Raw genomic sequence first — 54,811 nt, 5'->3', positions numbered from 1 at the left:
GTGCGGCGCCGATGAAGACGAACAGCCACTCGGCGTCGACCGTGCGCTCGCCGTCGGGGCCCTTGAGGGTGAGCCGCTCCAGGTGCTCCCCGCCCTCGGCGGCGACCACCTCGGTCCCGGTGTGCACCTCGATGTTCGGGATCTGCGCGATCTGCTCGATCAGGTAGTGCGACATGGAGCTCTCCAGCCCGTCGCCGCGGACGATCAGGTGCACCCGGTCGGCGTACCCCGACAGGTGGACGGCGCCCTGCCCGGCCGAGTTCGCCGCGCCGACGATGTAGACGTCGCAGCCGCGGCACTCCGGCGCCTCGGTCACCGCCGCGCCGTAGTAGACGCCGGCGCCGGTGAAGTCGTCCAGGCCGGGGGCGGTCAGCCGCCGGTAGGAGACGCCGGTCGCCAGGATCACCGTGTGCGCGGCGATGCTGCCGCCGTCGGCGAAGCCGACCACCCGGGCCTGGCCCCGGACCTCCAGGCTGGTGGCCGTGCGGGCGGTGAGCAGCTCGGCGCCGAACTTCAGCGCTTGGCGGCGGGCCCGGTCGGCGAGCTGGGCGCCGGAGACGCCGTCGGGGAAGCCCAGGTAGTTCTCGATGCGGGAGCTCTGGCCGGCCTGCCCGCCGGAGGCGTGCTTCTCCACCAGCACGGTGCGCAGCCCCTCCGAGGCGCCGTAGACCGCCGCGCCCAGCCCGCCGGGGCCGCCGCCGATGACGACCAGGTCGTAGAAGTCGGTGGCGGGAGCGGTGGACAGGCCCACGGCCGAGGCGAGCGCGGCGGTGGTCGGCGCGGCGAGCACCGCACCCTGCGCGGTGACGACCAGCGGCAGGGCCGCCGGGCTCTCGTCCTGCCCGGCCGCGGCCAGCAACTGCGCGCCCTCGGGCTCGTCGGCGAGCAGCCAGCGGTAGGGGACCTGGTTGCGGGCCAGGAAGTCGCGGACCCGGTAGGAGCGGGCCGACCAGCGCGCCCCCACCACGCGCAGCTCGTCGGCGGCCCGCCGGTCGGTCCGCTGCCAGGCGTCGAGCTGGGCGTCCAGCACCGGGTAGAACTTCTCCTCCGGCGGGTCCCACGGCTTGAGCAGGTAGTGGTCGAGGTCCACCACGTTGATCGCCTGGATCGCCGCCTCGGTGTCGGCGTAGGCGGTGAGCAGCACCCGGCGGGCGTGGGGGTACAGGTCCATGGCCTGCTCCAGGAACTCCACGCCGTTCATCTCGGGCATCCGGTAGTCGGCCAGGACCACCGCGACGTCGTCGCCGCGCAGCCGCATCTCGCGGACGCTCTCGATGCCCTGCGCGGCGCCGTCGGCTCTGACGATCCGGTAGGCGTGGCCGTACCGGCGGCGCAGGTCGCGGGCCACGGAGCGCGAGACCCCCGGGTCGTCGTCGACCGTCACGATGACCGGCTTGTTCATTCCCGCCCTCTCCCGGATAACCAGACAATTGCCTCAAAGCATGTCATGTCCAGGTTCAGGCGATCACTCGGCTCTCCCCGCCGTCCACCAGGACGGAGACGCCGGTCATGAAGGAGGCCCGCTCGCTGGCCAGGAACGCCACCACGTCGCCGACCTCCTCGGGGCGGCCCAGCCGGCCCACGGGCACGCGCCCGGCCCGCTCGGCCAGGCCCTCCTGTGTGGGCGTCGTCTCCTTGAGCCGGTCGGTGAGGATCGGCCCCGGCAGCACGTTGTTGACCAGCACGCCGTCCCGGCCGACCTCGCGGGCGAGCGTGCGGACCACCCCGGCGACCGCCGGACGCGTCGCGTTGGACAGCGCCAGCCCGTCGAGCGCCTCGCGCGCCGACCGGCTGGTGATCGTGACGATCCGCCCCCAGCCGCGCGAGCGCATGTCCGGGAGCACGGCCCGGATCAGCCGGACGGTGCCCAGCAGGTTGCGGTTGACCGCCGTCTCCCACTCGTCCGGGTCCGCCTCCAGGAAGTCCCCGCGCGGGGGCCCGCCCGCGTTCGCGACCAGGATGTCGACCGGCCCCAGCACCTCGCGCGTCTCCGCGACGACCCGTGCGGCCGCCTCGGGGTCCTCCACGTCGGCGAGCACCGCGTGCACCGTCCCGCCGAACTCCTGCAGCTCCACCACGGCGTCGGCGAGCCGCTCGGGGGAGCGGGCGCTCACGCAGACCGCGCAGCCCTCCCTGGCGAGACTTCTGGCCGACGCGAGGCCGAGTCCCGCGCTGCCGCCCGTGACCAGGGCGACCCTGCCTTCGATTCCGAGATCCACGGCTCGACGCTACACGGCGGGTGCGCGTGGAACGCGGAGGCCGCGGACACCCCCGGCAGGGTGTCCGCGGCCTCCGTCCCCCGGATCGCCCGCGGGATCAGACCTGGCCGGCCTTCTCCAGCGCGGAGCAGCAGGTGTCCACGATCAGGCGGGTCACCACGTACGGGTCGACGTTCGCGTTGGGACGGCGGTCCTCGATGTAGCCCTTCTTCTCGACCTCGACCTGCCACGGGATGCGAACCGAGGCGCCGCGGTCGGAGACGCCGTAGCTGTACTTGTTCCACGGGGCGGTCTCGTGGTGGCCGGTGAGGCGGTCCTCGATGCCGTGGCCGTAGTTCCTGACGTGCTCGAGGGGCTTGTCGCCCTCGCCCAGCGCCTCGCAGGCGGTGATGATCGGGTCGAAGCCCTCGCGCATCGCCTTGGTGGAGAAGTTGGTGTGCGCGCCGGCGCCGTTCCAGTCGCCCTTCACCGGCTTGGCGTCGAGCGTGGCGGCGATGTCGAACTCCTCCGCGGTGCGGTAGAGCAGCCAGCGGGCGACCCACATGTGGTCGGAGACCTCCACCGGGCCCGCCGGGCCCACCTGGAACTCCCACTGGCCGGGCATGACCTCGGCGTTGATGCCGGAGATCGCCAGACCGGCCTCCAGGCAGCGGTCGAGGTGCTTCTCTACGACCTCGCGGCCGAAGACCTCGTCGGCGCCGACGCCGCAGTAGTAGCCGCCCTGCGGGGCCGGGAAGCCGCCCAGCGGGAAGCCGAGCGGGCGGCCCTCCTTGAAGAAGGTGTACTCCTGCTCGATGCCGAACCAGGACTCCTGGTCGGCGAACCTCTCGGCGACCTCGGTGAGGGGCGCGCGGGTGTTGCTGGAGTGCGGGGTCATGTCGGGGTTGAGCACCTCGCACAGGACCAGCACGTTGTCGCCGCCGCGGATCGGGTCCGGGCAGGTGAAGACCGGCTTGAGCACGCGGTCGGAGGAGTGGCCGTCGGCCTGGTTGGTGCTGGACCCGTCGAAGCCCCAGATCGGGAGCTCTGCGCCGTCCGCGAGGACTCGCGTCTTCGAGCGGAGCTTGGCGGTCGGCTCGGTGCCGTCGATCCAGATGTATTCAGCCTTGAAGGTCATCGGCGGAGTCCTTGGGGAGGGAGTGGTCTGCTGCCCCTGAAGAGTCGCAAGTCGCGATTTCGCATCTGTTGCCCGTATGTGAACGTGGTGTTACTTGGGGCCGTTCGGCCAGGCAGGAGTGCCGGAAAATCTTCACAGGCCGGTTCTGCCCCTGTGAGCTGGGCTTATCCCACACCGCTGGCGGCCTGCGGGCTTCCGTGCTGGACTGGACCCGTGGCACGCAACCTGATCCTCTCCGGCGGCCCCTTCCACGACTTCCCCGCGACCTCCGCCGCGCTGGCCGAGACCCTCGCCGAGGTCGGAGTGGAGTCGGAGGTCACCGACGACATCACCGGCGGCCTGGCCGACGCCCCCGAGTACGACCTGATCACCGTCAACGCCCTGCGCTGCCGGATGGCCTCCGACCACCTGGCCCCCCACCGCGACCGGTGGGGACTCGAGCTGCCCCCGCAGGCGCGTACGGCGCTGCTGGACCACCTGGAGCGCGGCGGCGGCCTGCTCTGCATGCACGCGGCGTCCATCTGCTTCGACGACTGGCAGGGCTGGCCCCGGGTGCTGGGCGGCCACTGGGAGTGGCCGAAGTCGCACCATCCGCCGCTGGGCTGGACCACCGTCCGCGTCCACGGCGACCACCCGATCGTCGAGGGCCTGCGGGACTTCGACCTGGTCGACGAGGTCTACAGCGACCTGACGATCCTGCCGGACGTCACGCCGCTCGCCTCCTCGATGGGCCAGCCCCTGGTCTGGGCCCGCCCGGTACGGCGCGGCCGCCTGGTCTACGACGCGCTGGGCCACGACACCCGCTCCTACGACAACCCGGTCCACCGCACCCTGCTCCGGCGGGCCGCCCAGTGGCTGCTCAAGCACCCGATGAGCCAATGATCTCGCGGCGGCGGACTCGCAGGCGGCGGCCGATGAGCCGGTGACCCCGGGTCCGCAGGCGGCGGGCGGGTGACCGCCGGGCCGAGGCCCGAAGAGACGCCCACCGGGCCGGCGGCCCTCAGGCCGGCGGGGCCCCGAAGATCCGGGCCGAGGCGGACTCCTGGGCCAGGCGGCGCATGACGTCGAGGACGCGGCCGTGCACGACGGTGCCGACGACCAGCGCCTCGACCGCCTCCTCCCGGGTGCGGTCGAGGGGGATGGTGCGGATCTCGTGCTCGGCGACGAGCCGCATGGCCGTCTCGGCGTAGGGGCGCAGGGCGTCGCCGGTGGCGGGCAGGCCGAGCCGGTCGAGGGTGAGGACGGCCTGGGCGAGCTCGTCGCGGGCGGGGGCGGCGGCGTCGACCTGCCAGCCGAGGTCGGCGATGAGGCCGTCGGCCTCGGCCCGGGCGCGCCGCCACTCCTCGTCGTCGGGATGGGCCTCGACCGGCGGGGAGATGGCGTAGTGGGCGGTGCCGAGCACGCGGTGCATGCCCATGCTCTCGTCCTCCACCGCGGCGACCACCTTGCGGATGGCCGCGATGGGCAGGTGGCCGACCTCCAGCAGCGCGCGGATCAGGCGGAGCCGCCGCACGTGCCGCTCGCCGTACTCGGCGCGGGTGGCGGAGGTCTGCTCCCCGGCGGGCAGCAGGCCTTCGCGCAGGTAGTACTTGATCGTCGGGATGGGGACGCCCGAGACGGCGCTGAGCTGCGAGATCCTCATCAGTGGATAGTACAGCTAGCCAATCGGTGCGGCGCTCTCCCCGCCGCTCCGGGCCGCGTCCCGCAGGGTCGGGCGGACGTCGATGACCTCCATCCCCGCGGCCAGCGCGGCGGCCACCCCCTCGTCGGTGTCCTCGTAGGCGACGCAGGCGTGCGGGAGCACCTCCAGCCGCCGGGCGGCGAGCAGGTAGACGTCGGGGGCGGGCTTGCCCTCCCGGACGTCGTCGCGGGTGACGACCGAGTCGAAGAACGGGAGCAGGCCGGTGGCGCGCAGGGTCTCCCGGACCCGCCCGCGCGACCCGCCGGAGGCCACCGCCATGGGCACCCGGCCCCGGTGGGCCTCGGCGACCGCGACCACCTGCGGGTGCGGCGCGACGGTGTCCACCAGCCACCGGTAGGCGTCGGCCGCGGCGGCGGACACCACCCGGTGGTCCAGCGCGGCGCCGGTCTCGGCCTCCAGCTCGGCCAGGAGGCGATCGGCGGACAGTCCGGTCCTGGCGTGGTACCAGGCGGGGTCGAGCTCGACCTGCCAGGTCTCCAGGGCCGCCCGCCACGCGGTCTCGTTGGCGGCGGCGGTGTCCACGAGGGTCCCGTCGCAGTCGAAGATCAGGGCGGCGTACGGCCGCGCCGGCTGGAGTCGTTGGTCGAGCATGGCCGCCTAACGCGCGTGACGTCTGGATCAGGGCAACCCTATCGGCGAACGCGGGCGGCGGCCCGGTTTCGCCCGCGGACGCCCCGCACGGGTCCCCGCACGGCCGTCGCGCCCGGCGTGCCGATCGCCGGTCTCCGCGCGGGCGGCCGGCGGGTGACGGGTAGCCGGTGGGCGGTCGGCGGGCGGCGGAAGGGAGGCGTATTCCCTAATGTAAGGTAAGGCTTGCCTAAAATTCGGGAGGTTCGATGCGCTGGACGGGGCTCGCCGTCTCCTCCGCGGTGCTCACCGCGGTGGTCGCGCTCAGCATCGCGGTCGGCGCGCAGGCGATTCCGCCCGGGGAGGTCTGGCAGCAGCTCTGGCACCCCGACGGCGGGGAGACCGCCGCGGTCGTCCATGACCTGCGCATCCCGCGGACGCTGCTGGGCGTCCTCGTCGGCGCCGCGCTGGGCCTGTCCGGGGCGCTCATGCAGGCGCTCACCCGCAACCCGCTGGCCGACCCCGGCATGCTCGGGGTCAACGCCGGGGCCTCGCTGGCCGTCGTCTGCGCCGTCCTCTTCTTCGGCATCACGGACCTGCGGGTCTGGGTCTGGTTCTCCCTCCTGGGCGCGGCGCTGGTCACCGTCGCCGTCTACGCGCTCGGCGCGACCGGGCGCGGCGCCGCGAACCCGGCCCGCCTGGTGCTCGCCGGCGCGGCCGTCAGCGCCTCCCTGCTCGCCGCCATCAATGCGGCGCTCACCCTGGACGCGGGAGTGTTCAACCAGTGGCGGTTCTGGGACGTCGGGGCGCTCGCCGGGCGCGACGCGGAGGTCGTCCGGCAGGTCGCGCCGTTCGTCGCGGTCGGCGTGCTCCTCGCCCTCGCGCTCGGCCGCGGCCTCAACGCCGTGGCGCTGGGCGAGCAGACCGGACAGGGCCTCGGGGTGAACCCGGGGCGCGTGCGGCTGGCCGGGGCCGCGGCGATCATGCTGCTCTGCGGCGCGGCGACCGCCGCGGCCGGGCCCATCGGCTTCATCGGGCTGATGGCCCCGCACGCCGTGCGCGTCCTCACCGGCCCGGACCACCGCTGGATCCTGGCGCACTCGGCGCTGCTCGCCCCGGCCCTGCTGCTCACCGCCGACGTCGTGGGCCGGGTCGTCGTACGGCCCGGCGAGCTGCAGAGCGGCATCGTCACCGCCTTCATCGGGGCCCCGGTCTTCATCTACCTGCTCCGCCGCCGAAGGACAGCCGACCTGTGAGCGCCTACCGCATCTTCCACACCCCGTCGCGCCGCGTCTCGTTCCGGGTCCACCTGCGGGCCGCCGCGGTGCTCCTGGGCCTGCTGGGGGCCGCCGCCGCGGTCGGGCTGCTCGCCCTGGGGACCGGGTCGGCGATCTCGGCCGGGGACGTCGTCAGGACCCTGGCCGGCCGGGGCGACGCCATGAGCGAGATGGTGGTCTACGAGCTGCGCGCCCCGCGCGTGCTGCTCGCCCTGCTGGTCGGCGCGGCGCTCGGCGTCGGCGGCGCCGTCGTGCAGAGCCTGTCCCGCAACCCGCTCGGCAGCCCGGACATCATCGGGGTGAACGCGGGGGCGGCCGTGGGGGCGGTCCTGATGCTCCTGGTCGTCGGCACCGTGACCCCGCTGGCCGTCACCGCGGGCGCGCTGGCCTGCGGCCTGGGCGCGGGGCTGCTGGTGTACGCCCTGTCCTTCAAACGGGGGGTGCAGGGCACCCGGCTGGTGCTCGTCGGCATCGGGGTGACGGCCATGCTCCACTCGGTCATCGCCTACCTGCTGACCCGGGCCGACCTGTACGAGTCGCAGGGGGCGAAGGTGTGGCTCGTCGGGAGCCTGGCGGGGAGCGGCTGGGCGCAGGTGTGGCCGATGGCGGCGGTGCTGTCGGTGCTGCTCCCGGCGGCGCTGGCGCTGAGCCGCTCGCTGAGCACGATGGAGATGGGCGACGAGACCGCCTCGGCGCTCGGTCTGCCGGTGGAGCGGCTCCGCCTGGCCCTGCTGCTCGTCGCCGTGCTGCTGTCCGGGGTGGCGGTCTCCGTGGCCGGCCCCATCGTCTTCGTGGCGCTCGCCGCACCGCAGCTCTCCCGGCGGCTGACCGGAGCCCCGGGCGCGGGGGTCGCCACCGCGGCGGCGACCGGCGCCCTGCTGCTGGCCGCCGCCGACCTGGCGGCGCAAAGGCTGCCGACGTCCGGCCAGCTGCCGGTGGGCGTCCTGACGGGCGGGCTCGGCGGCCTCTACCTGGCCTGGCTGCTCCACCGGGAGTGGCGCGCGGGCCGTTCCTGAGCGCGCGGCCGTCAGCGCCTCCGCCCTGCCCGCCCGCAGGTCCGCGGCCAGCGCGGCGACGCGCCGTCCGGTGAGGACCTCGGGCGGACAGGGGCAGGGGAGCTGGGGTGGGACGTTCCTCATCAGCCGGCGAACTGCTGCTCGATGCGGTCGACCACGTTGGACGCGCTGTAGTAGTCGATGCGGAACGAGTCGAGGCCGAGGTCGTGGACGCGCTCGTCGCCGACGGCGGGCAGGTCCTTCCAGAGCGGCTTGGCCGTCGTCGTGGCGATCTCGTCCGCGGTGTGGCTGACGAAGAACAGCGAGCTGTCCCCGAAGCCCTTGACGATGTTCTCCTGCGAGACGGTCAGGATGTCCAGGCGCTTGCCGCCCTCGCGGTTGTCCGCCGATGCCAGGGAGGAGTCGACGGTGTGCAGCCGGAAGCCGAGGGAGGACAGCAGCGCGCCCTGGGCGGAGGCCTCGGTGAAGACGGGGATGTCGGTGTTGTTGTCGCGCAGCAGCACGACGTCCTGCTCGGGAAGCTTGATCTTGCCCTTCACCTCGGCCACCCGCTGGTCGTAGGCGGCGATGACCTTCTGCGCGTTCGCCTCCAGGCCGAGCGCGCCGCCCAGCTTGGTCATGAGCTCCTGCCAGGAGAGGTCGTCGTGGCGGAAGAGCACGGTCGGCGCGACGGCCTTGAGCCGGTCGTAGACCTTGGCAGTGCTGTCGGCGCCGGACGCCGAGCCGATGATGAGGTCGGGCTTGGCCGCGATGACCTTCTCGATGTCGGCCTCGAAGCCCTGATAGGCCACCTGGACGCCGCGCTCCTTGGCGACGTCCGCCCACTGGGAGAAGAACCCGTTGGCATCGGTGATCGGCCCGGGCGGGGTGGCCTGCGAGGCGATCAGCGGGGCCTCCAGTGCGAGCAGGTGGCCGGTCAGGGTGACGCTCACCGAGACGATGCGCTTGGGCGCGGCGGGGACGTCGGTGGTCCCGAGTTCGTGCGTGACGCTGCGAGTCCCGGCCGAACCCGCGGCAGGGCTCCCCGCCGCGGCGGGTTCGGCGGCCGTGGAGCCGCCGGTACCGGAACTGCAGGCGGTCAGGCCAAGGATGGCCGTGATCGCGGCGGCCGCGGACACGGCCCAGCGGCGGCGGATCGAAGTCCTCATGTGCACCCCAGGAGAGTCGGTAAGGCTGGTGCAAAGAATATTAGGACAGGCTTACCTAAGTTGATCGGCCGGGGCCCGTGTACGGCCATGGGGGAGCGCGTGCCGGACGGGCCGCCGGCGACCCCGCCGCGGGACGCCGGCGCCCCGGCGACGGGGGCGCCAGAGGCGGTCCGGCGACGGGGACGGCCCGGCGGCAGGGGAGGCCCGGCCGGCGGGGTCAGGCCGAGGGGAGGTTCTTCAAGGCCTCGCGCCGGCTCAGGCCGGTGATCCCCTTGTGCGCGACGTAGCGCACGACCTCGCGCGGATCGGTCTTGGCGTACTCGCGCAGGGCCCAGCCGATCGCCTTGCGGGCGAAGAAGTCGGTGTCCGACAGGCTCGGCTCGATGCAGGCGTAGAGCAGGCCGGTGTCGGTGGCGGCCCTGAACCTGTTCTGGCAGATGATCGACGTGCGGCGCTTCCAGAGGTCGTCGCTGTGCGCCCATTCGAGCATGAGCGGGCGCATGGTGTCGGGGAACTCCCGCAGCAGGGGGCCGATCCGGTGGACGGCCACCTCGTCGACGAAGTCCCACCAGGCGCCGGTGACGATCATCTCCTCGTAGATCGGGAGGGTGTACAGGGTCCGGCCCCAGCGGGGCGGGGACCCGGTGAGGGTGATCGCCGCGTAGCGCTCCTCGCGGTACTCCGCCTCGCGCCACAGGGTCAGCGCCGCCCGGCGCCACTCGGGTGCGGCCTCGAACGGGTGCTCGGCGAAGACCCTCCGCAACGCCGTACGGCGCGGCACGGCCTGCACCCCGAGGAACGGCATGGCGGACTTCATGTAGGCCTGCATGGCGGAGGCCTTGGCGGGGTCGGCGGCCTCCGTGAGGGCCAGCCGCACGGCCTTCTGCAGTGCTTCCGCGCTCATCCCCGCTGGCTCGTCCGCTCTCCGGTGGCCAGGCCGTCGAACAGGACGGTGACGTAGTGCTCGGCGATGCCGTCGGTGTCGAGGCGGCCGCCCGGGCGGAACCAGCGGACGGCGACCCAGATGCTGTCGCGGATCATGCGGTAGGTGAGCTTGGGGTCGACGTCCGGGCGGAACTGGCCGACGGCCTGCCCGCGCTTGATCTGCCCGACCCACATGCGCTCGACCTCGTCCTCGGCCCTGACCAGGTAGTCGAAGCGGTCGCCGGGCAGGGAGCGCAGGTAGTTCCAGTCGTTCTGCATGACGGTGATCGCCGCGCGGTGCGGCTCGAGGGCGCTGAAGCCGATCCGCACCATCTCCGACAGGATGGAGCGGGGGTCGCCGCCCTGCTCCAGGGCGGCCCGGTAGCGTCCGATGAGGTCGTCGAGGAAGGTGCTGAGCACCTCGTCGACGATCGTCTCCTTGGAGTCGAAGTGGTGGTAGAGGCTCCCGGACAGGATGCCCGCCTCCTCCGCGATCTCGCGGACGGTGGTCGCCTGGAAGCCCTTGCGCGCGAAGAGGTCCGCGGCGAGCCTGACGAGGTGGTCGCGGCGCTCCGAGGCGGAGCCGGCCGAGGCCGCGCGCTTCGTCGTGCGCTGGCGCTTGACCGGGGTGGTGGTCGCGCCTCCGGAGTTCTTTCGCGTGTTCACGCCTCCCATTATGAGCCCTTGCGCAATCGCTTGTTCGTGTGAACGCCCAGCCTCGTCCTCGGACGGCGGGGCCCACGAATCGGACATACTTCGTAAAGGCCATCCTGGTGAACGAAGTGGTAGGAGCGGCCTGTGTAATGTCCCTTCTGGTGTTTCGATCCTGGCATGGAGGGTGTTCCCGTGAGCGCTTCGGTGGCGTACGTGACCTACGCGGACCCGGAGGGGTTCGACGACGAGAAGGAGATCGCTCTCGCCGCGTGGGCGGAGGCGGGGATCTCGGGGACGGTCGTGCGCTGGGACGACCCGGCCGCCGACTGGGCGGCCTTCGACCTCGTGGTGGTCCGCTCGGCCTGGGACTACGTGGACCGGCGCGCGGAGTTCCTGGCCTGGGCGCGCCGGGTCGAGACGGTGACGCGGCTGGCCAACCCGGCGGCGGTGCTGGAGCGCAACACCGACAAGACCTACCTGCGGGACCTGGCGGTGCCGGTCATCCCCACCTCCTGGGTCGCGCCGGGCGAGAGCCCGGACCTGCCCGTCCTCGCCGAGTACGTGGTCAAGCCCGCGATCTCGGCGGGCGCCCGCGACACGATCAGGACCACCGACCGGGACAAGGCGGCGGCCCACGCGGCCCGCCTGGCGGCCGAGGGGCGGACCGCGATGGTCCAGCCCTACCTGGACATGGTCGAGACCGAGGGGGAGACCTCCCTGCTCTACTTCGGCGGCCGGTTCAGCCACGCCGTGCGGCGCAACCCGATGCTGGCCGGAGGATCCGCCGCGCCGGACGCCGACAACGCCCGGGCGGATCTCCGCACCCCGGAGCCCGACCAGCTCGCCCTCGCCGAGCGGGTGCTGGCGGAGGCGGCCGGGTCCCCCGGGGCGCCCGGGGTGCTCTATGCCCGGGTGGACCTGGTCCGGCTCCCGGGCGGGGACCCGGCTCTCATCGAGGTGGAGCTCGCCGAGCCGTACCTCTTCCTGCGCTACGCCCCCGACGCCGCCGGCAACCTGGCCCGCGCCGTCGCCGAGGCGCTCTGACCGGCGCACCGCGGGCCCCGCTCCGGAAAACCCGTGGACGCCCCGCCCGCCCGCCCGCCCGCCCGGCGGGCGGGGCCGGGACGCGGCGCGATCCCGCCCTGGGCGAGACGAGGCGGTAGCGTGCTCCGGTGTGGACGGAGACACGATGGACGGAGCACGGATGACGGCGGCGGACGGGGACTTCGGCATGCCGGGCTCGCTGGCCCGGGTGCTCGCCGAGATCGGCGGGGAACGGGCCGCGCAGGACGTCCGGTGGGGGATCCAGGACATCGCCGACGGCACGGGGCCGGACGGCGCGGCCGCCGCCGACCGGGCCAAGGACGAGACCGCGGCGGCGTTCGCGGGCGGCACGCTGACGTGGCGGCACATCCTCATCGAGGAGGTCCTGGAGGCGTTCGCCGAGGACGATCCCGAGGCGCTCCGGACGGAGCTGGTCCAGGTCGCCGCCGTCGCCGCCAAGTGGATCCAGGCGCTCGACCGCCGCCGGGCGGGGCTTCACGCCTCATGAGCGACCCGGCGCCGGGCCCGCGCGGACCCCGCCCACGCCGTGCTCGGGCGGGGCCCGGCGGCCTCAGCCGTGGGTGGTCATGCCGCCGTCCACGGGGATCACCACGCCGGTGAGGTAGGCGCCGGCCCGCGACGAGAGGTAGATCGCGGTCCCGGCCACGTCCTCGGGCGCGCCGATCCGGCCCATCGGCACGCTGGAGGCGATCGCCTGGCGCATGTCGGGGTCGTCGAGGGCGAAGGCCATCATCTTGGACTCGAAGGGGCCGGGCGCGATCGCGTTGACCGTGATCGAGTCGCGCACGAGCCGGTGGGCCAGATGGCGGGTGAGCATGTGCACGGCCGCCTTGGTCGTGGAGTAGGCGTAGGTCTCCAGCGCGGGCACCCGGATGCCGTCGACCGAGCCGACGTTGATCACTCTGGCCGGGTCCTCGGCGGAGGCCGCGGCGCGCAGCAGCGGCAGGAAGCGCTGGGTCAGGTAGAACACGCCCTTGACGTTGACGCCCCAGAGCTTGTCGAAGGCGTGCTCGGGGTAGTCCTCCAGCGGCGCTCCCCAGGTCGCACCGGCGTTGTTGACCAGCACGTCCAGCCGGTCCTCGCGCGCGGAGACCGCCTCCACCAGCGCGGCGACGCCGTCGGGGGTGGACAGGTCGGCCGGTACGGCGACGCATCCGATCTCGGCCGCGGTCTTCTCCACCTCGGCGGCCTTGCGGGAGGAGATGTAGACCGTGGCCCCCGCCTCCGTGAAACCTTCCGCGATCATCCGGCCGATGCCCCGGGAACCGCCCGTGACCACGACTGTCTTGCCTTGCACCGAGAACAGACTCATGTTCTGAAAGCATGCCGTACGCCCGCCGTTCCGTCCATACCGACTGGTCGGTTCCGGTGTGGTCCCCTCCGCGGCGGGAGGGCGCGGCCGGTGGTCAGAGGCCCAGCAGGCGGCCGTTGCGGAACAGGTCCACGAAGAGCTGGTGGTCGGCTCTGGCCCGGGCGCCGTAGGCGTGGGCGAAGCCGACGAGCAGCTCGGTGAAGCCGTCCCCGTCGCCGCCGATCACGGCCGTGATCGCGTCCTCGGTGGAGAAGTCGACCACGTCGTGGCTGGACTCGTCGTCGGCCACCGAGTGCATGCGTGCCACGGCCCGGCCCAGGTCGCCGATCACCGAGGCGAGCTCGTCCGGCTCGTTGACGTCGCCCCAGTCGAGGTCGGCGGAGTACGGGGACACCTCGGCGACCAGCTGGCCGACTCCGTCCAGCGCGGTGTAGCCGAGCCACGGGTCGGCATAGGCCTGCAGGGCCCGCTGCGACTCGGCGGTGCGGTGTCCCTGGTGCAGGAAGTGGCCGTGCACCCTCTCGTCGGCGATGTGCCGGGCCACGGCCGGGACCTGCGCCTGCTTCATGTAGAGGATGACGTCGTTCTCCAGGGCCTCGGTGTGGCCCTCCAGCAGCAGGTTGTAGGAGGGGAGCCCGGCCGAGCCGATGCCGACGCCGGTGCGCAGCGCGAAGTCCTTGATCCGGTGCTCCACCTCGGAGACGGCGGGGAGCGTGGTCAGGTAGTCCTGGAAGGCGGCCTCGACCGCGCGCCGGGTCTCCTCGCCGACCGGGAGGCGGTCCTCCATGAAGGCGAAGCGGCGGTCGTAGTTCTCGACCGTGGTCTCCCGGTCGAGCAGGGCCACCCGGGTGTTGAGCCGGGCGGTCTGCAGCACCCGGTGGAGCACCCCGGTGGTGGTCGCCAGCGTCAGCGAGCCGATCGCGTCGTCGCCGCCGTGCGCGATGCCCTCCAGCTCGGCCAGGTAGGCGCGGGCGAATCCGGCGACCAGCTCGGAGATCGTCTCGTCGGAGAGCGCCTTGGCGTAGCCGATGAGCGCGACGCTGGCCGCGAACCGCTTGAGGTCCCAGAGATAGGGGCCGACATAGGCCTCGTCGAAGTCGTTGACGTTGAAGACCAGGACGCCGGAGGCGTTCATGTAGGTGCCGAAGTTCTCCGCGTGCAGGTCGCCGTGGATCCACACCCTGCTGGTCCGGGCGTCCAGGAACGCCCCGTCGGCGAAGCCGCCGGTCATGTCCGCGTAGAACAGGCAGGCGCTGCCGCGGTAGAACGCGAAGGGCGAGGCGGCCATCTTGCGGAACTTGCGCCGGAAGGCGGCGGGGTCGCGCCGGATGGAGTCGCCGAACTCGGTGACGAGGACGTCGAGGATGTGGGCCGAGCGCCCCGCGGTGGTCATGGCGGGCACGCTACGTCCGGGGACGAGTCCTCCGCCAGATGCGGGAGGTTGCATCTTCGGAACGCGGCAACCGACCGCGGTACTCCGTCGCGGCTCCTCGCCGAAGCCGGCTCCGCGCGTTATCGTCAGGGCGTCAGCACACAGAGTGACCGACCTCTGTATCGTCTCACCACCCGGAGCGGAGCCGCGGGACGGGAGGCCGGGAAGAGCCGGGCTCCGCGCCGAGGCGTGTCCGGGAGGGCGGTGCTCTCGGGGGAGGGGTCGCGGCCGATGGGGATCGGAAGCCGGACCGCGGCCGTCGCGGTCGTGCTGGTGAACACGGCGGTCGTGCTCGGAGACGGTGCGGTCGCGGCCGCGCGGGCCCGGCCCGCCGCGGTCCACGACTCCGGGCGTTCCGCGGTCCACGACTCCGGGCGTTCCGCAGCCCAGGACCCCGGGCCGCCCGAGGGCCGCGGCCACCGGTCCTCCGAGGGCGGAGACCACCGGTCCTCCGCGGCCCGCTTCTCCAGGCCGTCCGAGGCCCGCGGCTTCGCGGACGAGTTCTCCGGTCCCGAGGGAAGCGAGCCGGACCCGTCCAGGTGGGAGCAGCTGACCGGGTGCCTGTGGGGATACCGGGCCGAACGGCAGTGCTACACCTCCGGCGGGCGCAACGCGCGGCTCGACGGAGACGGGCACCTCGTGATCAACGCCCGGCGCGAGACCTACACCGGTGACCACGGCGTACGGCGCAAGTACACCTCGGCGCGCCTCGTCTCCAGGCTCGCGAGCGGGAGCGGGAGCGTGCAGGTGAGGGCGAAGGTGTCCGGCTGGCAGCGCGGTGCGTGGCCGGCGATCTGGCTGCACGCCGACCCCCTGCGCAGGCAGCGGCACTACGGCGAGATCGACCTGATGGAGAACGGCCTCAACGGCGCGCGCTGGAAGCCGGAGTACCACGTCCACACCGACCGCTTCAGCGGCGGCGGCGCGTACGACGTCGACGCCACCCGGTGGCACGTCTACAAGGTCACCTGGACCACGGGCCCGTCCGGCCGGGCCCGGTTCTACGTCGACGGCCGGTTCGTGCGCTCCTTCCCCTACCGGGTGCCGGCCAGGTCGTCCGCGAGGCTGATCCTCAACGTCGCGGTCGGCTCGCAGGCGGGACGGCCCGCCGCGGACCTCGACAGCACCCTGGCCGTGGACTACGTGCGGACGGGCGGCCGGGCGGCCGGGCGCTGAGTCCCCGGCGGTTCATCGGGTCCCGGCGCCGCGCCCGGACGGGTCGCGGACGGGGGCGGGCGGGAGCAGTGCGAGGAAGCGGTCCACCGCCCGCCGCGCCCGCTCCTCGAGGTCGGTGGGGGGCGCCTCGCCCAGCAGGACGCGGATCTGGGCGTCCGAGACGACGAGCCCGTACAGCAACCGGAAAGCCTCCTCCGGATCGCCGGCGGCGATCTCCCCCCGCGCGGCCAGACCCGCGAGATAGCCCGCGACGAGCGGGCCGGTGGTGTGCCGCCCCTCGGCGAGCAGCACCCCGGCGAGCTCCGGGGCCGCGACCGCGGCCCGGTTGATCGCGACCGAGGCCTCCCCGAGCAGCAGTCGGAGCAGCCGGACGGCGAACGCCGTCAGCGCCTCCCGGGGCGGCCGGTCCAGGGTCAGCGCCTCGGCGACCGCGGCGTTCGCCTGCTCCGACTGGCGGCGCACCAGGGCCGCGAAGAGCCCGCGCTTGTCACCGAACCAGCTGTAGAGCGTCTCCTTGGAGGCGCCGGCCCGCCGGGCCACCGCCAGCATCGTGGTGCCGGTGTATCCGCGTTCGACCAGCTCGGCGAAGGCGGCGTCCAGCACGGCCGCCCGCCTGGCCTCGTTCTCGCCCTCGCGGGGCCGGCCCCGTCGTCCCTGCATGCCCGCCGCCTCTCCCGGTGTCCGTTGACAAGTGTACCTATCGGTACGATTATTAATCGAACTTACCGGTACGATTAATGAGGGCGCATGACTTCCATCCCCGTTCCTTCCTCCCCTGCGGCCGCCCCTGCGACGGCCCCTGTGACGGCCCCTTCGACGGGCCCTTCGACGGCCGCCCCGATGGGTGCGGCCGTCGCGGCGGCGCGCGCGGCCCTGGTCGTCGCGCTGCTCTCCATGGGTGCCATCGCGGGCTTCTTCTACGCCTACGAGGTCTCGGTCACCCGCGGCCTGGCCGGGGTGGGCGAGGACACCTACGTGCTCAGCATGCAGGCGATCAACGCGACGGTCCGCAACATCCCGTTCGCGCTCTCCTTCTTCGGGGCACCGGTGTTCGCCGCGGTCGCCTTCGCCGCCACACTGGCCGCCGCGGGACGGCGGTCGGCCTCGGTGTGGCTGGTGGCGGCGGCCTTCGCGGTCTACCTGGCCGGAGGCCTGGGCGTGACCCTGCTGGTGAACGTGCCGCTGAACGAGGACCTCGCCGCGGTCGCCGCGACGGCCCCGGACCTGGCCGCCGTGCGCGCGCGGTACGAGCCGGAGTGGAACGCCTGGAACACCGTCCGCACCCTCGCCTCGGGCGCCGCCTTCGCTCTGCTGGCCGCCGCGGCGGTCCTGTTTCCCCGCACGCGCTGAGCGGGGCCGCGTCAGGAACGGGACGCGGACCCGGCCGCCGCCTCCCGCAGGCTCCGGAGCAGCATGACAGCGGCGGCCGCCAGCGCGCCCAGGCAGGCCAGGGCGATGTCCTTGTGCGCGTCCCAGACGTCGCCCTGCTGGCCGTTGTAGACCTCGGCGATCTCCGGGGACGTGGTGACGGCTATCGCCCATTCGAGGAGCTCGTAGAGCGCGCTCGTCGACAGGACGAGCTCGACGCCCGCCGCGACGGCCGGGAGAGGGCGCAGGCCCCACCGGTCTCGCAGGTAGCGGACCAGCACCGGGGCGGCGCACAGGCCGTACGAGAGGTGCACCAGGCGGTCGAAGTGGTTGCGCTCCCAGCCGAAGACGTCCGACAGCCTCACCCCGGCCAACGCCGCGCTCCACTCGTCGTAGGGGACGTAGGAGTACATCCAGCGCGCGGCCACCGAGTGCAGGGCGAGGAAGCCGAGCACCGCGGCCAGCGAGGCCGGGGGAAGGGCGTAGTGCCGGCGGAGCGGGATCAGGGCCAGCAGCGCCACCGCGGTCAGCGAGTGATGGAGCGCCTGCTCGGCGGGGTACGGCGGGGCGACCCAGGTGAGGGCCATGACGAGCGCGAACGCCGCGGTGAGCCACCGCGTACCGGCGCGTCCCGGCTCCGGCGGCCGTCCTGTCGAGGCCTCGACCCGCCCCGTCCGGGCCCCGGCGCGTCCCGCCCGGACCCCCGGGCGGCGCCGGAGGACACCGGCGGGCCGGGCGGGCGGGCTCTCCTCCGCCGCTTCACCGGGTGGCGGGCTCCCGCCTCCGGTCTCCATCGCTTCGCCGGGTGTGGACGCCATGATCGAATGATCCCGGTCCGTCGTGGAAACCGGAAGACGGACGGCCGCCGCATCCGGGGCTCAGCCCTTGGGCAGGCCCAGGGTGCGCTCGGCGATGATGTTGCGCTGGATCTCGCTGGAACCCGCGTAGATGGTGTCCGCGCGGCTGAACAGGTAGAGCCGCTGCAGGTCGTTCAGCTCGTACGGCGGGCCGTCGGTGACCAGCCCCGCCCTGCCCTGCACGGCCTGCGCCAGCTCGCCCAGCCTCCGGTGCCACTCCGACCAGTAGAGCTTGGCGATCGAGGCCTCCGGCCCCGGCGTCCCGGCCGACAGGGAGGTCATCGTGCGCAGCGCGTTCAGGCGCATGATGCGCAGCTCCAGCCACGACCGGACCAGCCGGTCGCGCAGCACCGGGTCTTCGGCCGCGCCGGTGCGCCGGGCGGTCTCCACGACGCGGTCGAACTCCCGCTGGAAGCCGATCTGCTGGCCGAGCGTCGAGGCTCCGCGCTCGTAGCCCAGGGTGGCCATCGCGACCCGCCAGCCCTCGCCGGGGGCGCCCAGGACGTTGCCCGCGGCCGTGCGGGCCCCGTCGAAGAAGACCTCGTTGAACTCGCTGGTGCCGGTCAACTGGACGATGGGCCGGACCTCCACCCCGGGCTGGTCCATCGGGACCAGCAGGTAGGACAGGCCCGCGTGCCGCCGTGAACCGGGTTCGGTCCGAGCCAGGACGAAACACCAGTCGGCGACGTGGGCCAGCGAGGTCCAGGTCTTCTGGCCGGTGAGGACCCACTCGCCACCCTCCTGCCGCGCCCGGGTCCGCACGCCGGCCAGGTCGGAGCCCGCCTCGGGCTCGGAGTAGCCCTGGCACCACAGCTCGCGGCCGCGCCGGATCGGGGGCAGGAAGCGCCGCCTCTGCTCCTCGGTGCCGAAGTCGATGATCGTGGGGCCGATGAGGCCCTCGCCGATGTGCCCGACCCGGGCCGGGGCGTCCGCCCGCGCGTACTCCTCGTGGAAGGCGACCTGGTCGGCCAGGGACGCGTCCCGCCCGCCGTACCTCCGGGGCCAGCCCAGGCAGGTCCACGCGGCCTCGCCGAGCCGCCGCTCCCAGGCCAGCCGTACCTCGTGGCCCTCGTGCTCGCGGCCCGGCCCGCCCAGCCCGCGGGCGTGGGCGAACTCGCCTTCCAGCTGCTCCCGCAGCCAGGCGCGGATCTCCTCGCGGAAGCCCGTCACGGTCGTCTCGCCTCCTCCGCCCGGTCCGGCCGTCCCCCCGCGGGAGAGGGCCGCCGGTCCGCGCTCGCCTGCCCGGCAACCTAGGGGAGGGCGGGCGGCGCGGCGCGGCGCCGTCCCGTTCTCCGGGAGCGCGCGGTCCGGGACGGGGAGACGGCCGTTCGCGGGCGGGACCGCGGTGCGGAAGGGCCGCGGCGCGGAAGGGGAGGGCCGCGGCGCGGAGACGGGAAGACGCGCCCTGGCGGGCGTGGGGGACCCGCCAGGACGCGCTTCTCCCCGGTGCGGTGGCGCGAGGACCCCGGCGAGGGATGGGGTCCTCACGCGGTCAGCCGCTTGGGGAGTCGGGGGGGTGGAGCCTTTCAATGGATTTGTACCAACGATTGGATGATGCGGCTCCTGGGAGGCTAGGTCAAGGGGCGGTTCCCCACTAGAACCAAATCGTCTAGTTTTGTTGGCACAAAGGGGACTAAATGGCTCGGTCAACGCTGTATCAGCAGGTGGCCTCCGAACTCCGGAGGACCATCTACTCCGGTGCGCTCAAGCCGGGTGATCAGCTGCCGACCGAGGCCGAGCTCATGCTCGCCCACCAGGTGAGCCGCAACACCGTACGGCTCGCCCTCGGCGAGCTGGTCAACGAGGGGCTGGTCACCCGGACGCCCCGCCGGGGCACCGTGGTCAGGGAGCGCCGCCCCCTGCTGATGCACCCCCAGCGCGAGCTCCAGCCGCAGCCCGGGGAGACCCGGGAGGCCTTCGCCTGGGCGGTCTCCCAGGAGGGGCGCGAGCCGAGCCAGGAGATCGAGGTGTCGATCGTGAACCCGGCCGAGGAGATCGCCAGCCGGCTGGAGCTGCCCGACGACGGGCTCGCCGTGGTCCGCCGCAGGCTGCGGTTCGTGGACGCGCAGCCGTACAACACCAACGACTCCTACTTCCCGCTCTGGCTGGTCTCCGGATCCGAGATCGCCCGTCCCGGCGACATCTCGCGGGGGGCCAACCGGGTGCTGGAGGAGCTCGGCCACGCCCAGGTGAGGGTCGTGGACGACATCTGGGCGCGGATGCCCACCAGCTCGGAGACCGACCGGCTCCGGCTCCAGTCGGGCACGCCGGTCGTCGTCTACGTCCGGGTCGGATACGACGAGGAGGACGTCCCCGTGCGGGTCGCGGTCTCGGTGCTCCCCGCCGACAAGCACCTGATCCGGTACGAGTTGAAAAGCCGTTGACCTCCCTCCGGCCGCCCTGATGGGACGGCCTCCGCCCTGCCCGTACGGCAGGCGGCCACCGGGCGAGGCCCGCCGTGCGGGCGGGCGCGTCCCCTTCCCCCAGTCCGCCTCGGACCCCTAGCGCGGGGGCTCCCTGGCCCGGCGCGGATGCCGTGCGTCACCGGACGGACACCTTCCGTGTCATCTCGCACACCCAGCGCAACGAAGGGATCGACCATGCACTCCAGCACCATCACCTCCGTCACCCCCGCCGCCCCCGTCTCCGCGCGGCGCCTCACCCCGCGCCGGGCGGACGCCGCGGACCTGCCGGGGGTGCTCGCGCTCCTGGCGCGGACCGCCGCCTGGCTGGACGGCCGGGGCGTGCGGCAGTGGCCCGCCGGCGGGTTCCCGGCCGAGCGCATCGCCCCGCTGATCGAGAGAGGGGACATGTACCTGCTGGACGGGGAGGACGGGCCGATCGCCACCGTGGCGCTGGACGGCCACGCCGACCCCGAGTTCTGGACCGCCCAGGACGACCCCGCCTCGGCGCTCTACGTCCACAAGCTCGCGGTGGCGCGCGGCCACTCCGGCCGGGGGCTGGGCGAGGCGCTGCTCGACTGGGCGGGCCTGCGCGCGGTCGCGGCGGGCCGGCGCTGGCTCCGGCTCGACTGCGCCAAGGAGAACCGGCGGCTGCAGGACTACTACCGGCGGCAGCGCTTCGCCCACCTGCGCACGGTCGACCTGCCGCACCGTGCCTCGGGCGCGCTGTTCCAGCGGCCCGGCGGCCTGCGCGGCGCGGTCCCGGCCGTCCCGGGAGCCGTCACCGGGGCCGTCTCGGAGGTCGCCGCCGGGACCGTCGCGGGGGCCCGCTCCGAGGCCGCCGAGGCCGCCGCCCACCGGGACAGGGTCCTGCTGGAACGTCCGTGAACCGCGGCGATCCTCGGACAAAGCCATCCGATAGCCTCACTTCATGACCGGATCCCTGCTTGAGGTGATCGCGCTCGACGTGCGCGACGCCGTCGCCGCCGAAGAGGGCGGCGCCGACCGCTTGGAGATCGTCGCCGACATGGCGTCGGGCGGGCTCACCCCGGCGGTGGACACGGTCGCGGCGATCGCCAAGGAGTGCAGGCTGCCGCAGATGGTCATGCTGCGGGGCGAGGCCTCGTTCCTGGCCTCGCCCGAGCGGCTGGAGGGCCTGCGGCGCGACGCCCGGGCCCTCTCCGAGGCGGGCGCGGCCGGGTTCGTGTTCGGCTTCCTCGACTCCACCGGCGCGGTCGACCTGGCCGCCACCGAGGCGCTGATCCACGCGGTGGCCCCGCTGCCCTGGACCTTCCACCGGGCGGTGGACCACGCGGCCGAGGTCCAGGCGGGCTGGCGGGCCGTACGGCTGCTGCCCAACCTCGCCACCGTGCTCACCGCGGGCGCGCCCGGCGGGGTGCGGGACGGCATGTCCGTGCTGCGGACCCGCTGCGAGGCCGGCGACGGCCCGCTCATCCTGGCCGGCGGCGGCCTGCGCCCCGGTCACGTCCCGGCCCTGCTGGAGTACGGCGTGCGCGCCTTCCACGTCGGGAGCGCGGTGCGCGCGTCGTGGTCGGACCCGGTCGAGGCGCACCTGGTCCGCCGCTGGCGGGAGCTGGTCGACTGACCGCCGGGGCCGGCGCCCCGTGCCGGAGATCCCGGGCCCGGCGGCTCCTCTCCCGCGAGGCGCGTCCGGTGGGTCAGGGGCGTCCCAGGGCCAGCTCCGCGCGGCGCAGCGCGGCGCCCATCGCCTGGACCGTCGCGGGCTCGTCCATCACGCCGCCCCCGGCCGCCTTCCGCTCCTGGAAGGCCCGGACCCGGCGGGTGAACTCGGCGTGGTGGCGCAGGTGGAAGTCGTAGACCGCGGCGTAGCGGCTGACCAGGTGCGAGGGATGCATGTCCCACCCCTGGTAGAAGCCGTGGCGCAGGGAGTGCCGGACCAGTTCGGCGTGGCGCGACCACAGGGCGTGTACGTCGCGGGTGCCGCCGGAGGAGGGGGAGGCGGCGAGGGAGCCGTCCGACAGCTCCACGCCGGTCCCGGCGAACGCCGTCTGCATGATGTGCCGGGCGTGGTCGCAGGCCGGGTGGTCCAGCCGCTGTTCGTGCGGGGGGAGCGCGCAGCTCGCGGTGTAGTCGAAGACGCCGAAGTGCGCGGCCGAGAGCCTGCCGCCGAGGGAGGCGACCAGCTCGGGGCCGAGGAACCGGAGCGTCTGGGCGGCCTCGACCTGGATCTCGAACCGCAGGGACCCCCCGTCCAGGCCCAGCCCCCGCTCCAGCGCCTCCAGGCAGTCGGCGAACTGGTGCAGGTAGTCCTGCATGAGGACCTTGGGGAAGGTGACGACGAACCCCTCCGGCAGCCGGCCGGTCCGTTCCACGATCCCGGTCAGGAACCCGTCCAGCGTCCGCAGGCTCCGGCCGGGGTCGCCGTCGGCGAACGACTTGACCCGCAGTCCCCACCGGCGCGGGAGCGTCCCCGCCGCGTGCAGGGCGGCGACGGCCGAGGCGGCGCGGGTGACGTCGCGGTCCTCCTCGGCGGGGCGGACGCCGTATCCGTCCTCGAAGTCCACGCGCAGGTCCTCCACCGGTTCGGCGGCCAGCTTCGCCGCGATCCTCGGGTGCAGCCGCGCGGCGGCCTCCTCCGGCACGCCGAAGACCCGGGCGAGGGGTCCGGGACCGGGCAGGTGCCGGGTGAGCAGCTCCAGCGCGTCCCGCCCCCACTCCGCCACCGTTCCCGGACCGAACCGGTCGGCCGGGACGTAGACGGTGTGCACGGGCTGCCAGCGGGGCGCCGCCCGGGGGAAACGCGCGGAGTGCTCCCGGTGGGCCTGCTCGAAGCCGGGGATCAGGGCCAGGGGGTCGGCGAGCGTGACGCGCACGGTGGTGCTCCTTGCCGTCGGGGCGGACCGGCCCGCAGAGGCGGGTCACCCGAACCCTAGGACCCGCCCCGGGGCCGCCGGAACTCGCCCGCGGCTCTTCTCACGATCCGCCCGCGGCTCTTTCACGATCCGTCTGCGGCCCTCACCCCGCGCCGGGCCGCTCCATGCCGGGCCGCTCCATGCCGGGCCGTCCGGCATCGGGCTGTCCTCCACCGGCCTGTGCCGTACCGGTCGCTTCCGCCTCCGACCGGACGCCGGCGTCACGGTGGCGGCGCCGCTCCCCCAGGGGCGCGCTGGAGGTGGCGCAGACGCGGTTGCGGCCCTTGTGCTTGGCCGTGTAGAGGTTCGCGTCGGCCAGGGCGATGAGCTCGGCCTGGGTGCTGTGGGGCTGGGAGGCGGTGACGCCGATGCTCACGGTGACGGGCAGTTCCCCGGTGAGCGCCTGCCAGGGGCGGCAGGCGATGGCGGCCCGCAGCTCCTCCAGCCGGGCGACGGCGGCGGCGGGGCTGATCCCGCTCAGCACGACCAGGAACTCCTCACCGCCCATCCGGGCGGCGAAGCCCAGGCCGGCGCAGGCGGGATCCGGCACGGCGTCGAGCATCTTGGCGACGGCGACCAGGACCTGGTCGCCCACGTCGTGGGAGCAGGTGTCGTTGATCCGCTTGAAGTGGTCGAGGTCGACGAGCGCGACCGTCACCGCGTCGCCGGTCAGGGCGGCGGCGGCGAGAAGCTCGGGCAGGTGCTCGTCGACGTAGCGGCGGTTGCGCAGCCCGGTGAGCGGGTCGCGGCGGGCCTGCTCGCGGAAGAGCTCGGCCTCCTGGCGCGCCTCGCTGGCCTCGAACATGGCCTGCCGGGTGCGGGCCCGGGCCTCCTGCTGCTGGGAGACCAGGTCCTTCTCGGCCGTGTGGTAGGCCTTGTACGCCTCGAACGCGCGGCGGTAGTCGCCGGTGGCGGCGTGCAGCTCGGCCTGCTCCTGCTGCAGCGGGACGAGGATCCTGAGGTAGCCGTGCTCCTCGCAGATCGACCGGCTGCGGTCCAGGTTCGCCTGGGCGTCTTTCAGAGTGCCCAGGTGGCGCTGGGCGATGGCCAGGGTGAGCAGGATCTCGGGGAGCGCAGCCGCCTGCTTCAGCTCCTGGTCCTCGTACATCCGGATGCCCGTCTCGGCGGCCATGACGGCTTCCGCGTGGTGGCCGAGCGGGATCTGGAGCCGGGCGATGGTGTCCAGGTGGGAGACGTCGAGCTCGTAGTCGTGGGCCGAGCTGATCGCCAGCATGCGCTCGACGGACTCCCAGGCGAGGTCGTACCGGCCGGCCTCGTACTCGGCGTAGGCGAGGTTGTTGAGGACCGTGACGTGCCGTTCCACGTCGATCGTGGCGGCGAGGCGCTCGGCCTGCCGGTAGCGCTCGCGGGAGGCCTCGGTGGAACCGGTCTCGTCGAGCGCGTCCGCCAGCCGCATCAGGTGGCTCAGCCGGATGCGGGGGTGCGTGCTCTCCTCCAGGGCCTCCACGGAGCTCACCGTGTGCTCCAGCGAGGCCGCCGGATCGCCCAGATCGCGATAGGCCCGCGCCATCAGCAGGTGGGTGCGGGCCAGCAGCGGGCGGCACTCGTTCTCGACCGCCCACCGGTTGACCTGCCACATCACCGGTATCACCGAGGTCAGCTCGCCCCAGCGGGTCTGCACGTCGACCTGGATCAGCTTCGCGCGCAGGGCCAGCACGACGTCGCCGAGCTCCTCGGCCGCCCGCTCCAGCTCCACCGCGCGGTCGAACGCCGTCTCGATGTTGTAGCCGCTGGTGATCTCCAGCGCCTCCAGCTCCGCCGACAGCTCCTCCGCGGTGAGCGTTCCGGCCGCCTCGCCGGGCCCGGCGGGTACGGCGGGCGCGGCAGGTGCGGAGAGGGCGTCCGGCACGGCGGCCCCGGCGCCGGAACCGGAGTGGACCGGATCCGTGACGGGAGCCTTCGGCGCCGGCTTCGAGGCAGGGTCGGTCAACGGTCCGTTCACGAAGCCCTCATCGGTAGCCGAATCAGATTCTGTAGAGGTTCGGCCTGATATCAGGTAGATCATTTCTTTGCCGGGCCGGGCGGCCTCACCGGGCCGCGAGGCCCTCGGCGTCCTCCGTGCCCGCCAGGCCCGCCGCGCGTCCCGTCCCGTCCGGGACCCCGTCCTCGCGCGGCTCCAGGCCCTCCAGCACGGCGGCCATCGCGGCGGCGCCGGCCAGCTTCACCCGCTCGCCGCGGCCGAGAGACCGGGCCAGGGCGGCCTCGGCGGCCTCGATGGCCCGCCACCCGTCGTAGGTCACGGGCAGGAGCCCGCGCCGGGCGAGGAGCGGGTCCAGGTCCGCGTGGCGTACCGGCGCACGGCCGGCGAGGTCGGCCAGCAGGGTGCGGACGGTCTCGGCGGCGTCGGACTTGTTGGTGCCGATCACGCCGCTGGGCCCGCGCTTGAGCCAGCCCGCGACGTACTCGCGGTCGCCCGCCCGCCCCGCCTCGTTCGGCACGGTCATGGTGGCCTCGGAGAACGGGACGCCCGGCAGCGGGACGCTGCGATATCCGACCGAGCGCAGGACCATGCCGACGGGGAGGACCTCGAACTCGCCGGTGCCGACGACGCGGCCGTCGGCCAGGCGGGTCCGCTCCAGCCTGAGGGCCTCCACCCGGTCGCGCCCCAGGATCTCCACCGGCCGCATCCAGAAGCGCACGTCCAGGAGGCGGGGGCGGCCCGCCGGGGTGCGGGCCGCCCAGGACTGCAGCACCTCGACGTTCCCCCGGACCTGCCGCGGCAGGCCCTCCACCGAGGCCGCCGCCTCCTCGGGCCGCACGCGCACGTCGGCGTTGGCCAGCTCGCCGAGCTCCCGCAGCTCCTTGAGGGTGAACTTGGCGTGCTCCGGCCCCCGGCGGCCGATCATGTGGACGGCCTTCACCCGGCTGGCGGCCAGCCGGGACAGGACCTCCTCCGGCACGTCGGTGGCACGCAGCTCCTCGGCGGTCTTGGCCAGGATCCGCACGACGTCCACCGCCACGTTGCCCACGCCGATCACCGCGACCTCGGGGCTGTCCAGCAGGAAGCGGTCGGCGGGCACGTCCGGGTGCCCGCAGTACCAGTTCACGAAGTCGGTGGCCGCCACGCTGCCGGGCAGGTCCTCGCCGGGGACGCCCATCCGCCGGTCCACCATCGCGCCCGTGCAGTAGACCACGGCGTCGTAGCAGGCCAGCAGGTCGTCGCGGCTCACGTCCCGGCCGAACTCGATCCCGCCGAGGAAGCGCACCCCGGGCAGCTCCAGCACCCGGCGCAGGTAACCGGCTATCGACTTGATCGAGGTGTGGTCGGGGGCCACGCCGTACCGCACCAGCCCGTAGGGGGTGGGCAGCCGTTCCAGCACGTCCACCTCAACGGGGCCGGTGGCCTGCCTCGTCAGCGCCTCGGCGGTGTAGATCCCGGCGGGGCCGGATCCGACGACCGCGACTCGCAGTGACACGTCGCCTCCCAGGGGTTGTGCCGGTGGCCGCGCATCGGCAGGGGCGCGCTTCCTCCAACGTACTCCTGCGACCGCCCGCAGGGGATGCATCCGGCGGCATCCGCCCCGGGGAGGGGAAAGGGAAGGGATGGTTCCCGTGCGGAGCCCGTGAGGAGGAGGCGAAGGAGCGGCAAAGCGTGGCCGGGTGCGGGCCCGGGACTGGCACGCTCCCATGCATGAGGGGACCGGGCGGGGGCGGGCGCTCCGCGAGTGCGCCCGACGAGATCCAGCCGGTGGGCGCCCACCGGTTCGAGGCGTTCGGCCGGGTGATGGCGGCGCTCGGCGGCGAGGCCGAGCTGATGGAGTCGTGCCGCGATCTGACCTGGTGGCGGGGGGCCGACGACAGCTGGCACATCGAGTGGCGCGAGGGGCCCTACGCCGCCGAGGTGGCGGAGACGCTGGCCGAGCGGGTCCGGGAGCCCGGTGCCCCGGCGGACCCCGTCGGGCGTGCCACTCCGCTGTCCGCCGAGCTCGACGTGGTCGGCGTCCGCTTCGTGCTGCGGGCCGTCGACCCGCTCGGCCGGGACCTTCCCCACTCCCGCCTCGGCCCCTGGCGGCTGGCCGAGGTCCTCGACACGACCCGCCGCGGCCCCTCCCCACAGCCCTGGGAGCAGCTCCTCGGCGGGTGAACCCCCCTGCGCTCCCGAGCCGTGCACGGTCCGCCCGGTGCGGGGAGCGGCGCCCGCGGTGCCCGCGTGGTCCGGGGCGGTGTTCGGTGCCCGCGCGGACGGGGCCGGGACCTTCACAGACCGGCGGCCGCGGCGAGGCGGGCACGGTGGGCCTGCGGCGGGCCGAAGAGCTGGGCGTCGGCGGCGGCGCGCTTGAGGTGGCGGTGGGCCGGATGCTCCCAGGTGACGCCGGTGCCCCCGTGGATCTGGATGTTCTCGCCTGCGGCGGCCAGATAGGCCTCGGTGCAGTAGGAGCCCGCGATCGCGGCGGCGACCGGGAGCCCGCCGGGCAGGGCGCGGGCGGCGGCCAGCGCGGCCGAGCGTGCGGACTCGACGAGCAGGAGCAGGTCGGCGAGCTTGTGCTTGACGGCCTGGAAGGAACCGATGGGGCGGCCGAACTGGTGGCGCCGGAGGGCGTGCTCCACGGCGGCCTCCAGGCAGGCGGCGGCGCCGCCGACCTGCTCGGCCGCCAGGCAGGCGACGCCCGCGTCCCGGACCCGGTCGCGGGCCGCGCCGTCTCCGGCGGGCCGTACGGGGACTGCGTCGAAGGAGAGGGCGACGAGCGGGCGGGTCTGGTCGAGCGTCGTCAGCGGCGTGCGGGACGAGGGCACGGCCTCGACCAGTTCGTCGCCGGCGAAGGCCAGGACCACCTCGCCGTCCAGCGCGCAGGGCGCGGTGCCGGTGATCCGTCCCCGGGACAGGACCAGGTCGGCGTCGCCGGGCAGCAGGACGGTGGCGGTGCGGGAGCCGTCCGCGATGGCGGGCAGCAGCCGGGCCATCGCCTCGGGGTCGGCGGCGGCCCTGAGCGCCTCGACGGCGAGCACGGCGGTGGCCAGGTAGGGGTGGGGGGAGAGCACGCGGCCGAGTTCCTCGCAGACGACCGCCTGCTCGGCCGTGCCGCACCCCGCCCCGCCGTACTCCTCGGGCACGGCCAGGCCCGCCACGCCGAGTTCCCGGGCGAGGCGCTCCCAGGGAGCGCCGGGACGCGCGGCGAGGAAGGAGCGGACGGCGTCGCGGAGGTCGGCCTGGTCCCCGGTGAGGCCCGTGCCGACGTCCCCGGAGTCCCCGGTGAGGCCCGTGCCGGCGATCCCGGCGTCTCCGGTCGGCCCGGCGGGGATCGCGGACGCCGGGGGCTCCGGGGATGCCGCGGGCACGGCGGCCGCCGGGAGGGAAGCGGTGTCGTCAGGATGCACACGCGCAGCATAAGCAAGCGACCGGTTGTTTAGTAGGGCTTGAACGTTTTTGTGTGTTCTTGCAGGTCATATATGCTGCGCATGCCCACGGGCAGGGACGGATCGGGGGATCAGCGGCTTTGGCCGGACAGAATGACACGTTCGATTTCATTACGGGGGACCGCCGCGAGCGGGCGATCCTCTGGCACATGATGCTCTCGCTCGTCGGAGGGCTGCTGCTCGGCGCCTTCGGCGAGATGCTCGCCCACGGGCCGGACCCGCTCGTCGCGGCCTACGACCCCTACGCCTACCTCGCCCTCGCCCTCGCCGCCGGCAGGACCGCCGCGGGGTTCGGCTGGGCGGTGCTGGCCGGGGTGCTCGCCGCCCTCGGGCCGGTCGTCCCGATCCTGGCCGCTGCGGCCTTCCCGTCGGGCTACCACCCCTTCCACGTCGGGGTCGACGGCACGGTGCCGGGCGTCACGCTCCTCGCCCTCGCCGGCTGCGCCCTGCTGGCCTACGCGACCAGGCGGGACGGCCCGCGGGGAGACCTCGCCGCGGCGCTGCCCGCCGGCGTCCTGATGATCGAGGCCGTGGAGGCGGCGCAGTCCGGCTCGTGGAGCGTCCAGATCGCCGCGGTCCTGCTGCTCGCCGCGGTCCTCTCGCTGCGCCGGGGGGCCGGGGCGGTACGCTCCGCCCTGGCGGGTGCGGTCCTGGCGACCGCCCACCTGTTCTTCGTCGCCGGGCCGTGACGGGCTGCGGACCCTAATGGCAGGCGCCCGCCCCGCCGGGCTCGATACCCTGTAGGACACCGATTCCCTGCCATCTAGGAGTAGCCGTGCTGCTGCGCATGTCGTCGCTGTTTCTTCGAACGCTGAGGGACGACCCGGCAGACGCGGAAGTCCCGAGCCACAAGCTGCTCGTCCGCGCCGGCTACGTCCGCAGGGTCGCCCCCGGCGTCTACTCCTGGCTGCCGCTCGGCAAGATGGTCCTGGAGAACGTCACCCGCGTCGTGCGCGAGGAGATGGACCGGATGGGCGGCCAGGAGGTGCTCTTCCCGGCCCTCCTGCCCAGGGAGTACTACGAGGCCACCGGCCGCTGGACGGAGTACGGCGACACGCTCTTCCGGCTCAAGGACCGCAAGGGCGCCGACTACCTCCTCGGCCCCACCCACGAGGAGATGTTCACCGACATGGTCAAGGGGGAGTACTCCTCCTACAAGGACTACCCGGTGACGCTCTACCAGATCCAGACGAAGTACCGCGACGAGGCCCGCCCCCGGGCCGGCATCCTGCGCGGGCGCGAGTTCGTCATGAAGGACTCCTACTCCTTCGACCTCGACGACGAGGGCCTCAAGCGTTCCTACGAGCGGCACCGCGAGACCTACATCCGCACCTTCGACCGGCTCGGCATCACCTACAAGATCTGTTTCGCCACCTCGGGGGCGATGGGCGGCTCGGCCTCGGAGGAGTTCCTGGCCCCGGCCGAGACCGGCGAGGACACCTTCGTCGCCTGCCACCACTGCGGTTACGCGGCCAACGCCGAGGCGGTCACCACCCCCGCCCCGGCCGCGCCCACCGGCGAGCGGCCGGCTCTGCGGGTGCTGGACACGCCGAACACCCCCACCATCGAGTCGCTGGTGGCCCACCTCAACGAGCACCACGGCCTGGACGTCACGGCCGCCGACACGCTCAAGAACGTCGTGGTGAAGGTGACGACCCCGGGCTCGGACAAGACCGAGGTCCTGGTCGTCGGCGTCCCCGGTGACCGCGAGGTCGACTTCAAGCGCCTGGAGGCCGCCCTGGCCCCCGGCGAGCCCGCCATCTTCGAGGCCGAGGACTTCCACCGGCACCCCGGCCTGGTGCGCGGCTACATCGGCCCGCAGGTCCTCGAGAACCTCGGCATCCGCTACCTCGTCGACCCCCGCGTGGTCGAGGGCAGCGCCTGGGTGACCGGCGCCAACGAGCCGAACAAGCACGCCGTGGGCGTGGTCGCCGGCCGCGACTTCACCGCCGACGGCACCATCGAGGCCGCCGAGGTCCGCGCCGGGGACGCCTGCCCGGCCTGCGGCTCGGAGCTGTCCATCGACCGCGGCATCGAGATCGGCCACATCTTCCAGCTCGGCCGCAAGTACGCCGACGCCGCCAGGCTCGACGCCCTGGGCCCCGACGGCAAGCCGGTCCGCGTCACCATGGGCTCGTACGGCATCGGCGTCTCCCGCGCGGTGGCGGTGCTCGTCGAGCAGCGGCACGACGAGCTCGGGCTCCTGTGGCCCCGCGAGATCGCTCCCGCCGACGTCCACATCGTGGGCACCGGCAAGGAGAACCAGGTCGAGGTCGCCACCCGGCTCGCCGAGGAGCTCCACGCACGGGGCCTGCGCGTGCTGGTGGACGACCGCGCAGGGGTCTCGCCGGGCGTGAAGTTCAAGGACGCCGAGCTGCTCGGCATGCCGACCATCGTGGTGATCGGCCGCGGCCTGGCCCAGGGCGTCGCGGAGCTGCGCGACCGGGCCACCGGCGTCAAGGAGGAGATCCCGATCGCCGAGGCCGCCGACCGCGTCGAGGCCGCCTGTCGGGCCTGAGATCCGGCCGGGCCCCGTCGGGCCCCCGCCGGCCGGGGCCCGGCTCCATGACGCGCACGGCCGGCCGCCGGCGGGTCTCCGGGCCCGGTCGCGCACGGCGCCGTCCTCCGGTCGGCGCCGTGCGCGCGTTCGGGGCGAAAGCCCCTTTTCTGATCATCGAAGTGATAGCTTTTACCGACGATCGGCACCCGTGGGGCATATGGGGTGAGGTTCCGTGAAAGGGTTCGACCTCCATTTCGACGCGCTGGAAGAGTGCGCGAACAAGGCCAGAAGCGTCGCGAACCAGTTCAGGAGCACGGCCGACGAGCGGCCCACCGATGTCGGATCCTCCTGCTTCGGGAAGCTCGGGGACGCGTCCGGCAGGCTCGCCGAGGCCGTCCGCAAGCTCGAGGGGAAGATCGAGGCGGAGACCCGGTACGCCCAGCGGAACCTCGACAAGGTCGAGGCGGCGCTGCACACCGTCATCGCCAACGTCCGCAGGGCCGACGGGCCGGACGTCCCGGTGGAGAGCGTGTGACGGGCGGCGGGGAGGGGGAGTTCGGCGCCCTCCTGCGCATCGTCGACGAGCTGACCGGTGACCAGTCCGAGATATCCGGGATCGCGAAGCGCTGGCGGACGCTGGCGACCGGCGTCGGCACGCACACCGGCGCGCTCAAGCGCGCGGCCGGCACCGTGGACGACGCCTGGAACGGCGGCGCCGCCGAGAACTTCATCGGCTACATGGCCAGGTACCCGCGGGCGGGCACGGCCCTCGGTGACGCGCTGAAGAGCTGCGCCGCCACGCTGGAGCGCGCCGGGAGCGCGCTGGAGACCGCCAGGGGCGAGGTCCAGGCGATCTACGAGGAGAAGCAGGCCTGGCTGGCCGGGCAGCGCGAGCGGACCGGCGGCGCCGTGCCGGCGGAGATCGTCGCATCTCAGGCGGCCGACGCCCTGGGGCGGGCCGAACACTCGCGACGGCGGGCCGTCGAGGCCGTCGAGGCGGCCGTCGGCGCGCTCGGCGGGCACCTCGGCACCGCGTTCTTCACCGCCATCCCCGCTCCGGGGGACCAGGACTTCGTCCCCCGCAACAACCCCGCGATGCGCTGGGTGCCCGACCCGGACTTCCGGCAGGGGAGATCGACGCAGCTGGCCGGATACGACGGCTCGGCACCGGTGGACGGCGGAACCGGCGGCTCCGGGGGGTACGGTGCGGGATCCGGGTACGGACCGGGCGGAGGGGGCGGGTCCGGCGGGACCGTCTATCCGGGGGGGAGTCCGGGGGGCCCGGTCACGATCCCCAACCTGGGTGCGAACCCCCGCGCCAAGGCGATCGTGGGGTACGCGCTGGACCAGCTCGGCGACCGCTACGTCTGGGGAGCGACCGGGCCGAACACCTTCGACTGCTCCGGCCTGACGCTCCGGTCGTACCAGGCGGCCGGGATCGGCATCCCCCGGGTCGCCGCGGACCAGTGGGTGCACGGACCGCGGGTGCCCGACGGCGAGGTGCAGGCCGGAGACCTGATCTTCTTCGACAGCACCGGAGACGGCAAGGCCGACCACGTGGGCATCGTGCTCGACCCCGAGCGGCAGACCATGATCCACGCGCCCAACTCGCGCTCGGTGGTGCGCGTCGAGAGCTACGGCGACTATTCGACGCCCCGCCTGGGGTTCACCCGGCCGGGGGCGGGCTGAGCGCACCCGGCGGGGCGGAAGGGCGGAGTCTAGTAACGGCGGCGGCGCGGGTGGCCGCCGATCGTCTTGCCGAGGTGGAACCCGCCCGGCAGGGTGACGCTCACGTACTTGCGGCCGTCGGGCGTCCGGGAGACGTGGAACCGGCGGCCACCGAAGCTGTGCCCGACCCCGTGCCGGGACAGGTTGAGGCGGAACGGGCCCAGCTTGATCGACTTGTGGTAGTTCCAGCCCATGTCTCTCCCCGTCTCCTCCGGAAACCCTGGATGCCTGCAGTGGGAACAACGCCGGGCGCCCGCCCGGGGTTCCGGATCAGCGGCGGGACGACCCGCTGAGGGTCTTGCGCCAGTGCAGGCCGCCGGGCAGGTTGACGCTCAGCGTGCGGCGGCCGTCGGCCGTCCGGGTCACCCGGAACGCGCGGTTGCCCCAGCTGTGACCGACTCCGCTCCGGGAGAGGTTGAGACGGAACGGACCGAACTTCATCGACTTCCTGAATCCCCAGCCCATCGCTTTCCTCCTTGTGAATCCGTGAAGGTCGGCTACCCGTCACAGGCGCTGCAAACCTGTGTAAAACGGTCTGGGGCGTCCCTGGAGGCCGTCAGGAGGTGCGGGCGCCGTCCTCCCCGGGCCCCGGGGTCGCGGCGGGCGAGGACGACGGTGACGGCGTCGGGGGCGCCGAGGACGCCGGGTGCGCCGGGGGCGCCGAGGGCACCGTGCCGGGCGGCATGCCGGGGAAGGCCTCGATCTCCGGACGCAGGCCGTAGGAGCGTTTGACGCACTCCTGCATGGCCAGCGCGGCCGTGCGGCGCAGCACCGGGTCGTCGTCGGCGGCCAGCTCCAGGTAGGCGGTGGTCACCCCCTTCTCGACCAGCACCGCCAGCTCCACGGCCTGGTCGGCGCTGGACGGGGTGACCGGGAGCGCGTAGGCCGGGTCGGCCTCGGCGGGGACGCCGCCGCGCTCGGTGATCATGGCCCGGAGCCGGTCGCGGCGGACGCGGTGGGCCTTGAACGCCGCCGTCGCGGTGGCGCGCAGCTCGCCCGTGGTCCTGGCGGCGATGACCCCGTAGGCGTAGACGGCCGCGTGCTCGGCGGCCAGGGCGGTGGAGAGCCCGCCGGTCCCGGCGCTCACAGGGACCTCGGCAGGGCCACCGCGTGCGCGGCCTCGCAGGCGCCGATGCACGCGATCAGCTGCGCGAGCGCGGGGGAGACCCCCTCGGTCTGCCGGGGCCGGAGCGCGGCGGCCCTGCGCTCCAGGTCGCGCAGCTTCCGCAGGGACGGTGCCGGACTCGGCGAAGGGGACCCGGAGACGGACGGGGCGGCGGACGGCGAGGTGGACGGCGAGGTGGACGGCGAGGTGGACGGCGACGCCGGGACACCGGGTTCCGGAACGTTCCCGGCGGGCAGTCTCCGGCGCAGCTCCGCCAGGTGGGCCTCGTGCCGCCGCCGGAAGGGGGCGAGCCTGCGCGAGGGCAGCGCGGCGTACAGCGCGACGGTCCGCTCCTTCTCCTCGATCAGCTGCCTGAGCAGCACGGTCTCCGGGTCGGGCGGCGGCGCGGGGGCGGGCCCGGGCTCCTCGCCGGCGCATCCTGTGAGCGTCGCGGCGGCCGTCCCGAGGGCACCGCTCCGCAGCAGCGCGCGCCGGGTGAGGGAACGCACGGACGACCTCCGGTCTCGGGTGGGGTGCTGACGCCTCTAGCATCGTACGGGCTCGCAACCGCGCTCACCCCGTGTCCCGGACGGCTCCGCCACACCGAGTGACGCTCTTTCCGCGCTCCGGTGTGGATAGGCTGGGGAATCACATGGGCGAGGTGCGCCCGGACGAGATCGTGACAATAGGAGGTCGACATGGGCAGCGTCACATCCCGCGACCGCCTGATGAAGCTTCTGGGGCCCGTCGTCGAGGCCGAAGGGTTCGACCTGGAGGACGTCACGGTCACGCCGGCGGGCAAGCGCCGGCTGCTCCGCGTCGTCGTCGACCGCGACGGCGGCGTGAGCCTGGACGGCGTGGCGGAGGTCAGCCACGTCGTCTCCGCGGCGCTGGACGCCGGCGACGCGATGGGCTCCGCCCCCTACGTGCTGGAAGTCTCCTCTCCCGGAGTCGACCGCCCGCTCACCGAGCCGCGCCACTGGCGCCGGGCGGCGGGCCGGCTGGTCAAGGCCGACCTGCGGGACGGCACCTGCGTGGAGGGCCGGATCGTCGCGACCGACGAGACCGGTGTGGAGCTGGACGTCGAGGGCGTGCGGCACCGCGCCGACTATCAGGACCTGGCCCGAGGACGGGTGCAGGTGGAATTCCGCCGGCTCGATGAGAGCGACGACGCCGAAGACGACGGCGAAGACGGCGACGAGGGCTAAGGGGGAGCCTCGTGGACATCGACATGAGCGTCCTGCGCAGCCTGGAGCGGGAGAAGGACATCTCCTTCGACCTGGTCGTCAAGGCGATCGAGGACGCGCTGCTGATCGCATATTTCCGGACCGAGGGCGCGGCCGCCAAGGCCCGCGCCGAGCTGGACCGGAGCACCGGTCACGTGGCCATCTACGCCGCGGAGATCGGCGAGAACGGGGAGGTGCTCCGCGAGTACGACGACACCCCGGGCAACTTCAGCCGCATCGCCGCGACCACCGCCAAGCAGGTCATCCTGCAGCAGCTCCGGGACGCCGAGGACGAGATCAACTTCGGCGAGTTCGCCAGCCGTGAGGGCGAGCTCGTGGCCGGGGTGATCCAGCAGGGCAAGGACCCGCGGGTCGTCCTGGTGGACCTGGGCAAGATCGAGGCGGTGCTCCCGCACAACGAGCAGGTCCCCGGTGAGGAGTACGTCCACGGAGAGCGGATCCGCTGCTACGTGGTGCAGGTCAAGAAGGGGCACAAGGGCCCGTCGGTGACGTTGTCGCGGACCCACCCCGGCCTGGTGAAGAAGCTCTTCGCGCTGGAGGTCCCGGAGATCGCCGACGGCACCGTCGAGATCGCGGCGATCGCCCGGGAGGCGGGCCACCGTACCAAGATCGCGGTTCGCTCCCGCCGGCCGGGCGTCAACGCCAAGGGCGCCTGCATCGGCCCGATGGGCTCGCGGGTGCGCAACGTGATGACCGAGCTGCACGGCGAGAAGATCGACATCATCGACTGGTCGGAGGACCCGGCGGAGTTCGTCGGGAATGCCCTGTCGCCCGCCCGTGTTTCCCATGTCGAGGTGATCGACGCCGCCGGCCGTGCCGCGCGGGTGACCGTGCCGGACTACCAGCTCTCCCTCGCCATCGGCAAGGAGGGGCAGAACGCCCGGCTGGCCAACCGCCTGACCGGTTGGCGCATCGACATCCGGCCGGACACCCCTGTGGAGGGTGCGGCCGGTTCCGCAGATGCGTCCACACGGTAAGCTGGAATATGGTGGCCAGGCCGCCCCACTGAGAACTTGTGTGGGCTGCCGGGTTCGCACGGTCTCCTCCGAGCTGCTCCGCCTGGTGGCGGTCGAGGGCGTCATAGTCCCCGACCTGCGACGACGGCTCCCGGGGCGTGGTGCTTCACTGCATCCCACCCCGAGATGCCTCGAGCTCGCCGAGCGCAGACGGGCGTTTCCGCGCGCTTTCCGCGTCACGGAAACGCTCGACCTGTCGCTCGTGCGCGGCCACGTGGAAGAGCTGCAGGCTGAAAGGACCGGGTGAAATGGTTGCCAACTGTCATGTAGGACGCCGAGTTGATGGGCTGGTCAGATAGCTATGAGCGCCTGATGAGCATGCGGCGATGAGTACGTCTACGTAACGACGGTCCGGCGGCACAGCCTCCCGGGCCGAGTAAGGGAGTGCAGTGGCGAAGGTCCGGGTATACGAGCTCGCCAAGGAGTTCGGTGTGGAGAGCAAGGTCGTCATGGCCAAGCTCCAGGAGATGGGCGAGTTCGTTCGTTCGGCGTCCTCGACCATCGAAGCACCGGTGGTCCGCAGGCTCACGGAAGCTTTGGGCGTGCCCGCGAAGGGTTCGTCCGACAAGGGTGCCGGAAGGGCGCCCAGGCCGCCTCAGGCGGCCCCCCGGCCGGCCGAGGGCCAGGTCGGCGGCGCTGCGGCGCCCACCGCGGTTCCCAGGCCGGGACCGGCTCCCAAGCCGGGTCCGCGGCCGGCTCCGCGTCCTGCGGCCCCCGCGCCGCAGGCCCCGCAGCCCCAGGTCCAGCAGGAGCCCCAGATCCAGCAGCAGCCGCCGGTGCAGCAGCAGCCGTCGCCGGTCCAGCCGCCGCGTTTCGAGGCGCCTCCGGCTCCGCGGCCCGCGGGCCCCGGTGGTCCCGGTGCCAAGCCGGGTCCGCGTCCGGGTCCGCGTCCGGCGCCGCGTCCCGAGGCGGCCGGCCCGCAGGCCCGTCCCGCCGGCGGTCCCGGTGCCCCTTCGGGCCCGCGTCCCGCCGCCGGGGCTCCCGGTGGTCCCGGTGCCAAGCCGGGTCCGCGTCCGGGCCCGCGCGGCCCGCGGCCGGGCAACAACCCGTTCTCCTCGAACGCCAGCGGCATGGGCCAGACCCGTCCGCCGCGTCCGGGCGGCCCCGGCGGTCCCGGTGACCGCGGTCCCCGTCCCGGCGGCGGTCCTCGTGAGGACCGCGGCCCGCGCGACGGTGCGGCTCCGCGTCCTCCGGGCGCCCGTCCCGGCCCGCCCGGTGCGGCCGGTCCCCGTCCGGGGCCCGGCGCGGGCGGTCCGCGTCCGGGCGGCGGTGCCGGCGCGGCCGGTCCGCGCCCCGGCGGCGGCGCGGGTGCCGGCGGTCCCCGTCCCGGCGGTCCGCGTCCCAGCCCGATGATGATGCCCCAGGGCCGTCCGGCGGGTCCGGGCGGCGGCGGTGCCGGTCGTCCCGGTGGCGGCGGCCGTCCCGGCGGCGGTGCCGGCCGTCCGGGTGGCGGTGCCGGTCGTCCCGGTGGCGGCGGCGGTTTCGCCGGTCGTCCGGGTGGCGGTGCCGGCCGTCCCGGCACCGGAACCGGCGCCCCCGGTGGCGGCGGCGGTTTCGCCGGTCGTCCCGGTGGCGGCGGCCGTGGCCGCGGCGGCGGTACGGCGGGCGCCTTCGGCCGTCCGGGCGGACGCCCGGCCCGCGGACGCAAGTCCAAGCGCCAGAGGCGCCAGGAGTTCGACAACATGCAGGCGCCGGCGATCGGCGGCGTGCAGGCCCCCCGCGGCGGCGGTCAGACGATCCGCCTGTCTCGCGGCGCGTCCCTGGCGGACTTCGCGGACAAGATCGGTGCGAACCCCGCGTCGCTGGTGCAGATCATGCTGCACCTCGGTGAGATGGTGACCGCGACGCAGTCGGTCAACGAGGAGACGCTGCAGCTCCTCGCCGCCGAGCTGGACTACAACCTGCTCGTCGTGAGCCCGGAGGAGGAGGACCGCGAGCTTCTCGAGTCCTTCGACATCGAGTTCGGCGAGGACGAGGGCGACGACGCCGACCTGGTCGCCCGTCCGCCGGTCGTGACCGTCATGGGTCACGTCGACCACGGTAAGACCAGGCTGCTCGACGCCATCCGCAAGACCAACGTGGTGGCACGCGAGGCCGGCGGCATCACCCAGCACATCGGTGCCTACCAGATCGCCACCGACCACGAGGGCGAGCAGCGGCGGATCACCTTCATCGACACCCCGGGTCACGAGGCGTTCACCGCCATGCGTGCCCGTGGTGCCAAGGTCACCGACATCGCCATCCTGGTGGTCGCGGCCGACGACGGTGTGAAGCCGCAGACCATCGAGGCGCTGAACCACGCCCAGGCGGCCGACGTGCCGATCGTGGTCGCGGTCAACAAGATCGACAAGGAGGGTGCGGACCCGAGCAAGGTGCGCGCCCAGCTCACCGAGTACGGCCTCGTCGCCGAGGAGTACGGCGGCACCACGATGTTCGTGGACATCTCCGCCAAGAACGACATCGGCATCGAGAGCCTGCTCGAGGCGGTCCTGCTCACCGCGGACGCCGAGCTCGACCTGCGGGCGAACCCGACGATGGACGCCCAGGGCGTCGCCATCGAGGCCCACCTCGACAAGGGCCGCGGTCCGGTCGCGACCGTGCTGGTCCAGCGCGGCACGCTCCGCGTCGGCGACTCGATCGTCTGCGGCGAGGCCTTCGGCCGCGTCCGGGCGATGCTGGACGACAACGGCGAGTCGATCGAAGAGGCCGACCCGTCGCGTCCGGTGCTGGTCCTCGGTCTGACCGCGGTGCCCGGCGCCGGTGACAACTTCATCGTGGTCACCGACGACCGGATGGCGCGCCAGATCGCCCAGCAGCGCGCGGCGCGCAAGCGCATCGCGGACATGGCCAGGTCCGGCCGCCGCCGCACCCTCGAAGAGCTCTTCAGCGAGATGGAGAAGGGCCAGGTCGACGAGCTCAAGCTCATCATCAAGGGTGACGTCTCCGGTTCGGTCGAGGCCCTCGAGGACGCGCTGCTCAAGATCGACGTCGGCGAGGAGGTGCGCCTGCGGGTGCTCCACCGCGCGGTCGGTGCCATCACCGAGTACGACGTCAACCTGGCCGTGGCCGACGACAACGCCGTCATCATCGGTTTCAACGTGCGCCCCGAGGTCCGGGCGCGCGACCTGGCCGAGCGCGAGGGCGTCGACATCCGCTACTACTCGGTCATCTACCAGGCGATCGAGGAGATCGAGGCGGCCCTCAAGGGCATGCTCAAGCCCGAGTTCGAAGAGGTCCAGATGGGCACCGCCGAAGTCCGCGAGGTCTTCAAGGTGCCGAAGATCGGCAACATCGCCGGTGCGCTGGTCCGTTCGGGCACGATCGTCCGCAACAGCAAGGCGCGGATCATCCGTGGCGGTGTCGTGATCTCCGACAACCTCACGGTCTCCTCGCTGCGCCGGTTCAAGGACGACGCGACCGAGGTCCGCGACGGCTTCGAGTGCGGTATCGGTGTCGGCTACAGCGACATCAAGATCGACGACGTCATCGAGACGTTCGAGATGCGGGAGAAGCCGCGCGCCTGACGCCTCGCCCCCTCTCCGCGCCGGTGCGCACCACCGCACCGGCGCGGGGCCGGGAGTGGGCATGCGCGGTGAACCTGACATGTACGTAGGTGCCCTGACGTTGGACATCCTGCTCGGCGACGTTCACTCGCTGAAGCAGAAGCGCTCCGTGGTGCGTCCCATCATCGCCGAGGTGCAGAAGAAGTTCCCGGCCGTGGCGGTCGCCGAGACCGGCCACCTGGACCTGCACCGCCGTACGGAGATCGGGATCGCGGTCGTCTCCGCCACCGCCGCCAACTGCGGCGCCGTGCTGGACGACTGTGAGCGCCTGGTCGCCGGCCGCCCGGAGATCGAGCTGCTGTCCGCGCGGCAGCGGCTCTACAACGAGGACGAGGACTAGCAGACGCAGAGGACCGGCCGCGAAGACGCCTTCGCGCCCGGTCGTCTCTGTGAGAAGGGGGAGCGACGATGGACGCCGCACGCGCTCGCAAGATCGCTGACCGTATCCAGCAGGTGGTGGCGGAGATGCTGGAGCGCCGGATCAAGGACCCGCGACTCGGCTTCGTGACCGTGACCGACGCCCGGATCACCGCGGACCTCGGTGAGGCCACGGTGTTCTACACCGTGTTCGGGTCCGAGGCCGAGCGGGCCGACTCCGCGGCGGCGCTGGAGAGCGCGAAGGGGCTCATCCGCTCGGAGGTGGGCCGCCAGACCGGCCTGCGCCACACGCCGACGCTGACGTTCACCCACGACCCGCTCCCGGACAGCGCCCGCCACCTGGACGACCTCTTCGCCGAGGCCAGGGCCAGGGACGAGGAGATCGCCAGAAAGCGGGAGAAGGCCCGGCACGCCGGCGAGGCCGACCCGTACCGGCGGCCCAGGGACGAGGCCGACGAGGCCCTCGAAGACGATGAGGACGCCGAGGGCGCCGCGGACGGGGAGTCCGGCGGGAGCGCGGACGGAGCCCCGGACCGCGCCGGACGTCCGGCGACGTGACACCGGGCGAGATGGCGGCCGGTGCGGGGATGCCCGGCGGCGCCCTCGGGGTCCAGGCGCCGGACGCGGACTGGGATCGGGCCGTCGCGCTGATCTCGTCCGCCTCCGAGGTCGCGCTGGCCTGCCACGTGTCGCCGGACGGCGACGCGCTCGGCTCGATGCTGGCGGCCGGTGCGGCGCTGCGCGCGGCGGGCAAGCGGGTGACGGCCTCCTTCGGCGACCGCCGCTTCGCGGTGCCCCGGCTGCTGCGCTTCCTGCCCGGCCAGGACCTCCTGGTCGAGCCCGCCCGCTACCCCGAGGCCCCGGAGCTGATGGTCACCTTCGACGTCTCCACCGTGGACCGGCTGGGCACGCTGGCGGAGAGCGCGGGCAGGGCCGGGGAGCTGATCGTGGTGGACCACCACCCGTCCAACCCCGGCTTCGGCACGCTCAACCTGATCGACCCCGCCGCCGCGTCCACCACCACGCTCGTCGAGCGGCTGCTGCACCGGCTGGGCCTGCCGATCGACGAGGCGATCGCCACCTGCCTGTACGTCGGCCTGGTCACCGACACCGGCTCCTTCCGGCACTCCTCGACCACCCCGGCGGCCCACGACATGGCCGCCAGGCTGGTGGCGGCCGGACCGGACCCCGAGGAGATCGCCCGCAGGCTGTGGGACAGCTCCCCGTTCGGCTACCTGAAGGTGCTGGGCGCCGTCCTCGGCCGGGCGACGCTGGAGCCGGAGGTGGGCGGGGGCCTGGTGTGGACGTTCGTCACCCGGGCCGACCGGGCCCCGTACGGCCTGCCGTACGACGAGGTGGAGGGGATCATCGACGTGGTCCGGCGCACCGGCGAGGCGGAGGTGACCGTGGTCCTCAAGGAGGACGACGACGGCGCCTGGCAGGTCTCCACCCGCTCCCGGGGCGGCGTGGACGTCGCCCGCGTCTGCTCCGCGCTGGGCGGCGGCGGGCACGCCAGGGCCGCGGGCTTCACCTCGCGCCTGCCCGTCGAGGAGACCATGGCCGGTCTCCGCGCGCTGCTGTAGAGGCGTCCCCCGCAAGCCCGTGAAGACGTCCCCGCCTGGAGGACGCGCCGCCGACCTCCCTCCCGCTTCCGGGGCGGAGGTCTCCACAACCGAGGAGATTCGATGAGCACGGCTCGCGCCAAGCGAACCCCGCCGCCGAGCGGGCTGATCATCGTGGACAAGCCCGCCGACTGGACCTCGCACGACGTCGTCGGCAAGCTCCGCGGCATCGCGGGCACCCGCAGGGTCGGCCACGCCGGGACCCTGGACCCGATGGCCACCGGCGTGCTGGTCGTGGGCGTGGAGAAGGCGACCCGGCTCCTCGGCCACCTGGCGCTGACCGAGAAGGGCTACGACGGCACCATCCGGCTGGGCCAGACGACCAACACCGACGACGCCGAGGGCGAGGTCGTCGCGACGGCGCCGGCCGCCGGCGTGGCCGAGGAGGACGTCCGCCGGGGGATCGCGGCGCTGACCGGCCGGATCATGCAGGTCCCGCCGCAGGTGAGCGCCATCAAGGTGAACGGGCAGCGAGCCTACAAGATGGCCAGGGCGGGGGAGGAGGTCGAGCTGGCGGCGCGCCCGGTGACGGTGTCCGGATTCGAGGTGGCCGCCGTCCGCCGGGAGGGCGACCTGCTCGACGTCGACGTCTCGGTGACCTGCTCCAGCGGCACCTACATCCGGGCCCTGGCCCGCGACCTGGGCGCGGCCCTGGGCACCGGCGGCCACCTGACCCGCCTGCGCCGCACCCGGGTCGGCCCGTACGACCTGTCGATGGCCCGCACGATCGAGGAGCTCGGCCGGGAGTGCGCGATCCTGCCGATGGCCGACGCCGTCGCGGCGGCCTTCCCCCGGCGCGACGTGACCGCGGAGGAGGCGGGCACGGTCGCGCACGGCGGGCGGCTGCCCGCGGCGGGGCTGGGTCCGGGACCGATCGGGGTGTTCGGGCCGGACGGCGCCCTCATCGCCCTGGTCGAGGAGCACGGCAGGGTCGCCAAGTCCCTGGCCGTCTTCGCGGGCTGACCCGGACCGGACCGGTTCCGCCCGGCCCCCGCCGGGACGGCGGGACCCGGACCGGACCGCTCCCGGCCGGCCCCCGCCGGGGCGGCGGGAGTCGGAGCGGGTGGGATCCCCCGCGCCGTAGGGCCTCCCCGATGCGGTGGGAACGCCCGGCGCATGGCACGCTTGAGAAGTCGATCCGTCACCGGATACTCAGGGCGGAGGACCTGTCCCTCGGGCCAGGGCCGGAACCCCCGATCCCCGGCGGTCCACGCAGGGGAGACGTCGAGAAGGAAGAGGCTGCGGTGCGAAGCTGGCACGGACTGGACGATGTTCCCGACGACTGGGGCAGGTCCGTCATCACGATCGGCGTCTTCGACGGGGTGCACGCCGGCCACCAGCAGATGGTGGCCCGCGCCGTGGCGATGGCCGGGCGGCTCGGGCTCCCCTCGGTGGTCGTGACCTTCGACCCGCACCCGGACGAGGTGGTCCGCCCCGGCACGCACCCGCCCCGGCTGACGACGGCCAGGCACCGCACCGAGCTGCTCGGCGCGCTCGGGGTGGACGCCGTCTGCGTGCTCCCCTTCACCCTGGAGTTCTCCCGGATGAGCCCGGACGAGTTCGTGCAGACCGTGCTGGTCGACCGGCTGCACGCGGCCGGAGTCGTGGTGGGGGAGAACTTCCGCTTCGGCCACAAGGCCTCCGGCGACGTCGAGACGCTGCGGACGCTCGGCGAGAAGTACGACTTCGAGGCCGAGGGCGTCCCCCTGGTCAGCGACGGCGAGACCATCTCCTCGACCAGGATCCGCGAGCGGCTCGCCGCGGGGGACGTGGAGGCGGTCACCGCGGCGCTGGGCCGCCCGCACCGGGTGGAGGGCGTGGTGGTCCGGGGATACCAGCGCGGCCGCCAGCTCGGCTTCCCCACCGCCAACGTCGAGTCGCCCGAGTTCACCGCGATCCCGCCGGACGGGGTCTACGCGGGCTGGCTCCAGGGCATCGCGGTGGGGAACCTGCCCGCCGCCTACGACGGCGAGCGCTGGCCCGCGGCGATCTCCGTGGGCACCAACCCGACGTTCGAGGGAGTGGCCCGCACTGTCGAGGCCTACGCGCTCGACCGCGACGACCTGGAGCTGTACGGCGCGCACGTGGCGGTGGAGTTCGGCCGCCGGCTCCGTGACAACCAGAGGTTCGACTCGATCGAGGCGCTGATCGAGCAGATGCACGCCGACGTCGACGAGGCCCGCCGCTTCACCTCCTGAGCGGCCCCCGGCCCCGCCCACGGCTCCGTCCGGGGCTCCGTCCGGGGCCCGCGGGCGGAGCCGCCCGCACCGCGGCGGGACGCCCGGTGCCGTGGGGCGTGCGAGCGGGTAACGGCCGATGGTAGCCTGGCATGTCAGCTCTGTAACCGGTGGTGTCGTAGCCCCCGGTCTCTGATCCCGCCACGGCGACTGTAGGCACGCACGGTCGCTCGGGCTCTCGAAATCGCGCGTGCCCGTAGACGTTCAAGGAGAGATGTGTCGCTCGACACCGACGCCAAGAAGCAGATCATCAGTGAGTACGCCAAGAGCGAGACCGACACCGGTTCGCCCGAGGTGCAGATCGCGCTGCTCAGCAAGCGCATCAGCGAGCTCACCGAGCACATGAAGCGCAACAAGCACGACTTCCACAGCCAGCGCGGTCTGCTGCTGCTGGTCGGCCGTCGCCGTCGTCTGCTCAAGTACCTGCAGAGCAAGGACATCCAGCGTTACCGCTCGCTCATCGAGCGGCTCGGCCTGCGCCGATAGCGTGAGGGGGGAGCGGCGCCCGCGCCGCTCCCCCGCCTCATGGTCCCGTTCCCGGCGCGTCGCGTCGCGTGAACGCCGGTTCCATGGGCAGACTTAACAACCAAGCAAACTGAATAGCCGAGAAAGTGCCCCGCGTCCGAGAGCAAGTGCGCCCCACGGCGTCGAAGGGCCGGTCCTCGGTAGTGGCCCCCGGTCATCGCGGCTCGTGCCGCACGCGAACCGGGCGCTTCGATCGAAGACCGGCGCTGCACCTACGGGGCGGCGAAAAGAGGCCCAGGCGCGACACGCGTGCCTGGGGGACGCGGGCGACCGACCACAAGGAGGTCCCCCGTGGAGGGTGTCCACAGCAGCGAAGCCGTCATCGACAACGGCTCTTTCGGCACGCGTACCGTCCGGTTCGAGACCGGCCGCCTCGCGCGCCAGGCGGCGGGTTCCGCCGTCGTCTACCTGGACGACGAGACGATGGTCCTGTCCGCGACCACCGCGTCCAAGAACCCCAAGGAGAACCTCGACTTCTTCCCCCTCACGGTGGACGTCGAGGAGCGCATGTACGCCGCGGGCCGCATCCCCGGCTCGTTCTTCCGGCGTGAGGGCCGCCCGTCCGAGGACGCCATCCTCACCTGCCGCCTGATCGACCGGCCGCTGCGCCCGTCCTTCGTCAAGGGCCTGCGCAACGAGATCCAGGTCGTCGCCACCGTCATGGCGCTGCACCCGGAGCACCTCTACGACGTGGTCGCGATCAACGCCGCCTCCCTGTCCACGCAGCTGGCCGGCCTGCCGTTCTCCGGCCCGATCGGCGGCGTGCGCGTCGCGCTGATCGAGGGCCAGTGGGTGGCCTTCCCGACCAACACGGAGCTGGAGAGCGCCACCTTCGACATGGTGGTCGCCGGCCGGGTCCTGGACGACGGCGACGTCGCGATCATGATGGTCGAGGCCGAGTCCACCCGCGGCACGCTCAAGCTCATCGCCGAGGGCGCCGTCGCGCCCACCGAGGAGACCGTGGCGCAGGGCCTGGAGGCCTCCAAGCCGTTCATCAAGGTCCTGTGCGACGCGCAGGCCAAGATCGCCAAGGTCGCCGCCAAGGAGACCCGCGAGTACCCCCTCTTCCTCGACTACCAGGACGACGTCCTGGAGGCCGTGACCGCCGCGGTGAAGAGCGAGCTCGCCTCCGCGCTGACCATCGCCGGCAAGCAGGAGCGCGAGGCCGAGCTCGACCGGCTCAAGGCCCTGGCCGCCGAGAAGGTCGCCCCGGACTTCGAGGGCCGCGAGAAGGAGGTCGGCGCCGCCTTCCGGTCGCTGACCAAGTCGCTCATGCGCGAGCGGGTCATCTCCGAGGGCGTCCGCATCGACGGCCGCGGCGCGAAGGACATCCGGCAGCTCAACGCCGAGGTCCACGTCGTGCCCCGGGTGCACGGCTCGGCCCTGTTCGAGCGCGGCGAGACTCAGATCCTGGGCATCACCACGCTGAACATGCTCCGCATGGAGCAGATGATCGACACGCTCAACCCCGAGCGCACCAAGCGCTACATGCACAACTACAACTTCCCGCCGTACTCCACCGGTGAGACCGGCCGGGTCGGCTCGCCCAAGCGCCGCGAGATCGGCCACGGCGCGCTCGCCGAGCGGGCGCTCCTGCCGGTGCTGCCGACGCGCGAGGAGTTCCCCTACGCGATCCGCCAGGTGTCCGAGGCCCTCGGCTCCAACGGCTCCACCTCGATGGGCTCGGTCTGCGCCAGCACGATGTCCCTCCTGGACGCGGGCGTCCCGCTGAAGGGCATCGTCGCGGGCATCGCGATGGGCCTGATCAACGAGGGCGACCAGTACGTCACGCTGACCGACATCCTCGGCGCCGAGGACGCCATGGGCGACATGGACTTCAAGGTCGCCGGCACCAAGGACGTCATCACCGCCCTGCAGCTCGACACCAAGCTCGACGGCATCCCCGCCTCGGTCCTGGCCGCCGCACTGAAGCAGGCCAAGGGCGCCCGCCTGGCCATCATCGACGTGATGCAGGAGGCCATCGACTCCCCGGCGGAGATGAACGCGACGGCCCCGCGCATCATCACGATCAAGGTCCCGGTCGACAAGATCGGCGAGGTCATCGGCCCCAAGGGCAAGATGATCAACCAGATCCAGGACGACACCGGCGCCGAGATCACCATCGAGGACGACGGCACCATCTACATCGGCGCGACCGACGGCCCGTCCGCCGAGGCGGCGCGGTCGGCGATCAACGCCATCGCCAACCCGCACATGCCGGAGGTCGGCGAGCGCTACCTGGGCACGGTCGTCAAGATCGCCGCCTTCGGCGCGTTCATCTCCCTCATGCCGGGCAAGGACGGCCTGCTGCACGTCTCCCAGATCCGCAAGCTGCACGGCGGCAAGCGCATCGAGAACGTCGAGGACGTCATGAACGTGGGTGAGAAGATCCAGGTGGAGATCGCCGAGATCGACTCCCGCGGCAAGCTCTCCCTCGTTCCCGTCGAGGTGGTCGAGAAGGAGGCCGAGGCGAAGGGCGAGGCCGGCACCTCCGAGTCGGGCGACACGGACACCGCCCCCGCCGCGCCCGCCGCGGAGCGGCCCGCCGCCGCCGCGCCCGCGGAGGAGAAGCCCCGCCGCACCCGCACCCGCACCCGTACGAGCAGCGGCGGGGGCCGCGGGGAAGAAGACCGCAACTCGTGATCACCACCACTCTGCACCCCGGATCCGGAGGTGCCGGGGTCGTGCGGCGCACCGTCCTCCCCGGTGGGCTCCGGGTGGTGACCGAGACCATGCCGACCGTGCGTTCCGTCGCGGTCGGCATGTGGGTCGGCATCGGATCGAGGGACGAGGACCCCGAGCACATGGGGGCCTCCCACTTCCTGGAACACCTGCTGTTCAAGGGGACGCCCACGCGGGACGCGCTGGAGATCTCCGCGGCGATCGAGGGCATCGGCGGTGAGATCAACGCCTTCACCGCCAAGGAGTACACCTGCTACTACGCGCGGGTCCTCGACGAGGACCTGCGGGTGGCGATCGACGTGCTCGCCGACGTGGTGACCTCCTCGCTGATCACCGCCGACGACGTCGAGGCCGAGCGCGGCGTGATCCTGGAGGAGATCGCCATGCACGACGACGACCCGTCGGACGTGGTGCACGAGCAGTTCTCCGCCGAGATGTACGGTGACACGCCCATCGGTCGGCCGATCCTCGGCACGGTCGAGTCGATCAACGCGATCGGCCGGGACCGGATCGACGAGTACTACCGGGACCGGTACCTCCCCTCGCGCACCGTGGTGTCGGTGGCGGGCAACGTCACCCACGAGCAGGTCGTGGAGCTGGTCGCCGCCGCCTACGAGCGGGCGGGGGCGCTGGGCGGCGACGCCGGGCCGGTCCCGCCGCGCGTGTCCGGTGAGACCGTCCCGGCCCGCTCCGGCGTCCGGGTGGTGCACCGCCCGACGGAGCAGGCCAACCTGGTCCTCGGCACGATCGGCCTGACCCGCACCGACGAGCGGCGCTTCGCGCTGGGCGTGCTCAACGCGGCGCTCGGCGGCGGCATGTCGTCCCGGCTCTTCCAGGAGATCCGCGAGAAGCGCGGCCTGGCCTACTCGGCGTACAGCTACACCTCGCAGTACGCCGACACCGGTCAGTTCGGCGTCTACGTCGGCTGCCTGCCGTCCAAGACGGACGAGGTGCTGAAGATCTGCCGGGAGGAACTGCTGCGCGTGGTCGCCGACGGCTTCTCCGAGGAGGAGATCGCCCGCGGCAAGGGCCAGATGCGCGGCGGTCTCGTGCTCGGCCTGGAGGACACCGGCTCCCGGATGTCCCGGATCGGCAAGGGCGAGCTCGTCTACGACGAGCTGCTCTCCGTCGACGAGGTGCTGGCGAGGATCGAGGCCGTGACCCCGGAGGAGATCTCCGAGGTCGCCGCCGACGTCCTCACCCGCCCGCGGACCCTCGCGGTCATCGGGCCCTACGAGGACAAGGACTTCGGCTGGGCCGTCTCGGCCTAGCCGGATCCACCCGGCGGAATCCGCGCGGACGGCCCCGGCACCCGGTGCCGGGGCCGTCCGCCGTTCGGCGGCGGTATACCCTTGGGGCCGTGATCAGGGTTGGAGTTCTGGGCGCCCGCGGGCGCGTCGGTGTCGAAGTGTGCAGGGCCGTCGAGGCGGCGGACGACCTGGAGCTGGTCGCGGCCGTCGACAAGGGCGATCCGATCGAGGCCCTGGAGGGTGCCGAGGTCGTGGTCGACTTCACCCACCCCGACACGGTCATGGACAACATGCGCTGGTGCATCGAGCACGGCGTCCACCCGGTGGTCGGCACCACCGGGTTCGACGCCGGCCGGCTGGCGCAGGTCCGCGGCTGGCTGGAGGCCAACCCCGGCGTCAACGCGCTGATCGCGCCGAACTTCGGCATCGCCGCCGTGCTGATGATGCACTTCGCGCAGCAGGCCGCCCGCTACTTCGACTCCGTCGAGATCGTCGAGCTGCACCACCCCAACAAGGCGGACGCGCCCTCGGGCACCGCCCGCCGTACGGCCGAGCTGGTCGCCGAGGCGCGGCGCAAGGCGGGGGCGGCCCCGATGCCCGACGCGACCAGCTCCGAGCTGGACGGCGCCCGGGGCGCCGACGTGGACGGCGTCCACGTGCACGCCGTACGGCTGGCGGGCCTGATCGCGCACCAGGAGGTGCTGCTGGGCGGGGACGGGGAGATCCTCACCATCCGCCACGACACCATGAACCGGGCGTCGTTCACCCCCGGAGTGCTGCTCGGCGTCCGCCGGGTCCGGGAGATCCCGGGCCTGACCGTGGGACTGGAGCACCTGCTCGACCTGTGAGCGGGGTCCGGGAGGACCCGCGGACGGTGTGCGGGCATGCGCGATCGGAACTCCCATGACCGGTCGCACGTCTGACAGGCATGAGGCGAATCGACCTCTCCTGTCCGGTGTGCGGCAACACGCACTTCCAGCAGGAGCAGACCACGTACGAGGGGCGCTTCGAAGGGCGGGCGGTCTTCCTGACCTCCCGCCCGATAACCCTGATGATCTGCACTGAGTGCCGGTATATCCTCCACTTCTATGGGGAGCGCTCCGGGTTCGACTTCGGCTGAGGTCCGCTGGGCGACGGCGGACGAGCTGCCCGGACTGGCGGCCGTGGAGATCGCGGCCGACGGAGTGTTCGCCCAGGTCGGCATCACCTTCCCGGCCGGGACGACGATGGTCGAGGAGACCGACGACCCGTCCCGGGTGCTGGTGGCCGGTGACCCGCCGGTCGGGTTCGCCATGTTCGGCTGGATCGACGGGAACGTCCACCTCGACCAGTTGGCGGTCCATCCCGACCACGGACGGCGGGGAGCCGGCGGCCGCCTGGTGGAGGCCGTCTGCGTCCACGCGGCGTCGGTCGGTTCGGCGGCCGTCACCCTCACCACGTTCCGGGACGTCCCGTGGAACGGGCCGTGGTACCGCCGCCGCGGCTTCGCCGTGCTGGACCCGGCCGAGTGGGGACCCGAGATGGCCGCCCTGGTGGCGCACGAGCGGGAGCTGGGCATCGAGCTCGCGCCCCGCGTCGTGATGCGCCGCGTCCTCTCCTCCTGGAGTCCCTCCTAGAGTGCCAGGCCGAGGGTGAACAGCACGCCGAAGACCAGCTGGAAGCGGCCGGTCTGCTGGAGGGTCGCGATCAGCGCCGGGCCGGCGGCGCCCGCGCGGACCGCCCTGACCGGGCCGATCGCCAGCGGGGCGGCGAGCACGCCCAGCGCCGCGAACGGGTGCCAGGGGGCCAGTGCCAGTGAGATGACGAGCGGCAGGAGCAGGCAGAGGGCGTAGAGCGTCCGCGTCCGGGCGTCGCCCAGGACGACCGCCATCGTGCGCTTGCCCGCGGGGCCGTCGGTGACGATGTCGCGCAGGTTGTTGACCACCAGCATGGCGCAGGACAGCAGCCCGACGGGGACCGCGGCGGCCAGGGCGGGCCAGGGCAGCCGCTCCAGCTGGACGAACGTGGTGCCGGCCACGGCCACCAGGCCGAAGAAGACGAAGACCGAGATCTCGCCGAGCGCGCGGTAGCCGTACGGGCGGGAGCCGCCGGTGTAGAACCAGGCGGCCGCGATCGACGCCGCGCCGACCAGCAGCAGCCACCACGCGCCGGTGGCCACGACCAGCACCAGCCCGGCCGCGGCGGCGGCCAGGAAGCAGCCCAGGGCGGCCGCCAGGACCTGGCGCGGGGACGCGGCGCGCGAACCGACCAGGCGCATCGGGCCGACCCGCTCGTCGTCGGTGCCGCGCACGCCGTCGCTGTAGTCGTTGGCGTAGTTCACGCCGACCTGGAGGGCGAGGGCGACGAACAGGGCCAGCAGGGCGCGCCACCACACCGCTCCGCCGTACGCGAGGGCGACGCCGGTGCCGACGGCGACGGGGACGACGGCGGCGGGGAGGGTGCGCGGACGGGCTCCGGCGATCCACTGGCTCGGGGTGGCCATGGCGGCGGGTTTCCTCTCGGACGTGTCGGGGCGCTCCATGGGCCCGTCGTGACGACGGAAGCAGGGCGGGACGCCTCCGGGCGGTGCTCCGCGGGCCTTCCGCCGTGGCGGGGCCGCGCGGCTTCCTGGCTGATGCGGGTGGTCGTGCGGGCCACCGGCTGACGCGCCGGTGATCGGGCGGACCGTCAGCTGATGTCGGTGGCCATGCGGACCATCCGCACCGGGCGGCCCATGTCCAGGACCCGCTCGGCGCCGTCCTCGCCCCAGCCGGCCGACTCCAGGAACCCGAGCAGGGCGTGGTTGTCGGCGAACACCCAGGTCACGACGGTGCGGTAGCCGTCCTCGCGCAGGTGGTCGACCGTGGCGTTGAGCAGGCGGCTGCCGTGGCCGCGCCGGACGTGGTCGGGGTCCACCAGGAAGGAGAGCATCTCGGCCGTGACGGTGGGGTCGAGGTCGGGGTCCTCGGCCGGGGCGTGGGAGGCCAGCCCCACCACGCGTTCCGCGCCCTGCATCGCGGCCATGGCCTCGATCCCGCCGGGGCCGAGCGCGGGGAACGCGTCGGTGTCCAGGACGACCTGCTCCACCGCGACCAGCACGCGGTGCAGGGAGGTCGGCGGGGTGACGATCGCCTCGTCCCACTGCCGGCGCCACATCTTCTCGGCGGCCGGGCCGGTCATCTGCTCCAGCGGCCCCTCGGGCAGGAACTCCCTGTAGCCGTATCGCCAGGCGCGGATCTGGGTCTTCGTCACCGCGTCGACATCATCGTGCCGAGCCGCCCGCACGCCTACGTCTGCCATCTCGGCCCGCTCCTTATCTGCCGTACGCCACCAGGACGCGCTGCCTCGCAGGTCTCGTGCCACGCGAGCGGGCATCAGGCGGGTGGACCCGGGAGACAGGCAGTTACACCGTATCGGGGAATCTGGCTCACAGATGACGCGAACCTGTCCCCGTCTGTCGGCGTGCCCGATATGCCCTGGTCTTGGTGCGGTTTCCGCACACCTTCATCGAGCACCATGATCGGGAACGGTTCTTGGAGGAGTCGACGAACGCCCACTGGCAGGTGCTCTCGGTGCACACCTTGAGCCGCGGCCAGAGCCCTTCGACGCGGACCTCCACCACCGCCGCCGCGATCCTGGCGAGCCCGGCCAGGACTCCGGTCCCGGTCGGTTCCAGGACGGGCCCGGCGGGGGTCAGGACGACGGCGACCGGTAGCCGGCCGAACGAGCGGGGGAGCGGGGAGCCGCGGTCCGGGGGGCGGTCGGGGCCCGGGGCGTGGTTGGCGCGCAACGCGGCGCGCAGGGTCTCGCGGAGGTCGACGGCGGCGGCCAGCTCCTCGTCGCCCGCGGGATCGCCGGTCCCGGCCAGGCCGCGTCTGGCGAGCCAGGCGACGAGCGCCGCCGGTGAGGAGAGCGCGTCGGTGTCGCTCTCGACGTCGTAGCTGTTGACGAACTCGCACACCAGGACGGCGGGCTCGGGCGCGGGCTCAGGCATGGACGGATCACCCCTTCGTCACCACTGTATGGCATTAGGTGGTTCTCCTTGCCTCCGACGCCTCCGGAAGTCCGCCGACGGCGTGTCCGGCGGGCTCATGAGCCGTGCGGCCCTGCCTCGGGTCCGAGAGGAGACCCGAGACCGGATCATGAGGCCACCCGCTCCACCGCCAGGGCCAGCCGCCGAACCCCCTCGGCCAGCTCGGAGGGGTGGGTCGCCGCCGTGTGGGTGAGGCGGAGCCGGGGCCCCGGCGGCTCGGCGGGGTAGTGGACGCGTCCCGGGCCGACCAGGACCCCCTCCCTCCGGGCCGCCTCCACCACGGCGTCCTCGTCGAGGTCCTGCGGGAGCCGTACCCACAGGTGCAGGCCGCCCCGGGGCACGAGGTGGGGCTCGGCGGCGGGCAGCCGGGCGGCGAGGGCCGCGAGGAGCGCGTCCCTGCGGGCGGCCAGCTCGCCGGTGAGGGCGGCCAGGTGGCGCGGCCAGGCGGGGGAGCCGACGAACTCCAGCACCGTCTCCTGCAGCGGCCTGGCCACGAAGAAGGAGTCCACCACCTGACTCGCCCGGAGCCGGTGGGCGGCCGGGCCCCGGGCGATGACCCCCGCCACGCGCACGCTCGGGGACAGGACCTTCGTCAGGGAGTTGACGTGGACCACGGTGCCGTGGGTGTCGAGCGCCACCAGCGGCGGAGGGACGGGCGCGGTCGTGAAGTAGCGGGCGTAGTCGTCCTCCACCACGAACGCGCCCGCGGCCCGGGCCACCGCCAGGACCTGCTCGCGGCGCTCCAGGCCGAGCGTCGCGCCGGTCGGGTTGTGCAGGGTCGGCTGGCAGCAGAGGACCCGCGCGCCGGTGACGGCGAACGCCTCGGCCAGGAGCTCGGGCCGCACCCCGTCGCGGTCCGTCGGCACGGCGGTCGCCCGCAGTCCGGCGGCCCGCGCGGCGGCGAGCGCGCCGGGGTAGGCGGGGGTCTCGACGAGCACCGGGGAGCCGGGGGCGGCCAGGGACCGGAAGGCGTGGGTGAGGGCCGACTGCCCGCCACCGACCACGAGGACGTCGGCGGGGGTGACGTCCCCTCCGGCCTCCTGGGCGAACCACCGGCGCAGCTCCGCCAGCCCGGTGACCGGCGGGACCGCCCAGGCGTCGGGACGGCGCAGGGCGCGGGCGGCGGCGGTGCCGAGCGCCCTGGACGGGCAGAGCGCGGGATTGAGGTAGCCGCCGGTCATCGGGACGGTCCCCTCGGGCGGCGGCGTGAGCAGCCCGACCACCCGGGTGTCGTCCACCACCCGGTCGCCCAGGGCGACCGTCTGCCAGGAGAGGTCGGCGGGCTCGCTCCTCGTGCGGGCGGACCGAGGTGCGACGTAGGTGCCGCTGCCGGGCCGGGTCACCACCCGTCCCTCGGCCGCCAGCCGGCCGAGGGCCCGCGAGACGGTCACCGGGCTGACGCCGTGGCGGCGCGTCAGCTCCCGGCTCGACGGCAGTCTGTCCCCCGGCCGGAGCCGCTCCGTCTCCTCACGGAGGATGGCGGCCAATCGGAGGATACTGCTATCGTCATTCATGAGAAACAAGAGTAGCGCTATCGCCTCCACATGGATAGCGGATGCGGTCGGCCCCTTCGTTCAGAGCGGGTCCGCCGGTCCCGAGGTCTCGGGAGTCCCAGGCCTCCCCGTGCCGCCTTCCTCCCTCCCGAAGTCCTCCGTCCCGGGCTCCCCCAGCCGGACCCCCTCCGCTCCGAGTGCTCCCGCAGGAGCCTGGCAGGGGACGCTGCTGGCCGGGCTCGGGGTGCTCGCGTTCTCCGGCTCGTTCCCCGCGACGGTGTTCGCGATGGAGGGCTTCGATCCCTACCTGGTGGCGATCGGCCGGGCCGTGGTCGGGGCGGTGGCGGCGCTGGCGTTCCTCCTGGCGGCCCGGGTGCCGCTGCTGCCTCCCCGCTCCCAGCTGAGGTCCTACTTCGTCATCGTGGCCGGCGTGGTCTTCGGCTTCCCGCTGCTCAGCGGGCTCGCGCTCGACGCCGGGACGAGCGCGGGGCACGCCGCCGTGGTCATCGGGCTGCTGCCCGCCACTACGGCCGCCTGCGCCGTACTGCGGGCCGGAGAGCGGCCCCGGCCGCTGTTCTGGCTCGCCTGCGGCCTGGGGGCGGTCTCGATCACGGTCTTCAGCCTCAGCCGGGGCGGCGGCCGTGTCAGCGGGGCCGACCTGCTCCTGGTCGGGGCGCTGCTGGCGGCCGCCGCGGGCTACACCGAGGGCGCGCGGCTGACCCGCGAGACCCCCGGCTGGCAGGTGATCTCCCGCGCCCTGGTGGTGGCCGCGCCGCTCACCGTCCCCGCGACCGCCGTCCTGGCGCTGACCACCGAGGTCCGGCCGGGGGCCCTCCCGCTGGCCGGGTTCGCCTACGCCGGGCTGGTCTCGATGTTCCTCGGCTTCATCCCGTGGTATGCGGGCCTGGCGCGGGGAGGCATCGCCCGCGCCGGGCAGACCCAGCTCG

56 protein-coding genes (2 of these 56 only partly in view) are annotated in these 54,811 nt (G+C 73.5%); 31 read left to right on the top strand and 25 right to left on the bottom strand.

Features of this window, described 5'->3' with window-relative positions; all coding sequences use genetic code 11:
• From IEZ07_RS17725 to glnII, 3 genes are all read right to left on the bottom strand, one after another.
• On the bottom strand, positions 1-1,402 hold the 5' portion of the coding sequence (locus IEZ07_RS17725) for an NAD(P)/FAD-dependent oxidoreductase (protein WP_068897024.1). 257 nt of this gene lie to the left of the window's left edge; the window shows 1,402 of its 1,659 coding nt (coding positions 1-1,402); its start codon is at positions 1,400-1,402; its stop codon lies off the left edge, out of view.
• A gap of 55 nt (positions 1,403-1,457) precedes the next feature.
• Positions 1,458-2,219: an SDR family NAD(P)-dependent oxidoreductase gene (locus tag IEZ07_RS17720; protein WP_191895752.1), complete on the bottom strand. Its 762-nt coding sequence runs from the start codon at positions 2,217-2,219 to the stop codon at positions 1,458-1,460.
• Positions 2,220-2,316: 97 nt separating this feature from the next.
• Positions 2,317-3,336 carry a glutamine synthetase gene (gene glnII, locus IEZ07_RS17715; protein ID WP_189236758.1) on the bottom strand — a complete coding sequence of 340 codons (1,020 nt, stop codon included), beginning with the start codon at positions 3,334-3,336 and terminating at the stop codon, positions 2,317-2,319.
• Positions 3,337-3,549: 213 nt separating this feature from the next.
• Here glnII and IEZ07_RS17710 point away from each other — a divergent pair, with 213 nt between their 5' ends.
• Entirely contained in the window at positions 3,550-4,218 is a 669-nt protein-coding gene (locus tag IEZ07_RS17710; protein WP_191895751.1) for a ThuA domain-containing protein, read from the top strand.
• A 118-nt stretch (positions 4,219-4,336) separates the two neighbouring features.
• On the opposite strand, the gene IEZ07_RS17705 is transcribed toward IEZ07_RS17710, so the two are convergent.
• On the bottom strand, positions 4,337-4,978 hold the full coding sequence (locus IEZ07_RS17705) for a MerR family transcriptional regulator (protein WP_191895750.1): 642 nt from the start codon (positions 4,976-4,978) through the stop codon (positions 4,337-4,339).
• Positions 4,979-4,993: 15 nt separating this feature from the next.
• Positions 4,994-5,629 (bottom strand): HAD family hydrolase, encoded by a 636-nt coding sequence (locus tag IEZ07_RS17700; RefSeq protein WP_191895749.1) that lies wholly within the window; start codon positions 5,627-5,629, stop codon positions 4,994-4,996.
• 245 nt (positions 5,630-5,874) lie between these two features.
• On the opposite strand from IEZ07_RS17700, the gene IEZ07_RS17695 reads away from it, so the two are divergent.
• Complete coding sequence (locus IEZ07_RS17695) at positions 5,875-6,861, top strand: FecCD family ABC transporter permease (protein ID WP_191895748.1); 987 nt, start codon at positions 5,875-5,877, stop codon at positions 6,859-6,861.
• Positions 6,858-7,898: a FecCD family ABC transporter permease gene (locus IEZ07_RS17690; protein WP_191895747.1), complete on the top strand. Its 1,041-nt coding sequence runs from the start codon at positions 6,858-6,860 to the stop codon at positions 7,896-7,898. The genes IEZ07_RS17695 and IEZ07_RS17690 overlap by 4 nt, the downstream gene beginning before the upstream one ends.
• A gap of 122 nt (positions 7,899-8,020) precedes the next feature.
• On the opposite strand, the gene fepB is transcribed toward IEZ07_RS17690, so the two are convergent.
• From fepB to IEZ07_RS17675, 3 genes are all read right to left on the bottom strand, one after another.
• The gene (gene fepB / locus IEZ07_RS17685) at positions 8,021-9,046 is read right to left on the bottom strand and encodes a Fe2+-enterobactin ABC transporter substrate-binding protein (RefSeq protein ID WP_191895746.1); all 1,026 of its coding nucleotides are present in this window, start codon (positions 9,044-9,046) and stop codon (positions 8,021-8,023) included.
• A 217-nt stretch (positions 9,047-9,263) separates the two neighbouring features.
• A complete protein-coding gene (locus IEZ07_RS17680; RefSeq protein ID WP_068897014.1) occupies positions 9,264-9,950 on the bottom strand; it encodes a DNA alkylation repair protein in 687 nt (228 codons plus the stop codon).
• Positions 9,947-10,636, bottom strand: a complete 690-nt coding sequence (locus tag IEZ07_RS17675; RefSeq protein WP_068897124.1) for a TetR/AcrR family transcriptional regulator — start codon at positions 10,634-10,636, stop codon at positions 9,947-9,949. The genes IEZ07_RS17680 and IEZ07_RS17675 overlap by 4 nt, the downstream gene beginning before the upstream one ends.
• Before the next feature lie 180 nt (positions 10,637-10,816).
• Between IEZ07_RS17675 and IEZ07_RS17670 the strand changes: the two genes are divergently transcribed.
• Together IEZ07_RS17670 and IEZ07_RS17665 are read left to right on the top strand one after the other, a co-directional pair.
• The gene (locus tag IEZ07_RS17670) at positions 10,817-11,668 is read left to right on the top strand and encodes an ATP-grasp domain-containing protein (protein ID WP_191895745.1); all 852 of its coding nucleotides are present in this window, start codon (positions 10,817-10,819) and stop codon (positions 11,666-11,668) included.
• A gap of 145 nt (positions 11,669-11,813) precedes the next feature.
• Positions 11,814-12,176 carry a hypothetical protein gene (locus IEZ07_RS17665; protein WP_204054401.1) on the top strand — a complete coding sequence of 121 codons (363 nt, stop codon included), beginning with the start codon at positions 11,814-11,816 and terminating at the stop codon, positions 12,174-12,176.
• A gap of 63 nt (positions 12,177-12,239) precedes the next feature.
• On the opposite strand, the gene IEZ07_RS17660 is transcribed toward IEZ07_RS17665, so the two are convergent.
• Together IEZ07_RS17660 and IEZ07_RS17655 are read right to left on the bottom strand one after the other, a co-directional pair.
• A complete protein-coding gene (locus IEZ07_RS17660) occupies positions 12,240-13,001 on the bottom strand; it encodes a glucose 1-dehydrogenase (protein WP_068897012.1) in 762 nt (253 codons plus the stop codon).
• 94 nt (positions 13,002-13,095) lie between these two features.
• The gene (locus tag IEZ07_RS17655; RefSeq protein WP_068897011.1) at positions 13,096-14,394 is read right to left on the bottom strand and encodes a DUF2252 domain-containing protein; all 1,299 of its coding nucleotides are present in this window, start codon (positions 14,392-14,394) and stop codon (positions 13,096-13,098) included.
• 270 nt (positions 14,395-14,664) lie between these two features.
• On the opposite strand from IEZ07_RS17655, the gene IEZ07_RS17650 reads away from it, so the two are divergent.
• On the top strand, positions 14,665-15,609 hold the full coding sequence (locus tag IEZ07_RS17650; RefSeq protein WP_191895744.1) for a glycoside hydrolase family 16 protein: 945 nt from the start codon (positions 14,665-14,667) through the stop codon (positions 15,607-15,609).
• Between the two features lie 12 nt (positions 15,610-15,621).
• On the opposite strand, the gene IEZ07_RS17645 is transcribed toward IEZ07_RS17650, so the two are convergent.
• A complete protein-coding gene (locus IEZ07_RS17645) occupies positions 15,622-16,269 on the bottom strand; it encodes a TetR/AcrR family transcriptional regulator (RefSeq protein WP_239320085.1) in 648 nt (215 codons plus the stop codon).
• Positions 16,270-16,449: 180 nt separating this feature from the next.
• Here IEZ07_RS17645 and IEZ07_RS17640 point away from each other — a divergent pair, with 180 nt between their 5' ends.
• Positions 16,450-16,959 carry an anthrone oxygenase family protein gene (locus IEZ07_RS17640; protein WP_191895743.1) on the top strand — a complete coding sequence of 170 codons (510 nt, stop codon included), beginning with the start codon at positions 16,450-16,452 and terminating at the stop codon, positions 16,957-16,959.
• A gap of 11 nt (positions 16,960-16,970) precedes the next feature.
• Here the strand turns inward: IEZ07_RS17640 and IEZ07_RS17635 are convergent, their stop codons facing one another.
• Positions 16,971-17,795: a DUF2238 domain-containing protein gene (locus IEZ07_RS17635; protein ID WP_204054400.1), complete on the bottom strand. Its 825-nt coding sequence runs from the start codon at positions 17,793-17,795 to the stop codon at positions 16,971-16,973.
• Between the two features lie 60 nt (positions 17,796-17,855).
• The gene (locus tag IEZ07_RS17630) at positions 17,856-19,004 is read right to left on the bottom strand and encodes an acyl-CoA dehydrogenase family protein (protein ID WP_191895742.1); all 1,149 of its coding nucleotides are present in this window, start codon (positions 19,002-19,004) and stop codon (positions 17,856-17,858) included.
• A gap of 467 nt (positions 19,005-19,471) precedes the next feature.
• Between IEZ07_RS17630 and IEZ07_RS17625 the strand changes: the two genes are divergently transcribed.
• From IEZ07_RS17625 to IEZ07_RS17615, 3 genes are all read left to right on the top strand, one after another.
• Positions 19,472-20,218, top strand: a complete 747-nt coding sequence (locus tag IEZ07_RS17625; RefSeq protein ID WP_189236776.1) for a GntR family transcriptional regulator — start codon at positions 19,472-19,474, stop codon at positions 20,216-20,218.
• 216 nt (positions 20,219-20,434) lie between these two features.
• Complete coding sequence (locus IEZ07_RS17620) at positions 20,435-21,124, top strand: GNAT family N-acetyltransferase (RefSeq protein WP_204054399.1); 690 nt, start codon at positions 20,435-20,437, stop codon at positions 21,122-21,124.
• Positions 21,125-21,167: 43 nt separating this feature from the next.
• The gene (locus tag IEZ07_RS17615) at positions 21,168-21,842 is read left to right on the top strand and encodes a copper homeostasis protein CutC (protein ID WP_191895741.1); all 675 of its coding nucleotides are present in this window, start codon (positions 21,168-21,170) and stop codon (positions 21,840-21,842) included.
• Between the two features lie 73 nt (positions 21,843-21,915).
• Here IEZ07_RS17615 and IEZ07_RS17610 read toward each other — a convergent pair whose 3' ends face one another.
• From IEZ07_RS17610 to IEZ07_RS17600, 3 genes are all read right to left on the bottom strand, one after another.
• Positions 21,916-23,091, bottom strand: coding sequence for a DUF6986 family protein (locus tag IEZ07_RS17610; protein ID WP_191895740.1), 1,176 nt, complete (start codon positions 23,089-23,091; stop codon positions 21,916-21,918).
• 142 nt (positions 23,092-23,233) lie between these two features.
• A complete protein-coding gene (locus IEZ07_RS17605) occupies positions 23,234-25,093 on the bottom strand; it encodes a tetratricopeptide repeat-containing diguanylate cyclase (protein WP_204054398.1) in 1,860 nt (619 codons plus the stop codon).
• Positions 25,094-25,178: 85 nt separating this feature from the next.
• Positions 25,179-26,567, bottom strand: a complete 1,389-nt coding sequence (locus IEZ07_RS17600; protein ID WP_239320084.1) for an FAD-dependent oxidoreductase — start codon at positions 26,565-26,567, stop codon at positions 25,179-25,181.
• 215 nt (positions 26,568-26,782) lie between these two features.
• On the opposite strand from IEZ07_RS17600, the gene IEZ07_RS17595 reads away from it, so the two are divergent.
• A complete protein-coding gene (locus IEZ07_RS17595; protein WP_239320083.1) occupies positions 26,783-27,235 on the top strand; it encodes a hypothetical protein in 453 nt (150 codons plus the stop codon).
• 113 nt (positions 27,236-27,348) lie between these two features.
• On the opposite strand, the gene IEZ07_RS17590 is transcribed toward IEZ07_RS17595, so the two are convergent.
• Positions 27,349-28,467, bottom strand: a complete 1,119-nt coding sequence (locus IEZ07_RS17590; protein WP_239320082.1) for an acyl-CoA dehydrogenase family protein — start codon at positions 28,465-28,467, stop codon at positions 27,349-27,351.
• 188 nt (positions 28,468-28,655) lie between these two features.
• Here IEZ07_RS17590 and IEZ07_RS17585 point away from each other — a divergent pair, with 188 nt between their 5' ends.
• The 4 genes from IEZ07_RS17585 to IEZ07_RS17570 all read left to right on the top strand — a co-directional run bounded on the left by IEZ07_RS17585 (position 28,656) and on the right by IEZ07_RS17570 (position 32,695).
• The gene (locus IEZ07_RS17585) at positions 28,656-29,195 is read left to right on the top strand and encodes a hypothetical protein (RefSeq protein ID WP_191895737.1); all 540 of its coding nucleotides are present in this window, start codon (positions 28,656-28,658) and stop codon (positions 29,193-29,195) included.
• An 86-nt stretch (positions 29,196-29,281) separates the two neighbouring features.
• Positions 29,282-31,024: a proline--tRNA ligase gene (locus IEZ07_RS17580; protein WP_191895736.1), complete on the top strand. Its 1,743-nt coding sequence runs from the start codon at positions 29,282-29,284 to the stop codon at positions 31,022-31,024.
• Between the two features lie 214 nt (positions 31,025-31,238).
• The gene (locus IEZ07_RS17575; protein ID WP_191895735.1) at positions 31,239-31,541 is read left to right on the top strand and encodes a hypothetical protein; all 303 of its coding nucleotides are present in this window, start codon (positions 31,239-31,241) and stop codon (positions 31,539-31,541) included.
• Positions 31,538-32,695, top strand: coding sequence for a bifunctional WXG100 family type VII secretion target/C40 family peptidase (locus IEZ07_RS17570; protein ID WP_191895734.1), 1,158 nt, complete (start codon positions 31,538-31,540; stop codon positions 32,693-32,695). The genes IEZ07_RS17575 and IEZ07_RS17570 overlap by 4 nt, the downstream gene beginning before the upstream one ends.
• A gap of 29 nt (positions 32,696-32,724) precedes the next feature.
• Here IEZ07_RS17570 and IEZ07_RS17565 read toward each other — a convergent pair whose 3' ends face one another.
• From IEZ07_RS17565 to IEZ07_RS17550, 4 genes are all read right to left on the bottom strand, one after another.
• Positions 32,725-32,928 carry a DUF4236 domain-containing protein gene (locus IEZ07_RS17565; RefSeq protein ID WP_191895733.1) on the bottom strand — a complete coding sequence of 68 codons (204 nt, stop codon included), beginning with the start codon at positions 32,926-32,928 and terminating at the stop codon, positions 32,725-32,727.
• A gap of 76 nt (positions 32,929-33,004) precedes the next feature.
• Positions 33,005-33,199 carry a DUF4236 domain-containing protein gene (locus IEZ07_RS17560; RefSeq protein ID WP_068896999.1) on the bottom strand — a complete coding sequence of 65 codons (195 nt, stop codon included), beginning with the start codon at positions 33,197-33,199 and terminating at the stop codon, positions 33,005-33,007.
• A 91-nt stretch (positions 33,200-33,290) separates the two neighbouring features.
• Complete coding sequence (locus IEZ07_RS17555) at positions 33,291-33,821, bottom strand: ferritin-like domain-containing protein (RefSeq protein ID WP_191895732.1); 531 nt, start codon at positions 33,819-33,821, stop codon at positions 33,291-33,293.
• Positions 33,818-34,348 (bottom strand): hypothetical protein, encoded by a 531-nt coding sequence (locus tag IEZ07_RS17550; protein ID WP_191895731.1) that lies wholly within the window; start codon positions 34,346-34,348, stop codon positions 33,818-33,820. Before IEZ07_RS17550 ends, IEZ07_RS17555 begins: the two co-directional genes overlap by 4 nt.
• Before the next feature lie 189 nt (positions 34,349-34,537).
• On the opposite strand from IEZ07_RS17550, the gene rimP reads away from it, so the two are divergent.
• The 15 genes from rimP (at position 34,538) to IEZ07_RS17475 (ending at position 49,975) form a co-directional block, all read left to right on the top strand.
• The gene (gene rimP, locus IEZ07_RS17545; RefSeq protein WP_191895730.1) at positions 34,538-35,047 is read left to right on the top strand and encodes a ribosome maturation factor RimP; all 510 of its coding nucleotides are present in this window, start codon (positions 34,538-34,540) and stop codon (positions 35,045-35,047) included.
• An 11-nt stretch (positions 35,048-35,058) separates the two neighbouring features.
• Positions 35,059-36,063 carry a transcription termination factor NusA gene (gene nusA / locus IEZ07_RS17540; protein WP_191895729.1) on the top strand — a complete coding sequence of 335 codons (1,005 nt, stop codon included), beginning with the start codon at positions 35,059-35,061 and terminating at the stop codon, positions 36,061-36,063.
• A complete protein-coding gene (locus IEZ07_RS17535; protein ID WP_084008282.1) occupies positions 36,047-36,349 on the top strand; it encodes a YlxR family protein in 303 nt (100 codons plus the stop codon). The genes nusA and IEZ07_RS17535 overlap by 17 nt, the downstream gene beginning before the upstream one ends.
• Before the next feature lie 142 nt (positions 36,350-36,491).
• On the top strand, positions 36,492-39,626 hold the full coding sequence (gene infB / locus IEZ07_RS17530) for a translation initiation factor IF-2 (protein WP_191895728.1): 3,135 nt from the start codon (positions 36,492-36,494) through the stop codon (positions 39,624-39,626).
• A gap of 79 nt (positions 39,627-39,705) precedes the next feature.
• Positions 39,706-40,005: a DUF503 domain-containing protein gene (locus tag IEZ07_RS17525; protein WP_068897117.1), complete on the top strand. Its 300-nt coding sequence runs from the start codon at positions 39,706-39,708 to the stop codon at positions 40,003-40,005.
• Between the two features lie 68 nt (positions 40,006-40,073).
• Complete coding sequence (gene rbfA, locus IEZ07_RS17520; RefSeq protein ID WP_191895727.1) at positions 40,074-40,601, top strand: 30S ribosome-binding factor RbfA; 528 nt, start codon at positions 40,074-40,076, stop codon at positions 40,599-40,601.
• Positions 40,598-41,626: a DHH family phosphoesterase gene (locus IEZ07_RS17515; RefSeq protein ID WP_239320081.1), complete on the top strand. Its 1,029-nt coding sequence runs from the start codon at positions 40,598-40,600 to the stop codon at positions 41,624-41,626. The genes rbfA and IEZ07_RS17515 overlap by 4 nt, the downstream gene beginning before the upstream one ends.
• Before the next feature lie 102 nt (positions 41,627-41,728).
• Positions 41,729-42,628 carry a tRNA pseudouridine(55) synthase TruB gene (gene truB / locus IEZ07_RS17510; RefSeq protein WP_191895726.1) on the top strand — a complete coding sequence of 300 codons (900 nt, stop codon included), beginning with the start codon at positions 41,729-41,731 and terminating at the stop codon, positions 42,626-42,628.
• Positions 42,629-42,909: 281 nt separating this feature from the next.
• Positions 42,910-43,863: a bifunctional riboflavin kinase/FAD synthetase gene (locus IEZ07_RS17505; RefSeq protein WP_191895725.1), complete on the top strand. Its 954-nt coding sequence runs from the start codon at positions 42,910-42,912 to the stop codon at positions 43,861-43,863.
• Between the two features lie 255 nt (positions 43,864-44,118).
• Positions 44,119-44,388 (top strand): 30S ribosomal protein S15, encoded by a 270-nt coding sequence (gene rpsO / locus IEZ07_RS17500; protein ID WP_068896989.1) that lies wholly within the window; start codon positions 44,119-44,121, stop codon positions 44,386-44,388.
• 330 nt (positions 44,389-44,718) lie between these two features.
• On the top strand, positions 44,719-47,070 hold the full coding sequence (locus IEZ07_RS17495; protein WP_191895724.1) for a polyribonucleotide nucleotidyltransferase: 2,352 nt from the start codon (positions 44,719-44,721) through the stop codon (positions 47,068-47,070).
• Positions 47,070-48,380 carry a M16 family metallopeptidase gene (locus IEZ07_RS17490; protein WP_191895797.1) on the top strand — a complete coding sequence of 437 codons (1,311 nt, stop codon included), beginning with the start codon at positions 47,070-47,072 and terminating at the stop codon, positions 48,378-48,380. The genes IEZ07_RS17495 and IEZ07_RS17490 overlap by 1 nt, the downstream gene beginning before the upstream one ends.
• Before the next feature lie 89 nt (positions 48,381-48,469).
• Entirely contained in the window at positions 48,470-49,207 is a 738-nt protein-coding gene (gene dapB / locus IEZ07_RS17485; protein WP_191895723.1) for a 4-hydroxy-tetrahydrodipicolinate reductase, read from the top strand.
• A gap of 80 nt (positions 49,208-49,287) precedes the next feature.
• Complete coding sequence (locus IEZ07_RS17480; RefSeq protein WP_191895722.1) at positions 49,288-49,479, top strand: hypothetical protein; 192 nt, start codon at positions 49,288-49,290, stop codon at positions 49,477-49,479.
• Complete coding sequence (locus IEZ07_RS17475; protein ID WP_191895721.1) at positions 49,448-49,975, top strand: GNAT family N-acetyltransferase; 528 nt, start codon at positions 49,448-49,450, stop codon at positions 49,973-49,975. The genes IEZ07_RS17480 and IEZ07_RS17475 overlap by 32 nt, the downstream gene beginning before the upstream one ends.
• On the opposite strand, the gene IEZ07_RS17470 is transcribed toward IEZ07_RS17475, so the two are convergent.
• From IEZ07_RS17470 to IEZ07_RS17455, 4 genes are all read right to left on the bottom strand, one after another.
• Positions 49,972-50,841, bottom strand: a complete 870-nt coding sequence (locus IEZ07_RS17470) for a 1,4-dihydroxy-2-naphthoate polyprenyltransferase (RefSeq protein WP_191895720.1) — start codon at positions 50,839-50,841, stop codon at positions 49,972-49,974. The two genes, IEZ07_RS17475 and IEZ07_RS17470, sit on opposite strands and share 4 nt — an antisense overlap.
• 185 nt (positions 50,842-51,026) lie before the next feature.
• Complete coding sequence (locus IEZ07_RS17465) at positions 51,027-51,638, bottom strand: GNAT family N-acetyltransferase (RefSeq protein ID WP_068896984.1); 612 nt, start codon at positions 51,636-51,638, stop codon at positions 51,027-51,029.
• A 127-nt stretch (positions 51,639-51,765) separates the two neighbouring features.
• Positions 51,766-52,332, bottom strand: a complete 567-nt coding sequence (locus IEZ07_RS17460; RefSeq protein WP_191895719.1) for a CGNR zinc finger domain-containing protein — start codon at positions 52,330-52,332, stop codon at positions 51,766-51,768.
• Between the two features lie 146 nt (positions 52,333-52,478).
• Positions 52,479-53,867, bottom strand: coding sequence for an aminotransferase-like domain-containing protein (locus IEZ07_RS17455; protein ID WP_239320104.1), 1,389 nt, complete (start codon positions 53,865-53,867; stop codon positions 52,479-52,481).
• Between the two features lie 127 nt (positions 53,868-53,994).
• Here IEZ07_RS17455 and IEZ07_RS17450 point away from each other — a divergent pair, with 127 nt between their 5' ends.
• A protein-coding gene (locus IEZ07_RS17450) for a DMT family transporter (RefSeq protein ID WP_239320080.1) crosses the window boundary here: on the top strand, positions 53,995-54,811 show its 5' portion. 125 nt of this gene lie beyond the right edge of the window; 817 of the gene's 942 nt are visible here — the first part of the coding sequence; the start codon lies at positions 53,995-53,997; the stop codon falls past the right edge of the window.

The organism is Planomonospora parontospora, assembly GCA_014647935.1.
In the GTDB taxonomy this organism is placed as follows: domain Bacteria; phylum Actinomycetota; class Actinomycetes; order Streptosporangiales; family Streptosporangiaceae; genus Planomonospora; species Planomonospora parontospora.
This window is presented reverse-complemented; position numbering and strand designations above follow the sequence as displayed.

What these genes read in the sequence shown, in the direction of transcription:
- glnII (WP_189236758.1), bottom strand. Translation starts at nt 3,336, where the DNA reads ATGACCTTCAAGGCTGAATACATCTGGATCGACGGCACCGAGCCGACC.
- IEZ07_RS17705 (WP_191895750.1), bottom strand. Translation starts at nt 4,978, where the DNA reads ATGAGGATCTCGCAGCTCAGCGCCGTCTCGGGCGTCCCCATCCCGACG.
- IEZ07_RS17700 (WP_191895749.1), bottom strand. Translation starts at nt 5,629, where the DNA reads ATGCTCGACCAACGACTCCAGCCGGCGCGGCCGTACGCCGCCCTGATC.
- IEZ07_RS17695 (WP_191895748.1), top strand. Translation starts at nt 5,875, where the DNA reads ATGCGCTGGACGGGGCTCGCCGTCTCCTCCGCGGTGCTCACCGCGGTG.
- fepB (WP_191895746.1), bottom strand. Translation starts at nt 9,046, where the DNA reads ATGAGGACTTCGATCCGCCGCCGCTGGGCCGTGTCCGCGGCCGCCGCG.
- IEZ07_RS17680 (WP_068897014.1), bottom strand. Translation starts at nt 9,950, where the DNA reads ATGAGCGCGGAAGCACTGCAGAAGGCCGTGCGGCTGGCCCTCACGGAG.
- IEZ07_RS17665 (WP_204054401.1), top strand. Translation starts at nt 11,814, where the DNA reads ATGGACGGAGCACGGATGACGGCGGCGGACGGGGACTTCGGCATGCCG.
- IEZ07_RS17660 (WP_068897012.1), bottom strand. Translation starts at nt 13,001, where the DNA reads ATGAGTCTGTTCTCGGTGCAAGGCAAGACAGTCGTGGTCACGGGCGGT.
- IEZ07_RS17655 (WP_068897011.1), bottom strand. Translation starts at nt 14,394, where the DNA reads ATGACCACCGCGGGGCGCTCGGCCCACATCCTCGACGTCCTCGTCACC.
- IEZ07_RS17650 (WP_191895744.1), top strand. Translation starts at nt 14,665, where the DNA reads ATGGGGATCGGAAGCCGGACCGCGGCCGTCGCGGTCGTGCTGGTGAAC.
- IEZ07_RS17645 (WP_239320085.1), bottom strand. Translation starts at nt 16,269, where the DNA reads ATGCAGGGACGACGGGGCCGGCCCCGCGAGGGCGAGAACGAGGCCAGG.
- IEZ07_RS17640 (WP_191895743.1), top strand. Translation starts at nt 16,450, where the DNA reads ATGGGTGCGGCCGTCGCGGCGGCGCGCGCGGCCCTGGTCGTCGCGCTG.
- IEZ07_RS17635 (WP_204054400.1), bottom strand. Translation starts at nt 17,795, where the DNA reads ATGGCGTCCACACCCGGCGAAGCGATGGAGACCGGAGGCGGGAGCCCG.
- IEZ07_RS17625 (WP_189236776.1), top strand. Translation starts at nt 19,472, where the DNA reads ATGGCTCGGTCAACGCTGTATCAGCAGGTGGCCTCCGAACTCCGGAGG.
- IEZ07_RS17620 (WP_204054399.1), top strand. Translation starts at nt 20,435, where the DNA reads ATGCACTCCAGCACCATCACCTCCGTCACCCCCGCCGCCCCCGTCTCC.
- IEZ07_RS17615 (WP_191895741.1), top strand. Translation starts at nt 21,168, where the DNA reads ATGACCGGATCCCTGCTTGAGGTGATCGCGCTCGACGTGCGCGACGCC.
- IEZ07_RS17595 (WP_239320083.1), top strand. Translation starts at nt 26,783, where the DNA reads ATGAGGGGACCGGGCGGGGGCGGGCGCTCCGCGAGTGCGCCCGACGAG.
- IEZ07_RS17585 (WP_191895737.1), top strand. Translation starts at nt 28,656, where the DNA reads ATGATGCTCTCGCTCGTCGGAGGGCTGCTGCTCGGCGCCTTCGGCGAG.
- IEZ07_RS17565 (WP_191895733.1), bottom strand. Translation starts at nt 32,928, where the DNA reads ATGGGCTGGAACTACCACAAGTCGATCAAGCTGGGCCCGTTCCGCCTC.
- IEZ07_RS17560 (WP_068896999.1), bottom strand. Translation starts at nt 33,199, where the DNA reads ATGGGCTGGGGATTCAGGAAGTCGATGAAGTTCGGTCCGTTCCGTCTC.
- rimP (WP_191895730.1), top strand. Translation starts at nt 34,538, where the DNA reads ATGGGCAGCGTCACATCCCGCGACCGCCTGATGAAGCTTCTGGGGCCC.
- IEZ07_RS17535 (WP_084008282.1), top strand. Translation starts at nt 36,047, where the DNA reads ATGCGTCCACACGGTAAGCTGGAATATGGTGGCCAGGCCGCCCCACTG.
- IEZ07_RS17525 (WP_068897117.1), top strand. Translation starts at nt 39,706, where the DNA reads ATGTACGTAGGTGCCCTGACGTTGGACATCCTGCTCGGCGACGTTCAC.
- rbfA (WP_191895727.1), top strand. Translation starts at nt 40,074, where the DNA reads ATGGACGCCGCACGCGCTCGCAAGATCGCTGACCGTATCCAGCAGGTG.
- truB (WP_191895726.1), top strand. Translation starts at nt 41,729, where the DNA reads ATGAGCACGGCTCGCGCCAAGCGAACCCCGCCGCCGAGCGGGCTGATC.
- IEZ07_RS17480 (WP_191895722.1), top strand. Translation starts at nt 49,288, where the DNA reads ATGAGGCGAATCGACCTCTCCTGTCCGGTGTGCGGCAACACGCACTTC.
- IEZ07_RS17475 (WP_191895721.1), top strand. Translation starts at nt 49,448, where the DNA reads ATGGGGAGCGCTCCGGGTTCGACTTCGGCTGAGGTCCGCTGGGCGACG.
- IEZ07_RS17470 (WP_191895720.1), bottom strand. Translation starts at nt 50,841, where the DNA reads ATGGCCACCCCGAGCCAGTGGATCGCCGGAGCCCGTCCGCGCACCCTC.
- IEZ07_RS17465 (WP_068896984.1), bottom strand. Translation starts at nt 51,638, where the DNA reads ATGGCAGACGTAGGCGTGCGGGCGGCTCGGCACGATGATGTCGACGCG.
- IEZ07_RS17460 (WP_191895719.1), bottom strand. Translation starts at nt 52,332, where the DNA reads ATGCCTGAGCCCGCGCCCGAGCCCGCCGTCCTGGTGTGCGAGTTCGTC.